Origin of the sequence: Sphingomonas sp. LaA6.9 (assembly GCF_022601895.1) — a bacterium.
In the GTDB taxonomy this organism is placed as follows: Bacteria; Pseudomonadota; Alphaproteobacteria; order Sphingomonadales; family Sphingomonadaceae; genus Sphingobium_A.
Map to the genome: position 1 here is coordinate 109,958 of NZ_JAKVIO010000004.1, position 49,998 is coordinate 159,955.

Genomic DNA, 49,998 nt, shown 5'->3' on the forward strand with positions numbered 1-49,998 from the left:
CTCTATCAGGTCCACAGCCCCGATGCGGTCACCGTGACCGGCCCCTTCGCCGAGGATCAGCGGCCGCACGCCGACGCGCTCGTGACCGACCGGCCGGGGTTGCTGCTCGGCATTCTGACCGCCGATTGCGTGCCCGTATTGTTCGCCGACCGCGAGGCCGGCGTGGTGGGCGCGGCGCACGCCGGCTGGAAGGGCGCGATCAAGGGCGTCACCGACAACACCATCGCCGCGATGGAGGCGCTGGGCGCCGATCGTTCGCGGATCACGGCCGCGATCGGCCCGTGCATCGCGCGCGCCTCCTATGAGGTGAGCGACGATTTCTTCTGGACCTTCGCCGCGGTCGATCCCGAGAATGAGCGCTTCTTCAGCGCCGGACGGCCGGGCCACCAGCAGTTCGATATCGAGGCCTATGTCGCAGCGCGCCTCGCCGCGAGCGGCATAGCGCGCGTCGAGGCGCTGGGGCTCGACACCTATGCCGATGAAGACCGTTTCTTCAGCTATCGCCGCGCCTGCCATCAGGGCGAACCGGGCTATGGCCGCCAGATCTCGCTGATCGGAATTGCAGGATGACACCACGCGAACTGATCGACACCGCGAAGATCCCGGGCGGCGACGAGTTGCGGCTGTTCCGTCGCGGCAAGGATTTCATGATCGTCCTCGACCGCAACGAACTCATGAGCACGCGGATGAGCGGCTCCGAAGAGGCGCTGGCGGTGATGAGCTGCGAACGGCTGGCGGGGCGCAAGGCGCCGCATCTGCTGATCGGCGGCTATGGCATGGGCTTTACCTTGCGCGCGGCGCTCGCCGCGCTCCCCGGCGACGCGCAGGTGACGGTCGCCGAGCTTGTGCCCGAGATCATCCAATGGGCGCGCGGGCCGATGGCGGAGCTGGCGGCGGGATGCCTTGACGACGCGCGCGTCCGACTTTTCGAAGGCGATGTCGCGGCGATAATCGGCGACGCGCGCCAGACCTATGACGCGATCCTGCTCGACGTCGACAACGGCCCCGACGGCCTGACGCGCGAGGGGAATGACGGGCTCTATTCGGTGCGCGGGCTGGCCGCGGCGAGGCAGGCGCTGACGCCCGGGGGCGTGCTGGCGATCTGGTCGGCGGCGCCGGACAATGCGTTCGCGCGCCGGCTGGGGGCTGCGGGGTTCGCGGTCGAGGAAGTCGCGGTGCGCGCGCGCGGCAACGGCAAGGGCGCGCGGCACGTGATCTGGTTTGCGCGCAAGCCCGGCTGACAGGCGGCGGAACGGGCTATCGGTCCGTTGTCATCGCGCAATTCGCAACGCTCGTCGTCATGGCATGGATTGTCGGAGCGCGTCTCGATATGATGTAGTCATATTACACGTTTCGGAAAGATTGTTACATGCCCAGGAAACCCGACGAAGCCGACCTGACCGGCACGACTCCGCGCCGCCGGCCCAAGCCCGATGTGATCGAAATCAACGGCAAGAAATTGAAGCCATCGACGCTGATGATGGGGCACGGCTTTGACCCCGCGCTCTCCGAAGGCGCGCTGAAGCCGCCGATCTTCCTGACCTCGACCTTCGTCTTCGAGAATGCGGCCGCGGGCAAGCGGCACTTCGAAGGCGTGACCGGCAAGCGCCCCGGCGGCGCCGAGGGGCTGGTCTATTCACGCTTCAACGGTCCCAATCAGGAAATCGTCGAGGACCGGCTGGGCGTGTGGGAGGATGCCGAGGAGGCGCTGACCTTCTCGAGCGGAATGTCCGCGATCGCGACGGTGCTGCTGACCTTCGTCAAGCCGGGCGACGTCATCGTCCATTCGGCGCCGCTCTACGCCGCGACGGAGACGCTGATCGGCCGCATCCTCGGCAAGTTCGGCGTGACCTGGCTCGATTTCCCTGCAGCCGCCACGAAAGAAGAGATCGAGGCGGTCGTCGAGAAGGCCAAGCGCCAGGGCAATGTCGCGATGATCTATCTCGAAAGTCCCGCCAACCCGACCAACGTGCTTGTCGATGTTCAGGCGGTGAGCGCGGTGCGCGACGCGATGTTCGATGGCGAAAAACCGCCGATCGTGATCGACAACACCTTCCTCGGCCCGCTCTGGCTGCATCCTCTCGAGCACGGCGCCGACATCGTCGTCTATTCGCTGACCAAATATGCGGGTGGCCACAGCGATCTCGTCGCGGGCGGCGCGCTGGGGTCGAAGGCGCACATGACGATGGTGCGTGCGATGCGCAACACGATCGGCACGATCCTCGATCCGCACAGCGCGTGGATGCTGCTCAGGAGCCTCGAGACGCTCGAGCTGCGCATGGAGCGCGCGGGCCAGAATGCGGAGAAGATCTGCACCTGGCTCAAGGACCACCCCAAGGTCGAGAAGGTCGTCTATCTGGGTTTCCCCGAGACCGAGCGGCAGGCCGACATCTACAACCGCCACTGCACGGGCGCGGGATCGACCTTCTCGCTCTACCTCAAGGGCGGCGAGAAGGAGGCATTCGCGTTCCTCGACGCGCTCAAGATCGCCAAGCTCGCGGTCAGCCTTGGCGGCACCGAGACGCTGGCGAGCCACCCCGCCGCGATGACGCACCTCTCCGTCCCCGACGAGCGCAAGAAAGCGCTCGCGATCGGCGACAACATGGTGCGCATTTCGATCGGCGTGGAAGACGCCGACGACCTGATCGCCGATTTCGAACAGGCGCTGGCAGCGATCTGACGTGAGTTGGCCCTCTCCCCGGGGAATCTGGGGAGAGGGCCAGCCGGGTTCTTTCAGCCCGGCTTCCTGAAGCGGTACATGATCCGGTCGGTCCTGCCGCGGATGGCGGGATCGAAGACGCTCTTCGCGTGATCGTCAGCGGCCACGCGCAGCACATCGCTCTCGCCGTCGAAGGTGAAGCCCGCGCGCTTGAAATCGGCCTTCACGGTTTCGGGATCGATGCGGTGGAGCTTTTCGACGACCGCGCGCGTGTCACCCGCGGGGCCGACATGGTCGACGACGACGACGGTGCCGCCGGGCTTCATGCCCTTGTAGAGTTCGGCGAGGACCTTTTCGGGATCGACGCGCGGGAACTTGTACTCGGTGCTTTCCCAATACATGTCGTGATAGACGAGGTTGAGCAGCGCGACATCGTAGACGCCCGCGGGGGCGGCGTACTGGTCAGCGGGCAGCGCCGAAACGGTGATGTTGCCATTGGCCGCATGCAGCGCGCGCCAGATCGGTGCCGAGCGGGGATCGTCGTAGAAATTCTTGGGCTCGAAGGCGGTGACATTGCCCTTCGGGCCGACGGCGCGCGCGAGGATCTGGGTGAAATATCCCTGGCCTGCGAAGAAATCGAGCGCCTTCTGCCCCGGTTTCACCCCCATGAAATCGAGGACTTCTGCGGGCTTCCGACTTTCGTCGAGTTCGGCCATCTTGGCCGGCCGCCCCTCGGGCGCGACCGCGGCGGCATAGTCCGCGGGCGCCATGGCCGGGAGGGGCGTCGCGAAAAGGAGCGGCAGAAAGGCGAGTGCGGAAAGAACGCGCATGACGGATTCCCCTTGTCTCTGGTCAGGCGGCAAGACTGCCACCCGCCGGAACAGGGTCAACCGCGCTCGTCGACGCGATTCGGGTGTCGGTCGAACTCAGGCCTGAGCAAGCGTTCCCGCATGGCTGAGAAAGCGGGCGCGGACATGTTCGGGGATCGGCTGCGACTGACCCGATTGCAGATCGACATGGACATGGACCAGTTCGATCCGCGCGCGCAGATCGTCTGCCCCCGGCCCGTGCAGTTCGATCTCGGTCGTCATGCTCGTATTGCCGAAGCGGCTGACGCGCGCGCGCGCCTCGATCAGCTCGTCGGCGCGAAGCGGCTTCTTGAAATCGACCACCGCGCGCGCGACGTGGAACTCCAGCGCATCCTCCGCGGTGAAAGGCATCCCCACCGCGCGCCAGAACTCGGTGATCACCAGATCGGCATATTCGAGATAGCGCGAATTGAAGACCACCGCCTGCGGATCGAGCTCGGCATAGCGAACGCGAAACCGGTGCGTGAAGGGGAAGGCGCTGGAGTTCTGGAGCATCAGCCCGCCTTTGCGGGCGTGTTGACCCCCATCGACTGGAGATATTTCTTCACGTTGCGCGCGGCCTGGCGGATGCGCTGCTCGTTCTCGACCATCGCGATGCGGACATAGCCTTCGCCGTCCTCGCCATAGCCGACGCCCGGTGCGACCGCGACGCCCGCATGGGTGAGGAGCTGCTTGGAGAATTCGAGGCTTCCGAGATGCGCGAGCGCGGGCGGGAGCGGCGCCCAGGCGAACATAGAGGCGCGCGGCGGCGGGATTTCCCAGCCCGCGCGGCCGAAGCTCTCGACCAGCACGTCGCGGCGATGCTTGTAGAGCTGGCGGTTCTTCTCGACGATGTCCTGCGGGCCGTTGATCGCGGCGCACGCGGCGGCCTGGATCGGGGTGAAGGCGCCGTAGTCGAGATAGGATTTCACGCGGCTGAGCGCTGCGATCAGCGTCTTGTTGCCGACCGCGAAGCCCATGCGCCAGCCCGCCATCGAATAGGTCTTGGACATCGAGGTGAATTCGATCGCGACGTCCTTTGCACCCGGCACCTGCAGGATCGAGGGCGTCGGGCAATCGTCGAAATAGATCTCCGAATAGGCGAGATCCGAGAGCACCCAGAGCCCGTGCTCCTTCGCAAAGGCGACGACGCGCTCGTAAAAGGCGAGATCGACGACCTCGGCGGTCGGGTTGGACGGATAGCCCATCACGAGCACCTTGGGCTGGGGCACGGTGAATTTCACCGCGCGCTCGAGTGCCTGGAAATAGCGCTCGTCGGGCGTGGTCGGCACCGAGCGGATCGACGCCCCCGCGATGATGAAGCCGAAGGTGTGGATCGGATAGCTTGGATTGGGCGCAAGCACGACGTCGCCCGGCGCGGTGATCGCCTGCGCCAGATTCGCGAGGCCTTCCTTCGAACCCATCGTCACCACGACCTCGGTCTCGGGATCGACGTCGACCCCGAAGCGGCGGCCATAATAGCCGGCCTGCGCGCGGCGGAGACCCGGAATGCCCTTGGACTGCGAATAGCCGTGCGCGTCGGGCTTGCGCGCGACTTCACAAAGCTTTTCAATCACATGATCGGGCGGCGGAAGATCGGGATTGCCCATGCCCAGATCGATGATGTCTTCCCCTGCCGCACGCGCCGCTGCCCGCATCGCGTTCACTTCGGCGATGACATAGGGAGGCAGGCGTTTGATGCGGTAGAAGTCTTCAGTCATTGATCTTTCCTTCTGTGGGTACACCTATGATGCCGATGCGGACATCGCTATGGTGCGAAAGCCGCTATATCCGTTGGGAAGCGGCCATGCCAGCAAAGAGACGGGCATAGTCGCTCGTGGGGAACCGGAGATGTGGGGATGACCGACACGACGCGCGAACCGCAGATGACGCTGCCGACGCTGGCTGAGATGCAGCACTGGACCTGGGTGATCGGCCGTGCGCAGCAGATGATGCTCGAATTCGGCCTCGACGTGATCAAGCAAAGCACGGCGCAGGCCCCGGCGCCCACGCTGCCCGGCCTTCCCGACATGGGCGGGTTCGCAAAGGCGCACGCCGATTTCTGGAGCGACAGCCTGAAATTATGGCAACGTTTCACCGCCCCCGAAAGCGCAGAGCCCGCGCCCGAGGATCCGCGCCATGCCACAGACCGGCGTTTTTCGGCGCCGCAATGGCGCGACAATCCGATGTTCGACCTTGTCCGCCAGAGCTATCTGCTGATCTGCGACCATCTGTTGAAGAGCGTCGACACGATCGACGGAATCGATGCCAGGCAGAAGGAGCAGGTGCGCTTCGCGACGCGCGGACTGCTCGACGCGATGAGCCCTTCCAACTTTGCGCTGACCAACCCGCTGGTGCTCGAAAAGACGGTCGAGACGCAGGGGCAGAACCTGCTCAAAGGGCTCGAACATATGCTCCGCGACATCGGCAAGGGGCAACTGACGCACACCGATCCCGACGCCTATGAACTGGGCCGCAACATCGCGACGACGCCCGGCAAGGTCGTCAAGGAGACCCCGCTCTACCAGCTCATCCAGTATGAACCCGCGACCAGCGAGGTGCTCGCGACCCCGCTCGTCATCTTCCCGCCATGGATCAACCGTTTCTACATCCTCGACCTCAACCCACAGAAGAGCTTCATCCGCTGGGCCGTCGAGCAGGGCGTCACCGTGTTCGTCGTCTCGTGGAAATCGGCCGACGCGAGCATGAAGGACGTCACCTGGGACGACTATATCGTGCGTGGCCAGATCGATGCGATCGACACGGTGCGCGACCTGCTCGAGGTCGAGGCGGTGCACACGATCGGCTATTGCGTGGCCGGCACGACGCTTGCCGCGACGCTCGCGCTGCTCGCGGCGCGCGGCGAGGCCGACAAGGTGAAGAGCGCGACCTTCTTCACCGCGCAGGTCGATTTCTCACGCTCGGGCGAGCTCAACCTTTTCGTCGACGACGAGCAGATCGCGCTGATCGAGAGCCTGACCAGCGACGGATTTCTCGACGGGCGCTATATGGCGGCCACCTTCAACCTGCTGCGCGGACGCGACCTGATCTGGAACTATGTCCAGAACAACTATCTGCTCGGGCAGGACTATGCGCCCTTCGACCTGCTCCACTGGAACGGCGACACGACCAACCTGCCCGCCAGGTGGCACAAGGCCTATCTGACCGAGCTCTACCGCGACAACAAGCTGGTCCAGCCCGGCGCGATCAGCATCGAGGGCACGCCCATCGACCTGAACCGCATCGCGACCCCCGCCTATATCCAGGCGGGGCGCGAGGATCATATCGCGCCGATGGAGAGCGTCTGGAAGATCACCGAATATCTGAAAGGGCCGGTCCGCTTCGTCCTCGCGGGATCGGGCCATATCGCGGGGGTCGTCAACCCGCCCAGTGCGGGCAAATATCAATATTGGACCAATGAGGAGCACGTCGAATCGCTCGACGCCTTTATCGGCAGCGCCAGGGAGACACCGGGCAGCTGGTGGCCCGACTGGATCGACTGGTTGATCGCGCAGGATCCCGGCAAGAGGGCGGCCGAGGGCGGCCGGATCCCGGGGAACGGCAAGCTTCCGGCCATCGAGGATGCCCCCGGCAGCTATGTGAAACGCCGCTAGACCGGGGTTTCGCCCGGATCGTCGCACAAGCATGACGTTTTTGTTGCAGTGCACAATATTGTGCTTGCAATCGATCCTTCGCGACTGTATTTGTGCAGTGCAACATAGATGCAATGGATCTCTTGAGGACGCCGCCGATGAGCGACACCAGGAAGAAGACCCCGCCGGCAAAGGTGACAAAGACCGCGCCGGCCAAGAACATAGAGCCTAGCATCAGCGCATCGCCGGCGGCGGCCCAGCAGTCCGCCCCGGTCGAGCGCATGGAGACGAAAATCAGCGAACAGCCGGCCGCGCTTTCCGAGCCCGTCCCGGCCGAGAGCATGGGGCCGAGTAGCAGCGTACCTCCGGAGCCGATACCGGCCGAGGATATTGAGCCGATTATCACCGAAGTTCAGGCGGAACCGGAATCGGCACCCGCCCTCGAGAAAGGAACGACCGAGACCATGACTGACACCGCGAAAGTCACCGAGAGCGTCAAGAAAGCCGCGACCGAAGCCACCAATCAGGCGCAGGCCGTGTTCGCCGACATCAACGAGCGCACCAAGGCCGCCGTCGAGAAGAGCCAGAAGATCGCCGAGGAATTCGCCGACTTCCAGAAGGGCAATGTCGAGGCGCTCGTCGCGTCGGCCAAGGTTGCCGCCAAGGGCATCGAGACGCTCGGCCAGGACGCCGCGGAACTCGGCCGCAAGAATTTCGAGGGTGCGCAGGCCGCGCTCAAGAGCTTCGCCGCGGTGAAGTCGCCGACCGAGCTGTTCAAGCTCCAGAGCGACTATGCCAAGTCGTCGTTCGACACCTTCGTCGCCGAAGCCTCGAAGAACACCGAGGCCGCGCTCAAGCTCGCGGGCGATATCTTCCAGCCGCTGTCGAACCGCCTCGCGGTCGCTGCCGAGAAGTTCAAGACCGCCGCGTAAGCCGTCGGTTTCAGTAAAGCGTAGCGACGGCCGCCCTCAAAAGGGGCGGCCGTTTTGCGTTCGGCCGCCGAAATTCATGGATAACGGCGCACCATAATCGGATTCACCTCTTGCCCTGCGCCAAGCGCTTGCCATATCCTGCGAACAGCCATGCGACACGATGAAACCATTTTTCGCCGATTGACGGACACGCCCATCGCGATGGCCGGGCGCAAGAGCGGCGAGGACGAAGGCACGGGCCTCGGTGTCGCGACACGGACACGCGCAAAGACCAAGAAGCCGGCGCTGTACAAGGTGCTGATGCTCAACGACGACTATACCCCGATGGAATTCGTCGTGCTCTGCCTGCAGCGCTTCTTCCGCATGGATGTGGAAGACGCGACGCGCGTGATGCTCCACGTCCACCAAAAGGGCGTCGGAGTCTGCGGCATCTTCACCTATGAGGTTGCCGAGACCAAGGTGAGCCAGGTGATCGACTTCGCCCGGCAGAACCAGCACCCGCTCCAGTGCACGCTCGAAAAGGCCTGATTCCCCTTACGCACTCCAGTCGACGATCAGCCAGCCATGCCCCCTGGCAAGGCTGCGCAGCCTTGCGCTCGGATTGACCGCGATCGGCACGTCCGCCCAGTCGAGCACGGGTGCGTCGGAGACGTGGTCCGAATAGAATCGCACCGTGCAGTCGGCGCGATGGAGGCCGTTGGTTTCCATCCACGCCTCGATCTTGCGGAGCTTGGCGGGGCCATAGCAGTTCTCGCCGTCGATCCGTGCCTGGACGCGCCCGTCGGGCAGGCAGAAGCTGTCGGTGGCGATGACATCGTCAAAACCGAGCTTTGCCGCGATCTCGCGCACATAGATCCGGTTCGATGCGGTCGCCATGATCAGCTTGTGGCCATTGTCGCGATCGGCTTCCATCTGCCTGAGCGCGCCGGGATAGATGTTGGTCGCGATCATCCTCTCGGCAAAGGAACGCGCCAGCGGCTCCAGTTCGGACGACGGCAGGTGGCCGCCGATGAGCAGCGTCTGGACCCATTGCTTCAGTTGCGCACGGCCGATCAGCCGAAGCGCATAGGCGAGCATGATGAGCGGAACGGCGGGCGCGAGCAGCAGCCGCCAGGGCGCGCGCGCGAGCGCGACGTGCACCAGAAAGGGCGTGAAGGTTCCGGTCCGCGTGATCGTGCGGTCCATGTCATAGATCGCGAGAATGGCCATTGCGCTCCACGCTTGCCGCGCACGCGATTATGCCGCAAGGAATAAGTGCATGGAGGCACGGGCAGATTTCATCGAGGAGCAGGGCGACTCCGGGCGTATGTTGCGCTTCACGGGCAACCTCGCCATTGCGCGCCTGGGCGATCTTCCCCAGCGGCTCAAACAACTTAGCGGCCCGTTCGACGAGGTCCGTCTCGACCAGATAGAGCATATCGATACGATCGGCGCGTGGATCGTCCATGATTTCGCGCAGACCCATTCGGCGCGGATCACCGGCGCGGATGGCGACGCCAGAAAGCTGCTCGAACGGCTTGCCGAGGTCGACGACACGATCCGCAGCCGCACCCAGCCGGATTACACGCCGGCCTTCTTGCGCGTGCTGGGCGAGGTGGGCGACGCGACGATGGTCGCGGGGCGGACCTTGCTCGGGCTGCTCGGCTTTTTCGGCGCGACCTGCATCGCGATCTGGAATGTCATGCGCCATCCCTCGCGTATCCGCGTCAATGCCGTGGTCCAGCGCTTCGAGGTCGTGGGCGTCTCCGCGCTCGGCATCGTCGGGCTGATGAGCTTTCTGATCGGAATCGTGATCGCGCAGCAGGGCGCTGTCCAGCTGCGCCAGTTCGGCGCCGAGGTCTTCACGATCAACCTGATCGGACGCATCACGCTGAGAGAGCTGGGCGTTCTGATGACCGCGATCATGGTCGCTGGCCGTTCGGGCAGCGCCTTTGCCGCACAACTGGGCACAATGAAGCTCACCGAGGAAATCGACGCGATGCGGATCATCGGCGTCTCGCCGATGGAAGCGCTGGTCCTGCCGCGACTCTTCGCGTCAGTGGTGATGATGCCGTTGCTCGGATTCTATGCTTCGGTCGTCGCGATCATCGGCGGCGGCATCTGGTGCTGGATCGACCTCGGCATTCCGCCCGTAACCTTCGTGCAACGGCTGCGCGAGGTCGTGCCGATGACCGATCTGTGGGTCGGCATCGTCAAGGCGCCCGTCTTCGGGGCGATCATCGCGATGGCGGGCTGCTTTCAGGGCATGCAGGTCAAGGCCGACGCCGAGGAGGTCGGGATGCGAACGACCTCCGCGGTGGTGCAGGCGATCTTCCTCGTGATCGTGCTCGACGCATTCTTCGCGGTCTTCTTCACACAGGTCGGCTGGATATGAGCGAGGAACTCGAAGCCGAGGAGCGGCTGCCCGAGTTCGCGGTGGGCGAAACGCTCATCAGCGTGCGTGGCCTGAAGAACGCCTTTGGCGAACAGGTCGTGCACGAAGGGCTCGACCTCGACGTGAAGAAGGGCGAGATTCTGGGCGTCGTCGGAGGATCGGGCACGGGCAAGTCGGTGCTGATGCGCTCGATCATCGGTCTGCAGACCCCGGTCGAGGGCGAAATCACGGTGTTCGGCGAATCCATGGTCGACCGCGACGAGGCGGACGCGGTCGCGGTCCGCAAGCGCTGGGGCGTGCTGTTTCAGGGCGGCGCGCTGTTCTCGACGCTGAGCGTTTCGGAGAACATCCAGGTTCCCTTGCGCGAATTCTACGGCAAGACGCTGGATCAGGAGCTGCTGGACGAGATCGCCGCGTTCAAGGTGCTGATCAGCGGCCTGCCCGTGGATGCGGGCCCCAAATTTCCCGCCGAGCTTTCGGGCGGCATGAAGAAGCGCGCAGGGCTCGCGCGTGCGCTCGCGCTCGATCCCGAACTGCTGTTCCTCGACGAACCGACGGCCGGGCTCGATCCGATCGGCGCCGCGGCGTTCGATCATCTGATCCACCAGCTCCGCTCGATCCTTGGGCTGACGGTTTTTCTGATAACGCACGATCTGGACACGCTTTATGCTATTTGCGACCGCGTTGCGGTGCTGGCGGACAAGAGGGTGATTGCGGTGGGTACGATCGACGAACTGCTGGCGACCGACCATCCCTGGATCCAGGAATATTTCAACGGCCCGCGCGGCCGCGCCGCGGTGGCTTCGGCCAAGACGCACGACAAGAAGGCCTGATCGTCGATGGAAACGCGTTCCAACCATATCCTTGTCGGCGGCGTCGTCCTCGCGCTCCTCGCGGCGCTCGCGCTGTTCACCGTCTGGCTCGCACAACTCGGTGCGGGCGGCGAAAAGCATTACGATATATTCTTCAAGCAATCGGTCGAGGGCCTGTCAAAGGGATCGTCGGTCAGCTTTTCGGGGGTTCCCTCGGGGCAGGTCGACGAGATCGCGCTCTGGCCCAAGGATCCCGAGTTCGTCCGCGTGCGCATCCGCGTCAAGGACGAGACGCCGATCCTGCAGGGCACGACAGCGACGATTTCGGGCGTTGGCTTTACCGGGGTCTCGCAGATCAGTCTTGATGGCGCGGTCAAGGGCGCGCCGCCGATCACCGACATCGGCCCCGCGGGCAAACCCGTGATCCCGACAAAACCCGGCGCGCTCGGCGAGCTGCTCTCCAATGCCCCGCAGCTGCTCGAGCGCCTGACGACGCTGGCCGAAAGGCTGGGACAGCTTCTCAATGACGAGAATCAGGCCTCGATTTCAAGCACGTTGAAGAATCTGGACCGGCTTTCGGGAACGCTGGCCGAACGCGGGCCCGAATTCGCGGCGACGCTGACCGAGACGCGCCTGACGATCCAGAAGGCTGGCGCCGCCGCCGAGGAGATCGCCAAGCTCGCGGGCACGACCAACCAGCTGCTCGACGGCGAAGGCCGGCCGCTCATCGCCGACCTGCGCAAGACCGTCCAGTCGGCTCAGAAGAGCATGGATGCGCTCGACGGCGCGATCAACGACGCGCGACCGGGGCTGCAGGCCTTTTCCAAGCAGACGATTCCCGAAGTCGGCCAGCTGGTCCGCGACCTGCGCGACATGTCGGAAGCGCTGACCGCGGTGGCCGGACGGCTCGACCGCGGCGGCGCAGGCGCGCTCGTCGGATCGCCCAAGCTTCCCGATTACGAACCAAAGGGCCGCCAATGAAGATCAAATTGCTCCCGGCGCTTGCCGCAGCCTTTGCGCTGGCGGGCTGCATCAGCTTCGGTGCCGAGCCGCCCGCTTCGCTGCTGACGCTCAGCGCCGATGCCACGATCGGCGCGGGAACGAGCCGGACTGTCGGCCCGGGGCAGGCAATCACGGTGCTGCCGCCGCGCGTGCCCGCGGCGCTCGCGACCAACCGCGTGCCCGTGCAAGCCGACGGCACCAACATCGCCTATGTGAAGGACGCGCAATGGGTGGATCAGCCCAACCGGCTGTTCCGTGCGCTGCTTTCCGAGACGATTGCCGCGAAGACGGGACGCGTCGTCATGGACTTCCGGCAATTCTCCTTCGATCCCGGCGTGCGGATCGGCGGCGAGCTGCTGAATTTTGGCGTCGATGGCGAGGCGATGGAAGCGATCGTCACCTATGACGCGACGCGCACCGTGCCCGGCAGCGACGGTATCGAGAAACAACGTTTCGAGGCGCGCATACCCGTTACCGAGGTAAAGGCCGGCCCCGTCGGCGTCGCGCTCAACGCCGCCGCAAACAAGGTCGCGGCCGACGTGGCAGCCTGGATCGGAGGCTGACGCTTTCCCGCGCCCGGCGTAAGGCGGGCGCGTAACACGCTTTGCGAGGCGCCCGCATGGGCGGCCTGTACTGGCGTATGCGTGCGCGGGCGCCAAGCCCGTGTGAGCGACATTTCGCACCCAACACAAGACAGTAAGAAAGACCGATGCGCTATTTCCTCGACACCGAATTCAACGGCTTTGGCGGCGCGCTGATCAGCATCGCGCTGGTGCCCGAATTCGGCGACCATGAATTCTACGCCGCACTGCCGCTGCCCGACACCATCGAGCCATGGGTCGAACGTCATGTGGTGCCCTATCTCCATATGGTGCCGCAGGGGCTCGATCTGCGTCTCGACGCGGTGACCGCCGCGCACGAAATTGCCGCCTATCTTGCCGCCGATCCCGATCCCGAGATCGTCGCCGACTGGCCCGAGGACATCGCGCTGTTCTGCAAGCTGCTGATGATCGGGCCGGGCGATATCGTCGACATCAGCGGCCTGCGCTTCGAACTTTTGCGCAATCCCGGGTTCAGCACCGCGCGCAACAGCAAGGTGCCGCACAATGCGCTCCATGACGCGCGCGCGCTGCGCGCCTTCGTGATCGGGGAGGGGCTTGCATGAGCGTCGCCTTTCGCCGCGATGTCGACGAGGAGCATCTCGAGCCCCGGCCCGAACTGCCCATCCCGCCTGGCCCCAATCTCGTCACGCCGCGCGGGCTGGCGCTGATCGAGGCGCGTGTCGGCGCGCTCGAATCCACGCTCGCCGGCACCACTGTCGAGGAGGAAATCAAGGCGATCGAGCGCGACCTGCGCTACTGGCGCGCGCGCCGCGCGACCGCGCAGGTCATGCCCGCCTTTGCGGGGGACACGATCCGCTTCGGCGCGCGCGTGAAATACGCCGACGATTCGGGCACGGAGCACAATGTCGACATCGTCGGGGCCGACGAAGCCGACCCCGCGCATGGTCGCATCGCTTTCACGGCACCGCTGGCGCGCGCGCTGATCGGCGCGGGCGAGGGCGATCTGGTCGACTTTGGCGGCAAGGCCGAGGCGCTCGAAATCCTTGCGGTGATCCCGATCCCGGATTGAGCGCCCCGGAAACGATCGGGTCTAGAGCATCGTGCGCTTAATTTGACGCGCTACAGAGTACCCCGGCGAAGGCCGGGGCCAGGAGTCACGGGCACTGAGACCGACTACCCTGGACCCCGGCCTTCGCCGGGGTACTCCGTCTTTGATTCCGAATTCATGCACGCCGCTCTAGGCGAGGCTCTTCGACGCCTGCTCGAACACGTCCCGCGAGAGCTCCGGCGTATCGACGATGCGCTGGAGCTGCGCGCGCATCCGTGCCGCGCGTTCCTCGCCGAAACGACGCCAGCGCCCGAGCGGCGGCACCAGCTTGGCCGCGGTCTGCGGATTGAGCTTGTCGAGTGCGATGATCGTGTCCGCCAGATACGCATAGCCGCGCCCGTCGGCGGCGTGGAAGGCACGCTGGTTGACGGTGAAGGCGCCGGCGAGCGCGCGGACGCGATTGGGGTTGGCGAGCGTGAAATCGGCGTGCTTCGACAGCGCGATCACCTGATCGACCGTGTCGTCGCGCGTGGATAGCGCCTGGGTGGTGAACCATTTGTCGAGTACCAGCGCATTGTCGCGATAGCGCATGTAGAACCCCTCGATCGCTTTGGCGCGCAACGTCGAATCGCCGTTCGCGAGCGTGGTGAACGCCCCTTGCCGATCGGTCATGTTGTCCGCCCCCTCGAACTGCGCGAATGCCAGATCGCCGGCATCGCCCGCACCGCTGGCGGCGATATAGCCGAGTGCGACCGAGCGGAGACGGCGCGCGCCCTTGGCTTCGGGCGAATATTCGAAGCGGTTGGCCTGCGTCGCGGCATAGGCTGCGCGCCACTCCTTTTCGAGCGCGACGCCCAGTTCGCTGCGCAGCGCTTCGCGGGCGCGGTGGATCGCCTCGGGATCGACGACCAGCATGTGATCGCCAATGAAGCTTTCGGATGGCAGCAGCACTGCCTCGGCAACGAAAGCCTTGTCGAGCGAAGGATCGGTGAGCGTGTTGCGGACCGCCGCTATCACGGGAGCGTGGTCGGCCGCGCTGCCCGCGACCGCCGCGACGAGCGTGTCGAGCATGAGCTGCTGCATCGCCTCGTAGCGCGCAAAGGGATCATCATCATGCGCCGACAGAAAGGCGAGATCGGCGGGCGTGCGATTGGTCTCGACAATGACGGGCGCGGAGAAGCCGCGGTTGATCGACAGCACGGGGCGTTCGGCGATGCCCTCGAACGTGACGACCTGTTCCGCGGTGTCGAGCAGGATCAGTCGTTCCCCTCCCAAGGGGCCGGTGCTCTTCTCGCCGAACAGCCGGATCCGCAAGGGCACGACCATGGGCAGCTTGTCGATCTGGCCCGGCGTTGGCGGCACGCTCTGCTCGAGGAGCAGGCGCGCGGTTGTGCCGTTGTGGCTGAGCGTTGCCCTGACGCGCGGCGTGCCGGCCTGTTCGTACCAGCGACGGAACTGCGCGAGGTCGATCTCCCCGCCATCCTCCATCGCGGTCACGAAGTCCTCGCAGGTCGCGGCCTCGCCGTCATGGCGCTCGAAATAGAGATCGGCACCCTTGCGGAAGCGCTCGGCGCCCAGCATCACCGCCATCATCCGGATGAGTTCGGCGCCCTTGTTGTAGACCGTCGCGGTATAGAAATTCGAGATTTCCATATAGGAATCGGGGCGTACGGGATGCGCGAGCGGCCCCGCATCCTCGGGAAACTGCGCGGCGCGCAGCACGCGCACATCCTCGATCCGCTTGACCGCGGCCGAGCCCTGATCGGCGGTGAAGCTCTGGTCGCGGAAGACGGTGAAGCCTTCCTTCAGGCTCAGCTGGAACCAGTCGCGGCAGGTGACGCGGTTGCCCGACCAGTTGTGGAAATATTCGTGCGCGACGACGCCCGCGATCGCGTCATAATCGGCGTCGGTCGCGGTGTCCGGGTCGGCCAGGATGTATCGCGAGTTGAAGATGTTGAGGCCCTTGTTCTCCATCGCGCCGAAGTTGAAATCGGCGACGGCGACGATGTTGAACACGTCGAGGTCGTACTCGCGGCCATAGGCCTTTTCGTCCCAGGCCATGGAGAGCTTGAGCGCGGTCATCGCGTGATCGGTCTTGGGCAGATCGGCCTTGCGCACCCAGATGCCCAGATCGACCTTGCGGCCCGACATCGTCGTGAAGCTGTCGCGATTGGCGACGAGATCGCCCGCGACCAGTGCGAAGAGATAGCACGGCTTGGGGAAGGGATCTTTCCATTCCGCCCAGTGACGGCCATCGGCAAGATCGCCGGCGGCAACGGGATCGCCATTGGCGAGCAACACGGGATAGCGCGCCTTGTCGGCCTCCATGCGCACCGAATAGCGCGTGAGCACATCGGGACGATCGGGAAAGAAGGTGATGCGGCGAAACCCTTCCGCCTCGCACTGCGTGCAGAGCAGCCCGCCCGAGGCATAGAGCCCCATGAGCTGGGTGTTCATTTCGGGCGCGATCCGTACCTCGGTCTCCACGAGATGCGCGTCGCCGGGAAGCTCGATGACGAGATCGCCATTTTCGAGCCGCCATTCACTCGCCTCGAGCACCCGGCCGTCGACCATGACCGACTCAGGGGTGAGACCGTCTCCGTCGAGCGTGAGCGGCCGATTATGTTGGCCATTTCGTCGCACATCGAGGCGCGCGCGCACGCGCGTCTTCAGGCTGTCGAGCACGAAATCGAGCGCGATTTCGGGGACGAGCCAGTCGGGGGGACGATAGTCCAGACGGCGGACGACCGTGGGGGCGGCGGGGGCGGTTTGGACGTCAAGCATGGCAAAAGGCCTTACGCCCGGCGAAAGGTCGGCGCAATGATAGTGGTTGTCCGGTGCGATATGCGGCCTAGATAGCGCGATGTCTTCGCTCTTCATTTTCGGCATGGGCTATACCGCGACGCGGATCGCGCGGGCGTTCCGCGCGCGCGGCTGGGCTGTCAGCGGCACGCGGCGGACAGCTGACGCGGAAACGATCGCCTTTGACGATGAAGAGGGCGTGCACGCGGCGCTGCGCCGGGCGACGCACATCCTGTCGAGCGTCCCGCCCGAAGGCGACGCGGACCCCGTGCTCGAGAATTATGGCGAGAGCATCGCCGGGAGCCCGGCGCAGTGGATCGGCTATCTGTCCTCGACCGGGGTCTATGGCGATACGGGCGGCGCCTGGGTCGATGAAAGCGCGCCCGTCGGACATGGCCGCCGCAGCGCGCGCGCCGCCGCCGATGCGGCCTGGCTCACGCTCAGCCGTGATGTGCGCGTCTTCCGTCTGCCGGGAATCTACGGGCCTGGGCGCTCCGCGCTCGAGCGCGTGGCCGAGGGCAAGGCGCACCGCATCGATCTGGCAGGCCAGGTCTTCAGCCGTATCCATGTCGACGACATTGTATCGGGGGTCATAGCCGCGCTCGAAGGCCCTGCGGGGGCCTATAACCTAGCCGATGATCTGCCCGCGCCGCAGAATGCGGTGATCGAGCATGCCTGCGCCCTGCTCGGGCTTCCCTGCCCGCCATTATTGCCGGTCGGGCAGGCCGGACTTTCCCCGGCGGCGCGCGCCTTTTACGCCGAGAACCGGCGCGTCGCGAACGGCAAGGCCAGGCGGCTGCTCGGCTGGTCGCCGCGCTATCCCGACTATCGCGCGGGGTTGCGCGCCCTCAAGGCAATGACGAGCCCCACAAGCGCGAGCACGCAGCCCGCTGCGGCGAGCAGCGACCAGCGATAGCCCTCGAACAGCGTCGACAGCAGCATCGCGATCACGGGGATGAGCACGCTCGAATAGGCCGCCTTGGCAGGTCCGATCACGCGGATGACGCCGAAATAGAGCGGAAACGCGACCGCCGAGGCCATCACGCCGAGATAGAGCAGTCCCACGAAATATCCCAGGCGCGGCTCGACCACGGGCGGCCCCGCAGTTGCCCAGGCATAGCCCGCATTGACGAGGCCGCCGATCAGCATCGCCCAGGCAAGCATCGTGCTCATGGGGTAAAGTGCAGAGCGCCTTGTCGCCTGCATCACGTTGGCAACCGAGGCACAGAGCACGGCGAGCAGGGTGATGCCAATGCCGACCAGCGTGCCCGCCCCAGCCGCATCATCGCGCCGCGCCTCGTGAACGAAGAGGAGCGCAACGCCGGCGATCGCGACCGCCGAACCGGCAAGGAAGCGCCCCGAAAGCTTTTGCCGCAGGAATATCCTGCCGAATATCGCATTGGGCACGACAAGCAGCGCGAACACCACCGCCACTAGCCCCGAGGTGATGTAGAGTTCGGCGCGGTAGACGAAGTTGAAGTTGAACACGAATTGCGAGAACGCCAGCCCAAGCGCGAAGACGATGCCGGGTGCGTCGAGCCTCAGACTTTCACGTCGAACGAGCGCGTGGCCGAGCATGGTGAGACCGGCGATCAGGAAGCGATAGCTGACCGACCAGCTCGGCGGCACGATGCCCAGCTGGTCGCGGATGACCAGCCAGGTCGATCCCCAGATCAGCGTGACGATGCAAAAGGGGATGAGGACGCGCGCCGGCGTCGCCTGTCCGGATGGTTCGTCGCTCATAACGCCGCGATGGCATCGGCCAGCGGCCGGATCGCCTCGACATCCTGATTCCAGCTCGTCACCAGCCGCACCTCGCCCGGCGCCCAGTCATAGAAGTCGAAGCCGAGCGCGCGCAGCGACGCCGCCTGCCCGGCATCGACGCGCAGGAAGACCTCATTGGCTTCGACGGGATGGACAAGGCGGTTCCCGGCAGCCTCGGCAAGGAGCCTGGCGCCCGCATTGGCGGCGCGTGCATTGGCGAGCCAGACATCGTCATCGAGCATCGCGAGAATCTGCGCCGCCAGATAACGCCCTTTGGACAGCAGGTGCCCCGCGCGCTTGCGGCGATAGAGCGAGGCTTCGGCGAGATCGGGCTTGAAGAAGATGAGCGCTTCCGCTCCCATCCCGCCATTCTTGGTAAAGCCGAAACTGAGAATATCGACACCGGCGCGCCAGGTGACATCGGCGGGGCTGCAGCCGAGATGCGCGACCGCATTGGCGAAGCGCGCGCCGTCCATATGGAAGCCCAGATCGCGGTCGCGACAGATCGCGCCCAGCGCCGCCACCTGTTCGGGCGTGTAGACCTCGCCATATTCGGTGGCGTTGGTGATCGACACCGCATGCGGCTGGACCCAGTGGACGCCGCGGTTCACCGCATCGAGCGCTGCGGTCACCTGCCCGGGCGACAGCTTCGCGCCTTCGCCCTCGACCAGCATGAGCTTTGCGCCATGCGTGTAGAATTCTGGGGCACCGCATTCGTCGTTCTGGATATGCGCCTGACGGTGGCAGACGACCCCGCCGTGCGGCGGGCAGAGCGCAGCAAGCGCCAGCGAATTGGCTGCCGTCCCGGTCGCCACCCATAATGCGCGAACCTCGGTCTCGAAGAGATCCGAGAAGCGCGCATCGAGCGACCGGCTCCACGCGTCGCCGTCATAGGCGGTGTCGAGCTGGTTGGCGGCGACGAGCGCGTCGAGGACGCTCTGACAGGCGGGGGCGGCGTTGTCCGAAAAGAAGCGCATTTCAGTGCAATGCGCATGCCGCATGCATCCGTCAACGGCCAAGCCGCTCCCGCCTGTCAGTGCTCAGCGCCTGTGGATCAGCGTCCTGGCGCGCCCTTCGACGGGGCGCGGCTTGTCGCGCCCCCAGAAGCCATCGCCCCATAGCGCACGCGCAGCGCTTTGCAGCGACAATGGATAATCGTCCAGCGCGTGCCGGACCGTCGAGCGTGTTTCCATGATGATGCTCCTGCCGCGATCGCGCGGCCCAGAGTTGCAGAAATGTATACCGGTGCCGCGCTCAGGCGGCGCGGCTACACATCATGCAAAGCCGCAGTGCGGATCGTGTCGGGTGATTGTTGTTCGTCATCGCCATCGTGTCCTTCCTTTCGGGTCCACGGGGCTGGCCTTCACGCCGAGCAGCCATCGTGCGCTTTAGCTTTGGTGACGCGGGGCAAGCTGACCATCAAAATCCGCGGATCCGGAAAAAAGCGGTTCGGCCGGATCACCGAGGCTCTTTTATCTACACATTTGATAGATATTATCCAGCAACAGAAATTTGCGCATGGCCAAGCCGCGCTTAACCGCCCGCCCGCCACGCCGTTAAGGTGAATAAACTACGAATTTCGAGGCTTATCGCTTGAATACCGTGTTTGGGGTATTATTCCTGCTCGAACACGATTGTGAAATGGAGGTCTCCCATGGATCATTCGCCCGACGCGGATCGGCAAGACGATCCGGCGGCAGCGAAGGGTCAGGTTCGAGAGGCGCGTACGGGTCGTCTTTTCGTCGGTCAGCTGGCGCTGGAGGACGGACGCGTCATCAAGGTCCGCATCCGCAATCTCTCCGAAGGTGGCTTCGGAGGGCGCAGTGACATGCCACTGCAGCCCGGGCAGCGCGGCCATATGCTGCTCGCAGGCGTGGGGCTGGTGACGGGCCAGGTGGTGTGGACCAACGAGCATCTCTTTGGACTGCAGTTCGATGCCAAGATCGACCCGGCGCTGGTACGCCTGTCACCCGCGACCACGGCGCCCGCGGCGGAATATGTCGTGCCGCCGCAATTTCGCCCGACCACCGATCACAAGCGGCCGGGCTTTCGCGTCCGCTAGATCTTGCCGCCCAGCATCTTGATAATGCCCGAGAAATCGAGCCCGCCCTGCCCCGCATCGGCGAATTGCTGGTAGAGTTCGGCGGCCTTTGCGCCCATCGGCACATCGGCGGCGACGCCGCTGGCGGCTTCCATCGCAAGGCGCAAATCCTTGAGCATCAGCGCGGTCGCAAAGCCGCCCTGATAGTCGCGATCGGCCGGCGTCACCGGACCGACGCCCGGGACGGGGCAGTAGCTCGTCATCGACCAGCACTGTCCCGATGCCTTTGACGCGATATCGAAAAAGGTCTGCGGGTCGAGCCCCAGCTTCTGCGCGAGCAGGAAGGTCTCGCAGGTCGCGACCATCGACGCGCCCAGCAGCATGTTGTTGCAGATCTTGGCAGCCTGCCCCGCCCCGCTGGCGCCCGCGTGGATCACCGCCTTGCCCATCGCGGACAGGATCGGCTCGGCACGCTCAAAGGCCGCGTGCGATCCGCCGACCATGAAGGTCAGCGTGCCCTCATTGGCCGCGGCAATGCCGCCCGAGACGGGTGCATCGACGGTGACAAAACCCTTGGCTGCAGCGGCTTCAGCAACGCGCTTTGCGGTCGCGACATCGATCGTCGAACAGTCGAGCAGGAGCGTGCCCGGCTGGGCATTGCCGAAGAGCGAGTCGGCATAAACCTGCTCGACATGCTTGCCCGCGGGCAGCATCGTCACGACCGCTTCGGCACCGTCAGCAGCCGCCGCCGCGCTTGCCACGGTCAGGCAGCCCGCCTGCTTCGCACGCTCGACCGCGTCCTCGGACAGATCGAAGGCGTGGACGTCATGCCCCGTTTTCGCAAGATTTGCGGCCATGCCGCCGCCCATATTGCCGAGCCCGATGAAACCGATGCGTGCCATGTCCAGATCCTATCCCGAATAACGCCTTACTTGCCCGTCCATTTGCCGGGGCGCTTCTCGACGAACGCCGCCATGCCTTCGGTCTGGTCTTCGCTGCCGAAGATCCCGTGGAACAGCCGGCGCTCGAACTGGATGCCCATCTGGAGCGTGGTTTCGTAGGCGGCGTTGACCATTTCCTTGTTGGCCTTGACTGCAAGCGGCGCCATTCCGGCGATCGTCGTCGCGGTCTTGACCGCGTCCTCGACGAGTTCGGCGACGGGCACGATCCGCGCGACCAGTCCCGAGCGCTCCGCCTCCCCGGCGTCCATCATGCGGCCCGTCAGGCACATCTCCATCGCCTTGGCCTTGCCCACCGCGCGCGGCAGGCGCTGCGATCCGCCCATGCCCGGCGTGACCGCGAGCTTGATCTCCGGCTGGCCGAATTTCGCATTGTCCGCGGCAAGGATGAAGTCGCACATCATCGCAAGCTCGCATCCACCACCCAGCGCATAGCCCGCAACCGCCGCGATCACGGGCTTGCGCGTCGCGGTCACGCGATCATAGCCCGCGAAGAAATTGCTGCCGTACATGTCGGCAAAGCCCTGACCCGACATTTCCTTGATGTCGGCGCCCGCGGCAAAGGCCTTCTCGCTCCCGGTGAGCACCGCGCAGCCCTGTGCATCGTCGCTGTCGAAAGCTTCGAGCGCGGCGATCAGTTCTGCAAGCACCTGCGAGTTCAGCGCATTCATGGCCTGCGGACGATTGAGCGTGATGAGCGTGACGGGTCCGCGCGTTTCGACAATCAGCGTTTCATATTGAGCCATTCCAAGTCCCTTTTCATTCGTCATTCCAGCGAAAGCTGGAATCGATGAACACGGCCTTGTCGGGAAAATTCCGTGTTCATGGATCCCGGATCAAGTCCGGGATGACGGGTGTTCATTCAGGCCGGTGTCCACGCCTCATCCTCGGAGAGCGGGGCAAAGATCGTGTCGAGCATATGATCGGTGACTCCCTCGGGGGTCTCCGGATTCCACTTCGGCGCATTGTCCTTGTCGACAATCACCGCGCGGACGCCCTCGAGGAAATCGTGGCGCTGCACGACATGCGCACCCACCGCATATTCCTGCCGCATCTCGTCGGCGAAGTTCTGCATCAGCGCGCCTTCGCGCAGCAGGCGCAGCGACACCTTCATCGTCTGGGGCGATTTGGTCCGCAACGTCGCCAGTTCCTTCAGTGCCCAGTCGCCGCCATCGGCTTCGAGCGCGGCATAGATGTCCTCGAGCCGGTCGGCCGCGAACAGTCGGTCGATCGCGATGCGGCTTTCCTCGATCTTGGCAGGGGGCGGCGTCACTGAAAGCTGACCCAATATGCCCTCGACGCGCGAAGGGTCGGCCGCGATGCGCGCCTTGGCATCTTCGAGCGCCTCGGCGGACAGATAGTGTGTCGCGAGCCCGAGTGACAGGCACTCGGCGCCGTCGATGCGCGCGCCGGTGAGCGCCAGGAACTGACCGACGCGCCCGGGCAGGCGCGAAAGGTGCCAGCCACCGCCGACATCAGGAAACAGGCCTATCCCGGTTTCGGGCATGGCGAAGCGCGTATTCTCGGTTGCGACGCGATATTTGCACGGCAGTGCGATGCCGACGCCGCCGCCCATGGTGATGCCATCCATGAAGGCCACGGTCGGCTTGGCATAGGCGAAGAGCCGGTGGTTCATCCGATATTCGGTGTGGAAGAAGCGCCGCGCCTCGACGCCGTCCGTGGCGCCGCTTTCGGCGAGCATGCGGATGTCGCCGCCCGCGCAGAAGCCGCGCCCCTCGGCATGGTCGAACAGCAATATCTCGACCTCCTCATCCTCGCGCCACATCTCGAGCGCGTCGATGATGCCGCTGCACATTGCGGTGGTGAGCGCGTGGATCGCCTTGGGGCGGTTGAGGCTGACGCGCCCTGCGCGCCCTTCGCTACTGATGATGAGTTCGTCGGTCATGCTTCCCCGTTACCTAAAATCGCACGCCATGCCAGCAAGCGATGCGCGCAAAATGCGTCACTGCCGGGTCAGCTCGCGCCCGACGATCATGCGCATGACCTGATTGGTTCCTTCAAGGATCGAATGGACGCGCAGGTCGCGCCAGAAGCGTTCGATCGGATAGTCCTGCAGGAAACCATAGCCGCCGTGGAGCTGGAGCGCGTCGTTGACGACCTTCGAGCCGGTGTCGGTCGCCAGACGCTTGGCCATGGCCGCGAATTTGGTCTTGTCGGGATCGTTGGCGGTCACCTTGCACGCCGCCGCATAGAGCAGCGTGCGCGCGGCCTGAAGGTCGGTTTCCATATCGGCCAGCATGAACTGCGTATTCTGGAAATCGGCGATCGCCTTGCCGAACTGCTTGCGTTCCTTCGTATATTTCACCGCTTCGTCGAGGCAGCGCTGCGCGCCGCCGAGCGAACACGCGCCGATATTGAGCCGGCCGCCGTCGAGACCCATCATCGCGATGCGGAAGCCCTCGCCCTCGCCTCCCACGAGATTTTCGACGGGCACGCGGACGCCGTCGAAATTGACCTGCGCGGTGGGTTGCGAATGCCAGCCGAGCTTCTTTTCGTCAGCGCCAAAGCTGACGCCATCCATGTCCTTTTCGATGACGAGGCACGAAATGCCCCTCGGGCCGTCCTCGCCGGTACGGACCATCGTGACATAGATCTCGTTCTGGCCACCGCCCGAGATGAACGCCTTGGATCCGGTGACGACATAATGATCGCCGTCCCGCACCGCTCTGGTCTTGAGCGCCGCGGCGTCCGATCCCGAGCCGGGTTCGGTGAGGCAATAGGACGCTATGTGAACCATGGTCACGAGCTGCGGGAGGTATTTGTCTTTTACCCCTTGCCCGCCGAATCGGTCGATCATCCAGATCGCCATATTGTGGATCGAGATGAAGGCGCTGGTCGACGGACAGCCATAGGCCATCGCCTCCATGATCAGCGCCGCTTCGAGCCGGCCGAGCCCGATCCCGCCCATTTCCTCCGAAACATAGATCGCGCCGAAGCCAAGCTCGGCCGCCTGACGGATCGTGTCGCGCGGGAAGATGTGCTTTTCGTCCCATTCGGCCGCGTGAGGCGTGATGGCGTCGGCGGTGAACCTCTGCGCCATCTCCTGAATCGCGCGCTGGTCGTCGGTGAGGTCGAACTGGTTGGTCATGGCCGCTCCGTATCAGATCCTCCCCGGTACGGGGAGGTGCAGCCCAGAAGGCTGACGGAGGGGCGGACACCAGCGTCGGTGCGCGGCCCCTCCACCACGCTGCGCGTGGTCCCCCTCCCCGTTCCGGGGAGGAGTTTGACTCACCCCATCGTCGGAATGACGAAGGCGTTGCTGCCTTCGGCCGAACCATCGGGCCAGCGCTGGGTGATCGTCTTGGTCTTGGTCCAGAAGCGGACACCCTCCATGCCGTGCTGGTTGATGTCGCCAAAGGCCGAGCGCTTCCAGCCGCCGAAGCTGTGATAGGCGACAGGCACGGGGATCGGCACGTTGATGCCGACCATGCCGACATTGACGCGGTGCGCGAATTCGCGCGCGGCGTGGCCGTTGCGCGTGAAGATCGCGACGCCATTGCCATATTGGTGCTGGCTCGGCAGCGCGAGCGCCTCCTCGAAATTCGCGGCGCGCACGATCTGGAGGACCGGGCCGAAGATCTCCTCCTTGTAACTTTCCATCGTCGGCTTGACATAGTCGAACAGCGACGGGCCGATGAAGAAGCCTTCCTCATGGCCCTGCAGCTTGAAGCCGCGACCATCGACGACGAGTTCGGCGCCCTCGTCGACGCCCTTCTGGATCCAGCCCTCGACGCGCGCTTTGTGCGCGGCGTTGACGACGGGGCCGTAATGCGCCTCGGCATCGGTCGAGACGCCGACGCGCAGCTTGCGGATCGCGGGGATCAGCGCCTCGCGCAGTTCGTTGGCGGTCTTTTCGCCCACGGGCACGACAACCGGAAGCGCCATGCAGCGCTCGCCGGCCGAGCCGAAGGCCGCGCCCGAAAGGTCGTTCACCACCTGATCGAGATCGGCGTCGGGCATGACGATGCCGTGGTTCTTCGCGCCGCCCATCGCCTGGACGCGCTTACCCGCCTGCACGCCGCGGTTATAGACATAGTGCGCAATGTCCGACGAACCCACGAAGCTGACCGCCGAGATCGCGGGGTGATCGAGAATGGCGTCGACCATTTCCTTGTCGCCGTGCACGACCTGGAGGATGCCCTCGGGCAGCCCCGCCTCGAGGAACAGCTCGGCAAGCCGCACGGGCACCGACGGATCGCGCTCGGATGGCTTGAGGAGGAAGGCATTGCCGACCGCGATCGCGACCCCCGACATCCATAGCGGGATCATCGCGGGGAAGTTAAAGGGCGTGATACCCGCGCCGATGCCAAGCGGCTGGCGCATCGAATAGACATCGATACCGGGGCCGGCGCCCTGCGTGTATTCACCTTTCAGCGCATGCGGGATACCGCAGCAGAATTCGATGACCTCGAGCCCGCGCTGGATGTCGCCCTTCGAATCGGCGATCACCTTGCCATGCTCGGACGAGAGCAGGTGCGCGAGTTCGTCCATGTTCTTTTCGACAAGCGCCTTGAAGTTGAACATGACGCGCGCGCGGCGCTGCGGGTTGGTCGCGGCCCAGCCCGGCTGCGCCTTCTGCGCGGCGGCGACCGCGGCGTCGAGCACCGCTTGATCGCCCAGCGCGACGCGCGCCTGGATCTGGCCGCTATTGGGATCGAAGACGTCGCCGAAACGCGTCCCTTCGGACGCAAGCGAGCTGGCGAGCTTATGGGTGATCTGGCGCATGGGGGGCATCCTCTCGAGATTATGGGCAAGCGCGTTTCGTGCCCTCATCGGCCATTGTGAATTTGCACGCAAGGCGACATATTTGCAGTCTGTTCGTGCAATTTTGCAGCATAGGAATCGCCGTGTTCGACTGGGATGATCTGCGCGTTTTTCTGACGGTGGCGCGCGCGCGGCGCATCGCCCCGGCCGCGCGATCGCTGGGCGTCGACCCGACCACGATCGGCCGGCGCATGGCGCGGCTTTCGGAGCAGCTCGGCGCGCAATTGTTCGAAAGCGTGGGCGGCGAACGGCTCCTGACCGAGCGCGGCCAGGCGCTGTTTGCGCGCGCCGAGGCGATCGAGAGCACCGCGCTCGCCGCAATGGGCGAAGTGACGGGCGATTCGCGCAGCCTGTCGGGCCAGGTGCGCCTCAGCGTTGCCGAAGGCTTCGCTACCTGGGTGCTCGCCCCCGCGCTCCCCGAGTTCCACCGCACCCATCCCGACATCCAGCTCGACATCATCACCGCCTCGGGTTTTCTCAACCCATCCAAGCGCGAGGCCGACATCGCGGTGATGCTCGCGCGGCCGCGCAGCGGTCGGCTCGTCGCAACGAAACTGAGCGATTATCGGCTGAGGCTGTATGCGGCGCGCACCTATCTGGAAGCGCACGGCAAGCCCGTACGCGTCGAGCAATTGGGCCGCCACGCGCTGATCAGCTATGTTCCCGAATTCATCTATTCACCTGAGCTCGACTATCTGGGGGAAATTGGCGCGGGCCTCGAACCGAAGCTCAGGAGCACGAGCATCAATATCCAGCACCGGCTGATCGCGGGCGGCACCGGGATCGGCGTGCTCCCCGCATTCATCGGCGACCGCGACCCCCTGCTCGTGCCGATCATGGCCGACGAACGCGAGATCAGGCGCAGCTTCTGGCAGGTCACCCATGCCGACACGCGGGGGCTGGCGCGGATCGAGGCGGTGGCGGCATTGCTCAGAGCCTGCACCGCCGCGCTGCCCTGATCAGAACGCGGCGCGACGCGTAAAGGTCATGTAGATCAGCTTGTTGAACGCGCCTGTCTTCGCGTCCATGAGGTCGATCTGGAAGGTTCGGATATCGCCCTTGAATTGCTGGACGATCCGCATCCGCGTCGTCACCCCGTCGGGCTGCATCGTATCGGCTTCCCAGCGGAATGTGCGACTCTCGGGGTCGTAATAGCCGATATCATGGCGCACGAGATGCGTGTCGCTGTCGATCCACACGCCGGTGTAGCGATTGGTGAAGGCGTCCCAGCCCCACATGCCCGTGCCTTCATACGAACCGTCATCATAGCGGAACGCGTTGAGCATCGCGTTGCCCTTCGACGCGAGGCGGTTGGTCTGTACCCCCGTCTTGCGGATCGGCTGTTTCGCGACGTCGCCGACATAGAGCTCGACATCCGCATCCCAGACGCCCTCTTCGGCCTTCAACGGCTCCAGAACCTCGTCGGGGATATTGACCGGAAAGATCGACTGATATTTGCGCTGTCCCGCACTGAGCCTGGGTGGTGCCGGCGCCGTTGCGGCCAGAACCGTCGGGGCGGGTTCCGCCGCCCGGCCGGCGGACGCGCTTTCCAAAGCGATCAGCACCGCGACAGCAAATCTATGGCCCATGTCTCTCCTCTCCAACCGGTTACGCGCGGCATAGCGCGGCTTTGACGGCAGCGGCGACGAGAGCGACAAAATCCCGACTTGGTGCGACCGACGCGCCTGGCTTCGCCCCCATTCCCAAGCGCTGGCCGGACTGGCATAGCGACCGGCCCCGACGCGACGGGCGGATGGCAAAAGGACGAATTGTGAAGGGCGAGGAAGGGCATCGCGGGATGTGGCGGCACGAAGCGGGTGCGATGCTGCGCCTCGCGCTGCCGCTGGTGCTCGGCAACCTCGCCTGGTCGGCCATCCATGCCACCGACCTGATCCTGGTGGGCAGGCTCGGCGCCGATTCGCTCGCCGCAGCCGCGCTCGGCGTCAATCTCTACAATGCCTTCCTGATCTTCGGCATGGGGCTGGTCATGGCGGCATCGCCGATGATCGCGAGCGAGCGCGGGCGCAGGCTGCATTCGGTGCGCGACGTCCGCCGCACGGTGCGCCAGACGATGTGGGCGGCCGCCACGATCTGCGTTCCGATCTGGGCAGTGCTCTGGCAAGGCGAGGCGATCCTGCTCGCCATGGGTCAGGATCCCGCCCTGTCCGCCGACGCTGGCCGGTTCCTGCGCGCACTGCAATGGGCGCTCTTCCCCTTCCTGCTCCACCTGACACTCAGAAACTATATCTCGGCGCTCGAACGGCCGATCTGGGGCGTGGTCGTCGTGGTTTCGACCGTGGCGTTCAACCTGCTGGCGTGCTGGATCCTGATCTTCGGCAAGTTCGGAATGCCCGCGCTCGGACTGGTCGGCGCAGGGATCGGCAGCACGCTTTCGGGTTTCTTCATGTTCTTCGGCATGCTTTTCGTCGTCTACGGCGAGCGGCGTTTCCGTCGTTATCACCTGTTCGGACGCTTCTGGGTGCCCGACTGGACGCGCTACCGCGATGTCTGGAAGCTCGGCCTGCCGATCGCGATCACGCTCGCGCTCGAGGTCACGGTATTCAACGCCGCGGTGTTCCTGATGGGGCTGATCGACAAGCCGTCCTTGGCCGCGCACGCGATCGCCATCCAGATCGCGTCGCTTTCCTTCATGGTGCCGATGGGGCTGGCGCAGGCAGGCACGGTACGCGTCGGCATTGGCCACGGCCGGGGCGATCCCGCGATGATCGCGCGCGCAGGCTGGACCGCACTGGCCATGGGGGTGGGATTCATGTGCCTCACCGCGATCGCGCTGATCACGGTGCCGCGGTTGCTGATCGGCATATTCCTCGACCTGGGCGATCCCGCCAACGCACAGGTCGCAGCGCTCGCGGTGTCATTCCTGGCCGTCGCGGCGCTGTTCCAGATCGTCGACGGCGCACAAGTCGTGGGCGCGGGCGTGCTTCGCGGGCTTCATGACACCAGGGTGCCGATGCTGTTCGCCGCGGTCGGTTACTGGGTCATCGGAATCGGCGTGGGCGCGGTCCTGGCCTTTCCATTGGGCTTCCGGGGGGTCGGTATCTGGCTGGGGCTGGCGAGCGGGCTCGCCGCGGTGGCGGTACTCATGGTCGTGCGCTGGGCGCGTCGCGAACGGCTCGGGCTGGTGCCACACCGCATCCCCATGGGCGCCGCAATGCCATGATTGCGGCAATTTTTACGCCGACATGCACATTGCGGTCTGGACAGTTGCGTCGACGGAAAATATCGGGCGCGAAATGCGTATCAGAAAGTATCTTTGCGGCATTTTGGGGCATCTTCGATCGCGCGAACGTGCCTTTTCAGACAATCGCGGACGCTGGATCAGCGAATGCGTGCATTGCACGACGCAGCTCCAGCGCTGTCACGACCGCAAATGGCGCCCTTTCTCCGAATCGGAATAGGCGCGCTCGACGCGATTTTTCGCCGTCAGAACATTGGAAGCCCTACCCCATGAAGGGGTTGATTTCCATTTAGGGGGAAATGGTGCTGCCGGTGAGGATTGAACTCACGACCTCAGCCTTACCAAGGATGCGCTCTACCACTGAGCTACGGCAGCACTTTCCGCGGAACCGCGAACAGGAGCGCGCCTATGGCGAATGCATGGACGTTCGTCAAGGCGTGCTTGCGGGCCTGACGACGATCTGCTTGGAAATGATCCATGAGCAAGGCGGATGACGAGCGCGCGCGGCGACTGGCCGAGGCGTTGAGGCAGAATCTGAGACGGAGAAAGGCGCAGGCACGTGGCGCTGCCGGGGAGGCATCGCGAACACCCGACGCTGACGGCGGACAAAGCGAAGACCCGACCGGATAGTCCCGGTGTCGCCAAGCGCAGGACGCTGCACTAGGCCTTGAATAGAGCCTGATTCACGCTTTCGGCGGAAGCGCGAGGCGCTTCCACCTCAAACGATCAGGCTCTATATGCGCGGGCAACACCCACATTCCGATTGAAAGAGCCCCGCCGTGGCACTGACCCATGATTCCGAAAACCTGCCGAGCGTCGCAGCGCTGTTCGCCGAAATGGGCATCGCGCTCCCTCCGGTCACTGGCGAGACACTCGTCACCACCTCTCCGGTCGACGGCGCGCAACTCGCACGACTGAGCCAGCACAGCACGGCTGACGGCCAGGCCGCGATCGCGCGCGCCGAAACCGCCTTCCGCGCCTGGCGCGCGGTGCCCGCACCACGGCGCGGGCAACTGGTGCGGATCTATGGCGACCTGTTGCGCGCGCACAAGGAGCCGCTGGCGCGAATCATCAGCCTGGAATGCGGCAAGATCCTGACCGAAGCGCGCGGCGAGGTGCAGGAGGTGATCGACATCTGCGAATTCGCCACGGGCCTGTCGCGCCAGCTCCACGGTCTGGTCATCGCCACCGAGCGGCCGGGGCACAAGCTGCTCGAAAGCTGGCATCCGATGGGCGTGTTCGGGCAGATCACCGCGTTCAACTTTCCCGCGGCGGTCTGGGCCTGGGGAACGATGGTGGCGCTGGTCTGCGGCAATGCCGCGATCTGGAAGCCGTCCGAAAAGACGCCGCTCACCGCGCTTGCCTGCACCTTGCTGTTCGAGAAGGCCGCCGCCGAATTCGGCGATGCGCCCGACCACCTGGTCCAGACGCTGATCGGCGGCGCCGAGCTTGGCGTTCTGCTCGCCGAGGACGTACGTGTGCCCGTGCTGAGCGCAACGGGGAGCACGCGCATGGGCCGCGATGTCGCAGTGCGCGTGGCAGGACGCTTCGGCCGTGCGATCCTCGAACTCGGCGGCAACAATGCCGCAATCGTGACACCCTCGGCGGATCTCGATCTCGCGACGCGCGGCATCGTGTTTTCGGCGGCGGGCACCGCGGGCCAGCGCTGCACCACGCTCAGGCGGCTGATCGTGCACGAATCGCTCAGGGAGACGCTCGTCGCGCGGCTCAAGGCGGCCTTTGCATCGCTCACCATCGGCAGTCCGCTCGATGAGGCGAGCCATGTCGGGCCGCTGATCGACGGGCAGGCCTACGACGCGATGCAGGCAGCGCTCGCCTCGGCGCGCGCCGAGGGCGGCAAGGTCTCGGGCGGCGAGCGCGTCGAGGTGCCGGGCGCCGGCCATTATGTCCGCCCCGCGCTGGTCGAGATGCCCGCACAGACCGACATCGTCCGCGAGGAGACCTTCGCGCCGATCCTCTATGTGCTGAGCTATCGCGACTTCGATGAGGCGATCGCGCTCCAGAACGGCGTGCCGCAAGGGCTGTCCTCGGCGATCTTCACGCGCGACGTGCGCGAGGCCGAACTGTTCCAGTCGGCCACCGGAAGCGACTGCGGAATCGCCAACGTCAATATCGGGACGAGCGGCGCCGAGATCGGCGGCGCGTTCGGCGGTGAAAAGGCGACGGGCGGCGGTCGCGCGGCGGGCTCGGACACCTGGAAGAATTACATGCGCCGAGCGACCAACACCATCAACTATTCGAACGAACTGCCGCTCGCGCAGGGCGTGAAGTTCGACATCGGCTAAAGCACTGTGCCCTAAATGAGATCCGCTCATCCTGAGGAGGGGCTGAGCGAAGGCGAAGCATGTCCTGAGCGGCCGCCGCAGGTGGGCAGCCGAAGGGACCCGTCTCGAAGGACCAGCCTGGTGCGTCCTTCGAGACACCGTTTCGCCAGGCTCAACGGCTCCTCAGGATGAGCGGAAAGATGCGGTCGATTCAGAGCGCGATGCCCCGGGGTTCATTCGGCCATGCGCGGCGGGGTGAGGGTCAGCCCTGAATAGCGCGGCGCGGGGGCGGGCTGGACAACGCCCCCCGCCTCGACAAAGGTGCCGCGCGCGACATTGTGCGGATGCGCCACCGCCTCGTCGAAATCGAGCACGGGGGCAAAGCAGATGTCGGTGCCCTCCATCAGCGCGCACCATTCATCGCGCGTGCGCGTCCTGAACAGCGCGGCGAGCTTCGCCTTGAGCGCGGGCCAGCGCCGTGGATCGAGCTGCGCGTCGAAATCGGCATCCTCGACCAGCCCCGCCTTGTCGCGCAGCAGCGCATAGAATTGCGGTTCGATCGACCCGATCGAGACATATTTGCCGTCAGCGGTCTCGTAGCTGTCGTAGAAATGCGCGCCGGTATCGAGCAGATTTTCGCCGCGTGCGCCGCCCCACATGCCCTGTGCGCGAAAGCCCCAGATCATCGCCATCAGCAACGCCGAGCCGTCGGTCATCGCGCAATCGACGACCTGACCTTCGCCTCCGCGCTGGACATGCAGCAATGCGGCAAGCATCCCGAAGGCGAGCATCATCGCGCCGCCGCCGAAATCGCCGACCATGTTGATCGGGGGCGTCGGCCTTTCTCCGGCATGGCCAAAGGCGTGGAGCGCGCCCGAGAGCGCGATATAGTTGATGTCGTGCCCTGCGGCGGGCGCGAGCGGCCCCGTCTGTCCCCAGCCCGTCATGCGGCCATAGACCAGCCGGGGATTGTCGGCGAGGAGCACATTGGGGCCGAGACCCAGCCGCTCCATCACGCCGGGGCGAAAACCCTCGATCAGTCCGTCCGCCGATCGCACCAGATCCCGGACCGCCGCGATCCCCTCGGGCGACTTGAGATCCAGCGCGATTGTCGTGCGCGAACGCAGCAGCGGATCGCGCGCCGCGCGTGGATCCTTCGCGCCCGCGCGCTCGATGCGGATCACCTCGGCGCCATGGTCGGCAAGCATCATGCCCGCAAAGGGCCCCGGGCCGATGCCCGCCATCTCGACAATGCGAATCCCCTCAAGCGGTCCCGGCATCGTCTCTCTCCCTTGCGCAATGGGCTTGCTTGCTCTCAGTTGGGCAGAGACTAAGGCGACTGACGCTAACGTCAACGGAAAGAGGGGCGCATGAGGAGTATTTTCGTAGCCGGGATCGTCGTCGCGCTCATGGGGTCGGCGGCGGCGCCCGCCATTGCGGGAACCGTTTATGTCCATGCGGGCCGGCTGATCGACGTCGAGCGCGGCCGCGTGCTCGCCGACCAGCGCATCCGCATCGACGACCAACGCATCGTCGCGGTCGAGCCCTGGTCGCCGCCGCCCGAGGGGAGCGAAATCGTCGACTGGACGCAAAAGACCGTGCTCCCCGGTCTGATCGACATGCACACGCATCTCGCCGACTGGGGACAGACCAATAATGTCGCCGAACCGCTGCTCCATTCGGCGCAGGAAGTGGCGCTGGTGGGCGCCGAAAATGCGCGCAAGACGCTGCTCGCAGGCTTTACCACCGTCCACGACGTCGGCTGCTTTCGCGCGTTTACCGATGTCGCGCTGCGCGACGCGATCAATGCCGGCCGCGTGACTGGCCCCCGCATGAATGTCGTCGGTGCCTATATCACCGTGCCCGGCGGCGGCGGCGAGGTGACGGGATTTGCGCCCGACGTCACGGTCCCTGCGGACATGCGCGTCGGCGTCTACACCGACGCCAATGATGCGAAGATCAGGACGCGCTACCTTTTCCAGCACGGCGTCGACAGCATCAAGATGATCGCGACGGGCGCGGTTCTTGCCGAGGGCACCGAACCCGGCCAGCTCGAAATGACGGCGGAGGATATTCGCGCGGTGACTGAGCAGGCTGCGATCCACAAAAGCTATGCGACCGCGCACGCGCACGGCGCCGAGGGGATCAGGACCGCAATCCTGAACGGCGTGCGCTCGATCGAGCACGCCTCGCTGATCGACGACGAGGGAATTCGGCTGGCGAAGGAGCGCGGCACATGGCTCGTGATGGACGTCTATAATGGCGACTATATCGACGAGATCGGCCGCAAGGAGGGCTGGCCCGAAGGGCATCTGCGCAAGAATCTCGAGACCACCGAGGCGCAGCGCCAGGGTTTTGCCAGGGCGGTGAAGGCCGGGGTCAAGATCGCCTATGGCACCGATGCCGGCGTCTATCCGCACGGGCTCAATGCGCGTCAGTTCGCCTATATGGTGCGCTTCGGGATGACGCCGATGCAGGCGATCCAGTCGGCCACGACGGTCGCCGCCGACCTGCTCGGCTGGCAAAAGGATGTCGGCGCGGTCGCACCCGGCCGCTATGCCGACATGATCGCGGTCGACGGCGACCCGATCGCGAACATAGCGGTGCTCGAAAAGCCGCCCGTCGTGATGAAGGGCGGCGTGATCGTCGACTAGGTGGTCGGCGCCTCTGCCCCTCCGGGTGCGAGCGCGGGCGAGGCCTCGGGAGCGGTCGGCGCGGGCAGTGCAGGTGCCGGGGTGCGTATGGTGCGCGGCGAAAGGATCGCGGCGGTCTCGATCGCGTCGAGCGCGCGGCGCGCCTCGATATAGCGGCGCGAGGCGGCCATCCAGTTCTCGGCCTTGGCGCGGCCGGGCATGCGCGCGACCTCGGCCAGCGCGGCGTCGACCTGCCCGCCCGCGAGCCGGCGCTTGGCGCGGCTCAGCCGTTCGGTCGGCGCAGGCGACGGCGTCCCCGCCTTGCGGATCACGAACAGCTCGCTCATCTCGCGGCGAAATCCGTCCCACCAGCTCGCATCGGCGCCACCGCCCGCGAGTTCGGGACCAAGTTCGTTGAGGCTGATCTGCAGCTCCTCGAGCGTGATCGGCTGGCGCGCGGCGGCGATCACGGTTGCGACTTCGCGCGGCTGGCTGTCGCCGAAGCGATCGCGCAGCTGCCCCTCAATATAGCCGAGCGCGACGCCGCGATCGAGCGCGCGGCGTGCGGCAAAGGCCACGAGCAGCCCTTCGGCGCGCGCCGCATTGCCCGACGCCGCCTCGGCGCTGACGCTGATACGCGCCATGCGCTGCTCGAGATCGCGCACACGCGCGGCCAGTTCGTCGGCGGCCTGAGGATCCACGACCGCGCGTACCGGCGGCGTTGCCGTCACCCCACCCTGCGGATCGATCTTGCGGTCGAGCGCGGCTACCGCATCGGTCCTGGCGGACGAGGCCTGACGTCCCGGAAAGCCCGCGCCGCCATTCCAGCTCTTCAGGAACCACCCCATCGCAACCAGCCCGGCAAGAAAGGCGATGACGACGGCGATGATGACCGTTCTGAAGGCACGCGTCGGCTTTGCGTCTCCCTCTATCGGCACATAGTCTCTGCTCATTGCGACCCGTCCCTCGAATTGTCCTTCTCTTGTTTGCACATGCGCGCGGCAATCGCCAGCAAAGCCTGATCGGTCGGGGCGTCGGCAATCGCGACCGCCTCCCAGCCATCACCCGCCGCAGCCGCGGCATTGGCGCTGATCGCGGCGAGCGGAATCCGGCCCCGATCGGCTACGAGTGCGGCCAGCCGCGCGGCGGCGCGCGGCGAATGCACCATCGCCACGGGCCGTCGCGTGATTGCTGCTTCAAACTCTTCGGGACACGCGATTTCGCGGGCGGCATAGACCGCGACGCGCTCGATCGTGAGACCGCAGGGATCGGGTTCGCGCCGATCCTCGCCGCACAAATGGAGCACGCGCCCCACGCCGTCACTAGCGAGAAGTTCGATCAGCCCGATTGCGTCACCGGGCCCGATGCGGACGTCATCGAACCCCGCTTCGGCAAGTGCCGCGGCGCTCGCCTCGCCGACCGCATAGGCGCGCAGCCCGGCATAGCGCCGCACTGCATCGCCGCCATGGCGCAGCGCATTGACGCTGGTCACCATCACCGCATCGAAGCGCGCCGGATCGGGCGCATCCCAGACGAGCGGCACGATCTCGAAAAGCGGCACCGCGATCGCGTCGAGCCCAAGCAGACGCGCACGCGAGACGGTCGCGGCGGTGCCGGGCTCGGGACGCAGCACGAGCAGCGGACGGCTCATCCCGTGAACAGCGCGCGCAATGCCGGGCCTGCGCGATCGAGCAGCGATTCGGCGAGCGCCCGCACCGCCGCGTCGTCGCCGATCGCGAAATGCGCCTCGCCGGACACATGCTCGACGCCGTCATTGCTCAGCAGCTCGGCGCGCAGCCACAGCCCGGCCGGTTCACGCAGCGCCAGCGCGGCGACGGGCGAGCGGCAATCGGCGCCGAGCCTTTCGAGCAGCAGTCGCTCGGCGGCGACGCAAAGATGCGTGTCCTCATGGTCGATCGCGCCCAGAAAGGCGCGAAGTTCGGTGCGGTCGGCGAGGCATTCGATCCCGACCGCCCCCTGCGAAGGCGCCGGAAGCATCTCGGCGACGGGGACGGCATGGCCGATGTCGCGCTGCCCGAGTCGGTCGAGACCGGCGGCGGCGAGCAGTGTCGCGTCCGCCTCGCCATGTTCAAGCTTTTCGAGCCGCGTCGCGACATTGCCGCGGAACAGCACGATCTCGAGATCGGGGCGTGCGCGCAGGATCTGCGCCGAGCGCCGGGGCGAACTGGTGCCGACGCGCCCCCCATTGGGGATGGACGCCACAGTGTCTGCGCCAATCAGCCGGTCGCGGACATCGGCGCGTTCGAGCATCGCGGCGATCACGATAACGGAGGGGCGGATCGTCTCGACATCCTTCATCGAGTGGACCGCGAAGTCGATGCGGCCATCTTCGAGCGCGCGGTCGAGTTCCTTGGTCCAAAGCGCCTTGCCGCCGACTTCCGCAAGCGCGCGGTCCTGAATCTTGTCGCCGCTGGTCTTGATCGGAACGATCTCGATCGCGTGGGAGCCAAGCTTATGGGCTGCAATCAGCGCGTCGCGCACCATATTGGCCTGGGTCATCGCCAGCGGCGATCCGCGCGTGCCGAGCTTCATCGTATCGGGAAGGGAGGTCATGGCGGGTTGTGCTAGCGATGAACGGCACTAGAGAAAAGGCACAATGGCACTCATCCTCGGCATAGAATCGAGCTGCGACGAGACCGCGGCGGCGGTGATCGACACCGACCGGCGCATTCTTTCGCACAAGCTGGCCGGGCAGGAGGCGGCGCATCGCCCCTATGGCGGCGTCGTGCCCGAGATCGCCGCGCGCGCGCATGTCGAGGCTTTGGAACCACTTGTCGCCGCCGCGCTCGACGAGGCCGGGGTCACGCTCGACGAGATCGACGCAATCGCCGCGACTGCGGGCCCGGGGCTGATCGGCGGCGTGATGGTCGGACTGGTCACCGCCAAGGCGCTCGCGCTCGCCGCGGACAAGCCGCTGATCGCGGTCAACCATCTCGAGGGCCATGCGCTCTCGCCGCGGCTTGCCGACGCCAAGCTGCAATTTCCCTATCTGCTGCTGCTCGTGTCGGGCGGGCATTGCCAGTTGCTCTTCGTCGAAGGCGTTGGCCGCTATCGGCGGCTCGCGACCACGATCGACGATGCAGCGGGCGAGGCCTATGACAAGACCGCCAAGCTGCTGGGCCTTGGCTTTCCCGGCGGCCCCGCGGTCGAGAAGGCCGCGCTCGAGGGCGATCCAAAGGCAGTAAAGCTGCCGCGCCCGCTCGTCGGCACGCCCGAGCCGCATTTCTCGTTCGCTGGACTCAAGAGCGCGGTGCTGCGCGCGCGCGATGCGGGCATCCACCGCACCGAGGACATCGCGGCCTCCTTCCAGCAGGCGGTGGTCGATTGCCTGATCGACCGGACGCGCCGCGCGATCGGAAACGCGCCGGGCGCAACCGCGCTGGTGGTCGCGGGCGGGGTGGCCGCCAACAAGACCGTACGCGCCGCACTCGAAACGCTGGCCGACGAGAACGCCCTGCCCTTTTTCGCGCCACCGCTCTGGCTCTGCACCGACAATGCGGCGATGATCGGCTGGGCGGGTGCCGAGCGCTTTCTCGAAGGACACAGCGATCCGCTCGATTTCGCGGCGCGGCCGCGCTGGCCGCTCGATCCGAATGCGGAAAAGGCGCGGGGAGCAGGGGTGAAGGCATGAAGATCGGGGTCATCGGTGGCGGCGCATGGGGCACCGCGCTCGCGCAGGTCGCGGCCGCAGGCGGCGAGGAGGTGCTGCTCTGGGCGCTTGAGCCCGACGTGGTGGGCGCGATCAACGGCAGCCACATCAATCCGCTATACCTGCCCGATGTGCCGCTATCGCCGGCGATCCGCGCGACGGGGGTGCTCGCCGACCTGTCCGACCGCGACGCGCTCCTCGTCGTGAGCCCCGCCCAGCATGTGCGCAGCGTGCTCGGCGGACTCGACGCCAAGGGCCGCGCGCTGATCCTGTGCGCCAAGGGGATCGAGGCAGGCACACAGAAGCTCGTCTCCGAGATCGCCGAGCAAACGCGGCCCGAGGCATCCATCGCGGTGCTGTCGGGACCGACCTTCGCCGCCGAGGTGGCAAAGGGCCTGCCGACCGCGGTCACGCTCGCCTGCGCCGACGCGACACTCGGCGACCGCATCGCCGCACGACTCGCACGCCCGCATTTTCGTACCTATGGCTCGACCGACGTGATCGGCGCCGAGATCGGCGGCGCGGTCAAGAATGTGCTCGCCATCGCCTGCGGCGTGGTCGAGGGGCGTGGGCTTGGCCTCAATGCCCGCGCCGCGCTGATCGCGCGCGGTTTTGCCGAAATGACGCGCTTCGGGGTCGCGCGCGGCGCACGCGCCGAGACCCTCGCGGGGTTGTCGGGCCTTGGCGACCTCGTCCTCACCTGCTCGTCGACCCAGTCGCGCAATTTCTCGCTTGGCAAGGGACTGGGCGAGGGTCGCCACGCCGCCGACCTCCTTGCCGATCGTCGCACTGTGGCCGAAGGCGCCTTCACCGCGCCCGTGCTGCAACAGGCGGCGCGCGCCGCACGCGTCGAGATGCCCGTCGTCGATGCGGTCTGCGCCTTGCTTTCGGGGGCAGCGACGGTCGATGCCGTGGTCGACGACCTCCTCGCGCGCCCCCTCCGCGCCGAGACGCATTAGCGTCCGATCGTTGAGGCTGATTCAGCCTGCGCGATCAGAGGTCTTTAGAGCATCGTGCGTCAAATCGGCCCCATCTCCGCTCATCCTGAGGAGGGGCTGAGCGAAGGCGAAGACCCGTCTCGAAGGACCGGCAAGGTACGTTCTTCGAGACACCGTTTCGCCAGGCTCAACGGTTCCTCAGGATGAGCGGATCTCATTTGGCGCACGATGCACTAACCGGGCTTCTTCGCCAGCCGCTCCTGAAGCTTCGGGCTGGTAAGCGCCTTCAGCGCATCCTTGCCCACCCAGCGCGGTGCGGGGGCTTTCGACGCGGCCAGCCGCCCGGCGACGCTGATTGCCTCGGCGTTGAGCAGCCGCCGGCGTCCGCCGATGGCGCGCAACGCCCAATTGACTCCCTTCTTCACGAAATTACGATCGTCTTCGGCGGCGGGTTCGATCAGCGCCAGCGCAGCGAGAAAGGGTTCATCGGGCAGCCCCTTGCCATGGAGCGCGACGCTCGCCAGCAGCGCGAAGGACGCGCGCTTGACGAACTCCTCGTCGCGCGCGGCCCATGCGTGGATCCGGTCAAACGCGTGCGGTGTCCGGTCCCAGAGCGAAAAGCACAGCGTGTCGCAAATGGCCCAGTTGTCGAAATCCGCAGCCCAGCGGTCCATCTGCGCCGGAGTGACCGCAGTGACCTCGTCGACATAGGCGCACAGCATCCGCGCCTCGTAACAGCCTGTGTCCCACAGCGCCTCGGCAAGCGCATGGCTGCGCCCCAGCCGCTTTGCGAGCGCCTGGATCGTCGCCATCTTCACGCCAAAGGCCTTGTCCGTATGGATGGCGTAGCGCGGGCCCAGGCTGTCACGATAAACCCGATCGCCCTCGGCCTCGAAGGTGGCAAAGGCAAGGCGCATGGCCGCGTCGACGGATAGTGTGGCTGCTGGTGCCGGCATTGCGCGCCTCCCTCGCGGACAATTCAATGCCGGCGTCGTCACGTCAACCTTGACGCTTGTGCGCCCCGCCGGATTCGGCAATCTTGGCAGGACAATAGGGGAGAGGGATTTGACGAAGACCGCCTCCGTTCAAATGCCGCGCGGTGTGCCGATCTTCGATCATCTCCACTCGATTGCGACGTGAGGAGGAGAGGATCATGGGTGAAGGAAAATCAGGCACCGAGGCGCTGACCGAGGCGGGCAAGAAGGCCGCCGAGAATTCGAGCGCGATCAGCCTCAAGATGATCGACCATGCCGAAACCAACACGCGCGAGGCCTTTGCCGCGATGCGCGCCGCAGCGCAGGCATCAAGCCTCTCCGAAGTGCTCCGCATCCAGGGCGATTTCATCCGCGATCAGGGCGTGCGCAGCATGTCGCTTGCGCGCGAGGTGGGCGAGATGATCGTCCAGTTCGGCAAGGAATCGCTCAACCCGCCGGACAAGGGCTGACGCCGCGATGCCCGGGCTGACGCGTCGGGCGGCCCTTGGCGTCGGCGCCGGAGCGCTGGCCTCGTCCGCGCTCGGCGCTGCAACGCAGAGCCATGACGCGATCGTCGTGGGTGCGGGGGTTTTTGGCGCGTGGACTGCCGCAAAGTTGCAGGATCAGGGCAAGCGCGTGTTGCTGCTCGATGCCTGGGGCCCGGCGCATGCGCGCGCCTCCTCGGGCGGCGAATCGCGGATGACGCGCGGGAGCTATGGTGCCGATGCGGTCTATACGCGGATGGCGTGGGACTCGCTCGCCGACTGGAAGGCGCTTTCGGATACGGCGGGTTTGCCGATATTCCACAAGACCGGGGTGCTCTTCTTTTTCGCCAGACGCGAGGCCTTTGTCGACCAGTCGATCGCGGTCCACCGCGAACTGAAGCTGCCCACCCAGCGGCTCGACGCGACGCAGATGCGCACGCGCTTCCCGCAGATCGACTTCACGGGCGTCGAACTCGGCCTGTACGAGCCCGAATTCGGTGCGCTCATGGCGCGGCGCGCGGTGCAGACACTGGTCGACCGCTTCGTCCGCACCGGAGGGCAATATCGCCGGGCGGTAATCGTGCCGCCCGACCCCGCCGCACAGCGGCTCGACCATCTGGCGACGACGAGCGGAGAGACGCTGTCTGCGGCGCGCTTCGTCTTTGCGTGCGGCCCCTGGCTGCCAAGGCTCTTTCCCGACATTCTCGGCAACCGGATCCTTCCGACGCGTCAGGAGGTGTTCTTTTTCGCTACGCCGCCCGGCGACGACCGCTTCGGTCCCGCGCGCCTGCCCGGCTGGGCCGATTTCAATAACGGCGATATCTATTACGGCTTCCCCGACCTCGAAGCGCGCGGATTCAAGATCGCGCATGACGCGCATGGACCACCGATCGACCCCGATACCGTCGATCGCACGCCCTCGCCTGCGGCTCTCGCCGAGGTCCGCACGTTCATGGCGCGCCGCTTCCCGCTGCTGGCCCGTGCCCCGCTGAGCGAGGCGCGCGTCTGCCAATATGAGAACAGCGCGAATGGCGACCTGCTCATCGACCGGCATCCGCGCTGGACGAATGCCATCCTCGTCGGCGCCGGATCGGGACATGGCTTCAAACATGGTCCCGCGGTCGGCCGCTATGCCGCCGCGCTGGCCACTGATACGCTCGCCAGTGCGGAACCCCGCTTTTCGCTCGCCTCCAAGGGCGAAACGCAGGCGCGTGCCGTGCACTGAAGGGGAAGCGAATGTCGCCAGGCAGGAGTATCGCGGCACTGGGGCTCGTGCTCGGAACCGGCACGCTGCTGCTTCAGTTCGCGCTCACTGTCTCGAGCGCGATCGACGCGGGACGCAGCCTGCCCGGCGCGATCGTCTTCTTCTTCAGCTTCTTTACGATCCTGACCAATATCGGCGTCGTGCTCGTGTATCTTGCCGAACTGCGGCCCGGCCTGCGCTTCTTCCGCGAACCTGTGCACCGCGCGACACTGGCGGCGGCGATAATGTTCGCGATGATGTTCTACCATCTGATGCTCGCGCGCATTTGGGATCCGCTGGGCCTGTTCCGCGTCGCGGACGCCACGCTCCACTATCTGCTTCCCGTATTCTACCTGCTCTGGTGGACGGGCTTCGCCGCGCACCGGCATCTCCAGTGGAGCGCGCTGCCGCGCATGCTCGCCTATCCCGTGCTCTATGTGATCTGGGTGATGGCGCGCGGCGCGGTGGTCGACGAATATCCCTATCCGGTGCTCGACGTGCAGCAGCTCGGCTATCCGCACATTCTCGCCAACATCGCGCTACTTTTCGTACTGTTCGCGGCACTATGCGCGGTCTTCATCACGATCGACCGCCTTATCCCTGCGCGATCAGGCCCCCATCGCTAGGCCCGGCTCCGCGCGCAGCCGCTCGGCGTCCTGCACCGGCGGTGCGCCGAACAGCCGGCGATATTCGCGACTGAACTGCGAAGGGCTGTCATAGCCCACCTCATGTCCCGCGCTCGCCGCATCCATGCCGCGCGAGAGCATCAGCGTACGCGCTTCCTGGAGCCTGATCTGCTTTTGATACTGGAGTGGGCTCATCGCCGTCACCGCCTTGAAATGCTGATGCAGCGTGGACGGGCTCATGCGCGCCTCCGCCGCCAGCGTCTCGATCCTGAAGGGCCGGGCATAGTTGCGCCTGATCCAGCCGATGGCCCGGTTGACCTGATGGAGCCGACTGTCCGCCAGCGCGATCTGGCGCACATGCGCGCTCTGCTCACCCATCAGCAGGCGATAGAGAATCTCGCGTTCGATGAGCGGGGCCAACACCGCTATGTCCCCGGGCGTGTCTAGGAGCCGCACCATCCGGATCACCGCATCGAGCAGTTCGGGCGTGACCGCGCTCAGTCCCAGCGCGGGGCCCGTCGATTCCCGCGCCGCCGGGATCACGGGCGCTTCCATCATGATTGCGCTGAGGCTTGCAGGATCGAGCGCGAGCTTGAAGCCCAGATACGGCACCTCGGGACTTGCCTCGAGCACATGACCCGAAATCGGAAGATCGAGCGAGGCGACCAGATAATGCGCCGGATCGTAGATGAGCGTCCGGTCCGCCAGGATCACGCGCTTGCGTCCCTGGACGATGATGCCCAGCGCGGGATCATGAACGCTGTGCACCGGGTCTGTCGGGTGCGACAGGCGCATGAGCTTCATGCGGGGGATCGGCGTTTCGAGCGTCCCGTCCTCGACGACGAATCGTTCAATCAGGCGGGCAAGTTCGGCATTGGTCTGCATGGCGATTCTCCGCCATTTCAGGTGGCATTTGGGGTTGCGTCACGCAAGGGCGCAGCGGATGCCCGAAACCAGTTCCGGAGAATCGTGCAAGAATTTCGGAGTTCCCGACTACCGCATATCTGCGGGCACACGGCATAAGAGGATCAGGCCGGAGCGCCCGTTTCGCGGCGCGCGGCTCCCTGACATATCGACAGACGAGGAACGGCACCATGTGCAACGTGAGGGACAAGGTCGTGCTTATCACCGGCGCCTCGAGCGGCATCGGCGAAGCCACCGCAAAGCATCTGGCGCGACGCGGCGCGCATGTGGTGCTGGGCGCACGGCGCGAATCACGGCTGCAGTCGCTGGTCGACACGATCTGGTCCGACAGCGGATCGGCGCGCTGGCGGGCGCTCGACGTCACCGATCTCGCCAGCATGCAGGCCTTTGTCGACTTCGCGCTCGCCGAGTTCGGCCGCATCGACGCGGTCGTGAACAATGCGGGACTGATGCCGCTTTCACCCTTCGACGCGCTCAGGATCGACGAATGGAATTGCATGATCGACGTCAACATCCGCGGCGTGCTCCACGGCATTGCGGCGGCGCTGCCCGTGATGAAGCGTCAGGGTTTCGGGCAATTCGTGAATATCGCCTCGATCGCTGGGCATCGCGTGATTCCGGCGGGAGGCGTCTACAGCGCGACCAAATACGCAGTGCGCGCCATCTCGGAAGGCTTGCGCCTCGAAAATCGCGATATCCGCGTTTCGATCATCTCGCCCGGTCCGGTCGAATCCGAACTGGGCCAGACGATCACGCACGAGGAAACCGCGAGAAAAGTAGACGATCTGCGGAAGATGGCAATTTCACCTGATTCGATCGCGCGCGCCACCGCCTTCGCGATCGAGCAGCCCGAGGATGTCGATATCAGTGAAATCCTCGTGCGACCGACGATCAGCACAATGTGAGCGCTGCTGCCCGCGGCGGCGGCTCAGGCCACCAGCCGCGCGGCCGCGCGCTCGACTGTCTGGCTCAGCACGATCAGGTCGTGCGTCACACCGTCGCGGCCCATCACATGGTCGGCGAGCAGCGCCTCGCGTACGAAACCAAGGTCCTCGAACAGCGCAATCGCCGCGGTCTGGTCGGGCGTCATCCTCGCGATGAGCTTCCTGAGGTCGCGTTGGAGCGCCATGCGAAAGCTCTCCTCGAGCATCGCCCGGCCCAGGCCAACACCGCGCAGCTTGGGGCTCACCAGCAACCGAAGTTCGCCGACATGCGTCGACCAGCCAAGTGGATCGCGGACGAGCGCGGAGGTGCCGACGACGCCAGATGGCGCCTCGGCGATCAGGCTGTCGATGAAACCGTCCTCGATTTCGGCAAGCCAGGCGTCCACGACCTTGCGGTGCTTGAGGTCGCGATCAAGGAACAGCAGGTCGTGCTCGGGCAGCGACCGCGCGAATTTGAGCATTGCATCGAGGTCGTCCGCCCGGAAACGCCTGAGCGTCACCACCTTGCCGCTGCATTCGATCGTCTTGGGCAAATCATTCACAGCAAATGCTCCTGAAGCCAAGCCTTGCCGATCGGCAGCCCCTCTTCGAAACCTTGTGCCACACCGCAGAATACGCCTGCCTTGACGTAGAACAAATGCCTGCGCCGATCAGCCCGCCAGCGCAACGATCAGGCGCTGAACACACGGCGTCCCCGTGCTGGTGCCCGGGGATCATGGCATTGCTGTTACGCTCCGCGTTCGTTCCAGAAACCGCTCGATGTCCGAGGCGTCGTGATAGAGGCCGAGGCCGATGCGCAGCACATCGCCGCGCACGTCGACGGTGATCCGCGCGTCGGCCAGCTGGCGATACCAGGGCTGCGCGTTGACCGAACGCAGCGCAAGAAAGCGTGCATGCGCGCGATCTTCGAGCGGGTTGAGCAGTTCGGCTTCGGCAAAGGGCGTCCGCGCGAGCCGCTCGGCCAGCCGCTGCTGGAGCGCATGGACATGCGCCGCAATCGCCGCGGTCGTCAGCCCCTCGCGCGCAAGCATCTCGCGCACCGCGACGAACCGGTAGAGCCCCGACGGATCGAAGGTCGCGCCGAGGAAGCGGCGCGCATCGGGGGCATATCCAACCGACCCCGGGGGCAGCGACAGATCATCGAACTCGGCATACCAGCCGCTGATCTCGGGGCGCAGGCCAAAGCCCGGCGGGCAATGCATGAAGCCAACGCCCTCGCCCGCCATCGCATATTTATAGCCGCCCGCGACGTAGAAGAGGCGATCGGCCACCGCCGAAAGATCGGTCTCCACCGCCATGAAGCCGTGATAGCCGTCGATGACGACCCAGCGCCCCTCGGGATCCGCCAGCGGTGCGAGTTCACCGAAGCGATCGAACACATGGCCAGTATTGAAGAATACATGGCTGACGAAGATCAGGTCATGGCTGCCCTTGCGCGCCGCCTCGAGGAAGCGGTCCGCAAAGCTGGCAAAGGGCTCGACGGGCACGGTGTCCAGCACGATCCGGCCCGATTCGACCCATCGCGCCGCCTGCCGGCGAAAGCTGTGGAATTCGCCATCGCTCGACAGCACACGTACCGGCCGCTCCCCGCGCGCCGAAAGCAGACGCAGCATAAGTTCGTGCGTGCTGGAGGCGAAGACGATGGTCGCGGGATCGGGAAGTCTGAGTTCGGCGGCGACCTGCGTCTGCGCGGCGGGCCAGACCTCGCCCATCACCTTGTCCCATTTGCGATCGGCAAGGAAGGCGCCGTCCTCCCAGCAGCGTCGATGCCCCTCGAAGCTCGCATCGGGCCAGAGATGGTGCGAATGCGCCGCGAGATGCAGCCGCCCCTCGGCTTCGTGTGCGCCGAGCGCCTGCGCGAACAGATGCTTGTGGCTCATAGTTGCGTCCGGAGCGTCCAGAGCTCGGGGAAGGCGCGCTTGCCGACGGTCGACTGGAGATACTGGACGCCCGCGGTGCCGCCCGTGCCACGCTTGAAGCCAATGACCCGCTCGACGGTCTGGGCATGCTTGTGGCGCCATGTGGCGAGCGCGTCGTCGAGATCGACGAGCTTTTCCGCCAGCTGGTACAAATTCCAGTATCGCCCTGTGTCGCGATACACCTCGGCCCAGGCCGCCTCGACCGCGGGATCGGGCTGATAGGGCGCTGACCAGTCGCGCTCGGTCGCGCTGTCGGGGACTGCAATTCCTGCGCGGGCGAGCGCACGATTGGCTTCGTCCCAGAGGCTCGGCGCTTCGAGCGCCGCGCGCATCGCGGCCTGCGCATGCGGCCGGTCTTCCTGATAGCGCAGAAAGGCGCCGTCCTTGAGACCGAGCAGATATTCGACGGTGCGGAACTGGTCGGACTGGAAGCCGGAGCTCGTACCCAGAACGTGCCGGAACTGCGAATAGTCGCTTGGCGTCATCGTCGCGAGAATGTCCCAGCTCAGCGTCATTACCGCCTGAATGCGCGAGACGCGCGCCAGTCCCTTGTAAACGGGAACAAGCGCGTCGGCGCGGATCTGGTCGAGCGCGAGCTTGAGCTCGGCGATCATCTGCTTGAGCCAGAGTTCCTTGGTCTGGTGGATGATGACGAACAGCAGCTCGTCATGGCGGTCGGAAACCGGATGCTGGGCGGACAACAGGTCGTCGAGCGCGAGATAGCGCGCATAGGTCATGTTTTTGGCAGGGCTGTCGTGGTCGTCTGTCATGAAATGTCTCGAATGGATGGAATGGAGCTCTCTCGCGCCAGCCTATCGCGTTCGGCGCCGCCCGAAAAGGACCGCGCAATATCATTTCAGAAACGCGCTAGATTCGTTCAGCCTGACTGACGGCGTCGGCCGCGCGCAACGCCGCCAATATCCGCATCAGATGGTGAACGTCGTTCACCTCCAGATCTACCGCGAAGGTGTGGAAGCTGCCGTCGCGGTTTTCGAGGCGCAGGTTGAGGATATTCGCCTTGTGCGTACCAAAGATCCCCGCCATGACCGCGAGCGCGCCGGGCTCGTTCTTGATGACGACGCTCAACCGCGCGGTGCTGCTGTCCGACGTCTCGCCCCAGGCGAGATCGATCCAGTCGGCGTCGACGCCGTCCGAAAGCGTCTCGCAATCAATGGTGTGGACCTCGATCCCCTCATTGGGACGCCGCAGGCCGACGATGCGGTCGCCGCGCACGGGGTGGCAGCATTCAGCGAGGCTGAACGCCACGCCGGGGGTGAGCCCGCGGATCGAGATCGCCTCGCGCTGCGCGGGCGCATGGCCGCCGGGTGCGCTGCTGCCCGCGGAGCCCGGCATCAGCGCTTCCATCACCTCCACGTCGGAGATCATCTGCCGCGCGATCGCCTCCATCAGCGCCGCTTCGTCCGGTTTCTTCAGTCGCTTCAGCGCCTGATTCAGCGCCTCGGGGCCAAGCTGGGTGGGCAGCCTTTTCACGATCTCGTCATAGATCTTGCGGCCGAGCGCGATCGTCTCGTCGCGTTCCTTGTGGCGGACATAGCGGCGGATCGCCGCGCGCGCCTTGCCCGTCACCACGAAATTGAGCCAGCCGGGTTGCGGTTCCTGCCCCTTGGATTTCAGGATCTGGACCTGATCGCCATTTTCGAGCGGAGTCCTGAGCGGCACGACGCGGCCATTGACCTTGGCGCCGACGGTCTGGTCGCCGAGATCGGTATGCACTGCATAGGCGAAGTCGATGGGCGTCGCGCCCTTGGGCAGCTGGTAGAGTTCCCCTTTGGGGGTGAAGGCGAAGATCCGGTCCTGATACATCGCCATGCGCGTGTGCTCGAGGAGTTCCTCGGCGCTGTCGGCGGTCTCCAGAATTTCGAGCAGGTCGCGGATCCACCCCGCCTGGCCATCGGGCTGGTCGTGCTGCTTGTATGCCCAGTGCGCGGCGAGCCCGAATTCGGCCTGTGCGTGCATGGCCTTCGAACGAATCTGGATCTCGATCCGCGTCTCACCCGCATGGATGATCGTGGTGTGGAGCGATTTGTAGCCGTTGCGCTTGGGGGTCGAGATGAAATCCTTGAAGCGCCCCGGCACCATCGGCCAGCGCTGGTGGATCACGCCCAAGGCGCGATAGCAGGCGTCGGAATCCTCGGCGATGACGCGGAATGCCATGATGTCCGACAATTGCTCGAAGCTGATGTGCCGTTCGGCCATCTTCTTCCAGATAGAATAAGGATGCTTCTCGCGCCCAGAGACCTCGACCTCGATACCCGCGCGGCTCAGCAGCAGCTTCAGCCCCGAGCTGATCTTGGCGATCCGGTCGCCCCCGCCCTCCTGGAGCTGTTCGAGCCGCTTGGTGATCGACGCATAGGCTTCGGGCTCGAGATGCTGGAAGGCGAGCGTCTGCATCTCCTTCATGAACTCGTACATCCCGATCCGCTCGGCGAGCGGCGCATAGATGTCCATCGTCTCCCTGGCGATGCGCCGGCGCTTCTCCTCATTCTTGATGAAGTGCAGCGTGCGCATGTTGTGCAGCCGGTCGGCGAGCTTGACGAGCAGCACGCGGATATCGTCGGACATGGCGAGCAGGAATTTGCGGAGGTTCTCCGCCGCGCGCTCGCTCTCGGTCTGCGCCTCGATCTTCGACAATTTGGTGACGCCGTCGACGAGCCGGGCGACATTGGGCCCGAAGATCTTCTCGATCTCCTCCTGCGTCGTCAGCGTATCCTCGATCGTATCGTGGAGGATCGCGGTCGCAATCGTCTCGTCGTCGAGACGCAGGTCGGTCAGGATGCCTGCCACCTCGATGGGATGGCTGAAATAGGGATCGCCCGAGGCACGCTTCTGGCTGCCATGCATCTGCATGGAAAAGACATAGGCGCGGTTGAGCAACGCCTCATCGGCGTCGGGGTCGTAGGAGAGGACCCGGTCTACAAGTTCATATTGCCTCAGCACGCGACGCATTTGGGGGCGCGTGCCGGTGCATTGCAACTGTTTGTTGCGGATTTCCGCGCGGAATTATGCCTTGGCGTTGCACTTGGCGAGCGCCTCGGCACCGAACTCCTCGGTGCCCGCACGGAACGAGGCCAGCTCGCCGACCTCCTTGACGAGCGATTCGCAGACAAAGGCAGCGCGGCTCTTGCCCTTGCTCGCAGAAGCGCAGCCATTGCCGTCACACTTCCAGATCGTATCGCGCACGACGAGGCTGCCGGAGGCGGAGGCCGCGACAGGTTTCGCGGCATAGAAGCTGCCGGCCGGCTGGGCGGAAGCGGCGGTCGCCGAGAGCAGCAGGAAAGAAGCCGCCGCGGAGGCGAACATGGGAGCAAAGCGGATCATGGATTGCGTCCTTGGCAATTTAGGTTGCGAATCACTACCTATCAGGATCAATTGCAAGTTGCAACTTAAAACCCATATAAGTTGCATGACAGAAATTTTACGGTAGATTTGAGTGATGGGCCTGAGAGAACCACTGAAAGAACTCGCGCAGCACGAATGCGGGCTTCCGTGCGCGCTTGAGGCGATGGGCGAGAAATGGTCGTTCCTGATCCTGCGCGCCGCGTTCAACCGGATCTGTCATTTCGAGGAGTTCCAGTCGGAGCTGGGCATCGCGCGCAACATTCTTGCCAACCGGCTTTCGCGACTGGTCGAGCACGGCATATTGATGCGCCAGCCGCTCGCCGAGGATCGCCGCAAGATCGAATATCGCCTGACGCAAAAGGGCGCGGCGCTGCTGCCCGCGATGCTCGCGCTCAGGCAATGGGGCGAGCGCTGGGAATCGGGCACCCCCTCCACCCCCGTGCTCGTCGACAAGCAGGATCTCCAGCCAATCCGCCCGATCACGATCCGCGCGCACGATGATCGCGAGCTCCGGCTCGAGGATCTGTGCTGGATGCATGCCGAGGAAATTCGCGCGATCGGCGAGACCAAGCAGCCGCTGACCGACAAGGCTGCCTGAGGCATCATCACTCCAACG

Annotated in this window: 51 protein-coding genes and 1 tRNA gene (1 of these 52 running past the window's edge); 26 read left to right on the top strand and 26 right to left on the bottom strand. The window is 65.4% G+C overall.

The genetic code is table 11. The features are described from left to right. The 3 genes from pgeF to MKI88_RS03710 all read left to right on the top strand — a co-directional run. Window positions 1-570 carry the 3' portion of a peptidoglycan editing factor PgeF gene (gene pgeF / locus MKI88_RS03700; RefSeq protein WP_241629605.1) on the top strand. 198 nt of this gene lie to the left of the window's left edge, so 570 of the gene's 768 nt are visible here — the last part of the coding sequence; its start codon lies off the left edge, out of view; its stop codon occupies window positions 568-570. After that, on the top strand, window positions 567-1,241 hold the full coding sequence (locus MKI88_RS03705) for a spermidine synthase (RefSeq protein WP_241629606.1): 675 nt from the start codon (window positions 567-569) through the stop codon (window positions 1,239-1,241). The genes pgeF and MKI88_RS03705 overlap by 4 nt, the downstream gene beginning before the upstream one ends. A gap of 128 nt (window positions 1,242-1,369) precedes the next feature. After that, a complete protein-coding gene (locus tag MKI88_RS03710) occupies window positions 1,370-2,680 on the top strand; it encodes a cystathionine gamma-synthase family protein (RefSeq protein WP_241629607.1) in 1,311 nt (436 codons plus the stop codon). A gap of 53 nt (window positions 2,681-2,733) precedes the next feature. On the opposite strand, the gene MKI88_RS03715 is transcribed toward MKI88_RS03710, so the two are convergent. The 3 genes from MKI88_RS03715 to MKI88_RS03725 all read right to left on the bottom strand — a co-directional run bounded on the left by MKI88_RS03715 (window position 2,734) and on the right by MKI88_RS03725 (window position 5,228). Next, window positions 2,734-3,489 (bottom strand): class I SAM-dependent methyltransferase, encoded by a 756-nt coding sequence (locus MKI88_RS03715; protein ID WP_241629608.1) that lies wholly within the window; start codon window positions 3,487-3,489, stop codon window positions 2,734-2,736. A 96-nt stretch (window positions 3,490-3,585) separates the two neighbouring features. Beyond that, a complete protein-coding gene (locus tag MKI88_RS03720) occupies window positions 3,586-4,023 on the bottom strand; it encodes a thioesterase family protein (protein WP_241629609.1) in 438 nt (145 codons plus the stop codon). Further along, window positions 4,023-5,228 (bottom strand): LL-diaminopimelate aminotransferase, encoded by a 1,206-nt coding sequence (locus MKI88_RS03725; RefSeq protein WP_241629610.1) that lies wholly within the window; start codon window positions 5,226-5,228, stop codon window positions 4,023-4,025. Before MKI88_RS03725 ends, MKI88_RS03720 begins: the two co-directional genes overlap by 1 nt. A gap of 138 nt (window positions 5,229-5,366) precedes the next feature. Between MKI88_RS03725 and MKI88_RS03730 the strand changes: the two genes are divergently transcribed. The 3 genes from MKI88_RS03730 to clpS all read left to right on the top strand — a co-directional run bounded on the left by MKI88_RS03730 (window position 5,367) and on the right by clpS (window position 8,560). Further along, a complete protein-coding gene (locus MKI88_RS03730) occupies window positions 5,367-7,121 on the top strand; it encodes an alpha/beta hydrolase (RefSeq protein WP_241629611.1) in 1,755 nt (584 codons plus the stop codon). A 137-nt stretch (window positions 7,122-7,258) separates the two neighbouring features. Next, window positions 7,259-8,032, top strand: coding sequence for a phasin family protein (locus tag MKI88_RS03735; protein WP_241629612.1), 774 nt, complete (start codon window positions 7,259-7,261; stop codon window positions 8,030-8,032). Between the two features lie 201 nt (window positions 8,033-8,233). After that, on the top strand, window positions 8,234-8,560 hold the full coding sequence (clpS, locus tag MKI88_RS03740) for an ATP-dependent Clp protease adapter ClpS (RefSeq protein ID WP_241629656.1): 327 nt from the start codon (window positions 8,234-8,236) through the stop codon (window positions 8,558-8,560). A 6-nt stretch (window positions 8,561-8,566) separates the two neighbouring features. Here the strand turns inward: clpS and MKI88_RS03745 are convergent, their stop codons facing one another. After that, window positions 8,567-9,241, bottom strand: coding sequence for an HAD family phosphatase (locus MKI88_RS03745; RefSeq protein WP_241629613.1), 675 nt, complete (start codon window positions 9,239-9,241; stop codon window positions 8,567-8,569). Window positions 9,242-9,290: 49 nt separating this feature from the next. On the opposite strand from MKI88_RS03745, the gene MKI88_RS03750 reads away from it, so the two are divergent. From MKI88_RS03750 to MKI88_RS03775, 6 genes are all read left to right on the top strand, one after another. Then, on the top strand, window positions 9,291-10,406 hold the full coding sequence (locus MKI88_RS03750) for an ABC transporter permease (protein WP_241629614.1): 1,116 nt from the start codon (window positions 9,291-9,293) through the stop codon (window positions 10,404-10,406). Then, the gene (locus MKI88_RS03755; protein WP_241629615.1) at window positions 10,403-11,239 is read left to right on the top strand and encodes an ABC transporter ATP-binding protein; all 837 of its coding nucleotides are present in this window, start codon (window positions 10,403-10,405) and stop codon (window positions 11,237-11,239) included. Before MKI88_RS03750 ends, MKI88_RS03755 begins: the two co-directional genes overlap by 4 nt. 6 nt (window positions 11,240-11,245) lie before the next feature. Further along, window positions 11,246-12,199: an MlaD family protein gene (locus tag MKI88_RS03760; RefSeq protein ID WP_241629616.1), complete on the top strand. Its 954-nt coding sequence runs from the start codon at window positions 11,246-11,248 to the stop codon at window positions 12,197-12,199. Beyond that, entirely contained in the window at window positions 12,196-12,783 is a 588-nt protein-coding gene (locus MKI88_RS03765; RefSeq protein WP_241629617.1) for an ABC-type transport auxiliary lipoprotein family protein, read from the top strand. Before MKI88_RS03760 ends, MKI88_RS03765 begins: the two co-directional genes overlap by 4 nt. Before the next feature lie 146 nt (window positions 12,784-12,929). After that, window positions 12,930-13,385: a 3'-5' exoribonuclease gene (locus MKI88_RS03770; protein WP_241629618.1), complete on the top strand. Its 456-nt coding sequence runs from the start codon at window positions 12,930-12,932 to the stop codon at window positions 13,383-13,385. Beyond that, complete coding sequence (locus MKI88_RS03775; RefSeq protein WP_241629619.1) at window positions 13,382-13,852, top strand: GreA/GreB family elongation factor; 471 nt, start codon at window positions 13,382-13,384, stop codon at window positions 13,850-13,852. Before MKI88_RS03770 ends, MKI88_RS03775 begins: the two co-directional genes overlap by 4 nt. A gap of 168 nt (window positions 13,853-14,020) precedes the next feature. On the opposite strand, the gene pepN is transcribed toward MKI88_RS03775, so the two are convergent. Beyond that, a complete protein-coding gene (pepN, locus tag MKI88_RS03780; RefSeq protein WP_241629620.1) occupies window positions 14,021-16,615 on the bottom strand; it encodes an aminopeptidase N in 2,595 nt (864 codons plus the stop codon). Between the two features lie 79 nt (window positions 16,616-16,694). Between pepN and MKI88_RS03785 the strand changes: the two genes are divergently transcribed. After that, window positions 16,695-17,549 carry an SDR family NAD(P)-dependent oxidoreductase gene (locus MKI88_RS03785; RefSeq protein WP_241629621.1) on the top strand — a complete coding sequence of 285 codons (855 nt, stop codon included), beginning with the start codon at window positions 16,695-16,697 and terminating at the stop codon, window positions 17,547-17,549. On the opposite strand, the gene MKI88_RS03790 is transcribed toward MKI88_RS03785, so the two are convergent. The 3 genes from MKI88_RS03790 to MKI88_RS03800 form a co-directional block, all read right to left on the bottom strand. Further along, a complete protein-coding gene (locus MKI88_RS03790) occupies window positions 17,459-18,376 on the bottom strand; it encodes a DMT family transporter (protein ID WP_241629622.1) in 918 nt (305 codons plus the stop codon). The two genes, MKI88_RS03785 and MKI88_RS03790, sit on opposite strands and share 91 nt — an antisense overlap. Continuing rightward, window positions 18,373-19,374: a low specificity L-threonine aldolase gene (locus MKI88_RS03795; RefSeq protein WP_241629657.1), complete on the bottom strand. Its 1,002-nt coding sequence runs from the start codon at window positions 19,372-19,374 to the stop codon at window positions 18,373-18,375. The genes MKI88_RS03790 and MKI88_RS03795 overlap by 4 nt, the downstream gene beginning before the upstream one ends. Window positions 19,375-19,437: 63 nt before the next feature. After that, window positions 19,438-19,590, bottom strand: coding sequence for a hypothetical protein (locus tag MKI88_RS03800; RefSeq protein ID WP_241629623.1), 153 nt, complete (start codon window positions 19,588-19,590; stop codon window positions 19,438-19,440). 461 nt (window positions 19,591-20,051) lie between these two features. Between MKI88_RS03800 and MKI88_RS03805 the strand changes: the two genes are divergently transcribed. After that, complete coding sequence (locus MKI88_RS03805; RefSeq protein ID WP_241629624.1) at window positions 20,052-20,459, top strand: PilZ domain-containing protein; 408 nt, start codon at window positions 20,052-20,054, stop codon at window positions 20,457-20,459. Here MKI88_RS03805 and mmsB read toward each other — a convergent pair. The 5 genes from mmsB to MKI88_RS03830 form a co-directional block, all read right to left on the bottom strand. Continuing rightward, the gene (gene mmsB, locus MKI88_RS03810; RefSeq protein ID WP_241629625.1) at window positions 20,456-21,340 is read right to left on the bottom strand and encodes a 3-hydroxyisobutyrate dehydrogenase; all 885 of its coding nucleotides are present in this window, start codon (window positions 21,338-21,340) and stop codon (window positions 20,456-20,458) included. The genes MKI88_RS03805 and mmsB overlap by 4 nt on opposite strands. Before the next feature lie 26 nt (window positions 21,341-21,366). Further along, complete coding sequence (locus MKI88_RS03815) at window positions 21,367-22,143, bottom strand: enoyl-CoA hydratase (RefSeq protein ID WP_241629626.1); 777 nt, start codon at window positions 22,141-22,143, stop codon at window positions 21,367-21,369. 116 nt (window positions 22,144-22,259) lie between these two features. After that, a complete protein-coding gene (locus MKI88_RS03820; RefSeq protein WP_241629627.1) occupies window positions 22,260-23,303 on the bottom strand; it encodes an enoyl-CoA hydratase/isomerase family protein in 1,044 nt (347 codons plus the stop codon). A 57-nt stretch (window positions 23,304-23,360) separates the two neighbouring features. Continuing rightward, window positions 23,361-24,506, bottom strand: coding sequence for an acyl-CoA dehydrogenase family protein (locus MKI88_RS03825; RefSeq protein ID WP_241629628.1), 1,146 nt, complete (start codon window positions 24,504-24,506; stop codon window positions 23,361-23,363). Between the two features lie 140 nt (window positions 24,507-24,646). Then, the gene (locus MKI88_RS03830) at window positions 24,647-26,143 is read right to left on the bottom strand and encodes a CoA-acylating methylmalonate-semialdehyde dehydrogenase (protein ID WP_241629629.1); all 1,497 of its coding nucleotides are present in this window, start codon (window positions 26,141-26,143) and stop codon (window positions 24,647-24,649) included. Window positions 26,144-26,265: 122 nt separating this feature from the next. Here MKI88_RS03830 and MKI88_RS03835 point away from each other — a divergent pair, with 122 nt between their 5' ends. Further along, the gene (locus tag MKI88_RS03835; protein WP_241629630.1) at window positions 26,266-27,141 is read left to right on the top strand and encodes a LysR family transcriptional regulator; all 876 of its coding nucleotides are present in this window, start codon (window positions 26,266-26,268) and stop codon (window positions 27,139-27,141) included. Here MKI88_RS03835 and MKI88_RS03840 read toward each other — a convergent pair whose 3' ends face one another. After that, entirely contained in the window at window positions 27,142-27,771 is a 630-nt protein-coding gene (locus MKI88_RS03840) for a DUF1579 family protein (RefSeq protein WP_241629631.1), read from the bottom strand. It lies immediately after the preceding gene. A gap of 209 nt (window positions 27,772-27,980) precedes the next feature. Here MKI88_RS03840 and MKI88_RS03845 point away from each other — a divergent pair, with 209 nt between their 5' ends. Beyond that, window positions 27,981-29,363: an MATE family efflux transporter gene (locus MKI88_RS03845; RefSeq protein WP_241629658.1), complete on the top strand. Its 1,383-nt coding sequence runs from the start codon at window positions 27,981-27,983 to the stop codon at window positions 29,361-29,363. A 318-nt stretch (window positions 29,364-29,681) separates the two neighbouring features. Here MKI88_RS03845 and MKI88_RS03850 read toward each other — a convergent pair. Continuing rightward, window positions 29,682-29,756, bottom strand: a tRNA-Thr gene (locus tag MKI88_RS03850). 102 nt (window positions 29,757-29,858) lie between these two features. On the opposite strand from MKI88_RS03850, the gene MKI88_RS03855 reads away from it, so the two are divergent. After that, window positions 29,859-30,011, top strand: a complete 153-nt coding sequence (locus MKI88_RS03855) for a hypothetical protein (RefSeq protein ID WP_241629632.1) — start codon at window positions 29,859-29,861, stop codon at window positions 30,009-30,011. Window positions 30,012-30,160: 149 nt separating this feature from the next. Continuing rightward, window positions 30,161-31,687: an aldehyde dehydrogenase family protein gene (locus MKI88_RS03860; protein WP_348636232.1), complete on the top strand. Its 1,527-nt coding sequence runs from the start codon at window positions 30,161-30,163 to the stop codon at window positions 31,685-31,687. A gap of 212 nt (window positions 31,688-31,899) precedes the next feature. Here the strand turns inward: MKI88_RS03860 and MKI88_RS03865 are convergent, their stop codons facing one another. Then, entirely contained in the window at window positions 31,900-32,946 is a 1,047-nt protein-coding gene (locus tag MKI88_RS03865) for a CaiB/BaiF CoA-transferase family protein (RefSeq protein WP_241629633.1), read from the bottom strand. A gap of 90 nt (window positions 32,947-33,036) precedes the next feature. Here MKI88_RS03865 and MKI88_RS03870 point away from each other — a divergent pair, with 90 nt between their 5' ends. Next, window positions 33,037-34,320, top strand: a complete 1,284-nt coding sequence (locus MKI88_RS03870) for an amidohydrolase family protein (protein WP_241629634.1) — start codon at window positions 33,037-33,039, stop codon at window positions 34,318-34,320. Here the strand turns inward: MKI88_RS03870 and MKI88_RS03875 are convergent. Genes MKI88_RS03875 through hemC form a run of 3 tightly spaced genes read right to left on the bottom strand, consistent with a single transcriptional unit; the run spans window position 34,317 to window position 36,873 of the window. Next, window positions 34,317-35,252 carry a hypothetical protein gene (locus MKI88_RS03875; protein ID WP_241629635.1) on the bottom strand — a complete coding sequence of 312 codons (936 nt, stop codon included), beginning with the start codon at window positions 35,250-35,252 and terminating at the stop codon, window positions 34,317-34,319. The genes MKI88_RS03870 and MKI88_RS03875 overlap by 4 nt on opposite strands. After that, the gene (locus MKI88_RS03880) at window positions 35,249-35,950 is read right to left on the bottom strand and encodes a uroporphyrinogen-III synthase (RefSeq protein ID WP_241629636.1); all 702 of its coding nucleotides are present in this window, start codon (window positions 35,948-35,950) and stop codon (window positions 35,249-35,251) included. Before MKI88_RS03880 ends, MKI88_RS03875 begins: the two co-directional genes overlap by 4 nt. Then, window positions 35,947-36,873: a hydroxymethylbilane synthase gene (gene hemC / locus MKI88_RS03885; protein ID WP_241629637.1), complete on the bottom strand. Its 927-nt coding sequence runs from the start codon at window positions 36,871-36,873 to the stop codon at window positions 35,947-35,949. Before hemC ends, MKI88_RS03880 begins: the two co-directional genes overlap by 4 nt. Before the next feature lie 43 nt (window positions 36,874-36,916). Between hemC and tsaD the strand changes: the two genes are divergently transcribed. Beyond that, window positions 36,917-37,951, top strand: coding sequence for a tRNA (adenosine(37)-N6)-threonylcarbamoyltransferase complex transferase subunit TsaD (gene tsaD / locus MKI88_RS03890; protein ID WP_241629638.1), 1,035 nt, complete (start codon window positions 36,917-36,919; stop codon window positions 37,949-37,951). Further along, window positions 37,948-38,928: an NAD(P)H-dependent glycerol-3-phosphate dehydrogenase gene (locus MKI88_RS03895; protein WP_241629639.1), complete on the top strand. Its 981-nt coding sequence runs from the start codon at window positions 37,948-37,950 to the stop codon at window positions 38,926-38,928. Before tsaD ends, MKI88_RS03895 begins: the two co-directional genes overlap by 4 nt. 212 nt (window positions 38,929-39,140) lie before the next feature. Here the strand turns inward: MKI88_RS03895 and MKI88_RS03900 are convergent, their stop codons facing one another. Beyond that, window positions 39,141-39,863, bottom strand: a complete 723-nt coding sequence (locus MKI88_RS03900; protein ID WP_241629640.1) for a DNA alkylation repair protein — start codon at window positions 39,861-39,863, stop codon at window positions 39,141-39,143. Window positions 39,864-40,060: 197 nt separating this feature from the next. Here MKI88_RS03900 and MKI88_RS03905 point away from each other — a divergent pair, with 197 nt between their 5' ends. Genes MKI88_RS03905 through MKI88_RS03915 form a run of 3 tightly spaced genes read left to right on the top strand, consistent with a single transcriptional unit; the run spans window position 40,061 to window position 42,235 of the window. Continuing rightward, window positions 40,061-40,351, top strand: coding sequence for a phasin family protein (locus MKI88_RS03905; RefSeq protein WP_241629641.1), 291 nt, complete (start codon window positions 40,061-40,063; stop codon window positions 40,349-40,351). A 7-nt stretch (window positions 40,352-40,358) separates the two neighbouring features. Continuing rightward, window positions 40,359-41,591 (top strand): FAD-dependent oxidoreductase, encoded by a 1,233-nt coding sequence (locus MKI88_RS03910; RefSeq protein ID WP_241629642.1) that lies wholly within the window; start codon window positions 40,359-40,361, stop codon window positions 41,589-41,591. A gap of 11 nt (window positions 41,592-41,602) precedes the next feature. Next, window positions 41,603-42,235 carry a Pr6Pr family membrane protein gene (locus MKI88_RS03915; RefSeq protein WP_241629643.1) on the top strand — a complete coding sequence of 211 codons (633 nt, stop codon included), beginning with the start codon at window positions 41,603-41,605 and terminating at the stop codon, window positions 42,233-42,235. Here MKI88_RS03915 and MKI88_RS03920 read toward each other — a convergent pair. Continuing rightward, window positions 42,218-43,120 carry an AraC family transcriptional regulator gene (locus MKI88_RS03920; RefSeq protein ID WP_241629644.1) on the bottom strand — a complete coding sequence of 301 codons (903 nt, stop codon included), beginning with the start codon at window positions 43,118-43,120 and terminating at the stop codon, window positions 42,218-42,220. The two genes, MKI88_RS03915 and MKI88_RS03920, sit on opposite strands and share 18 nt — an antisense overlap. Before the next feature lie 209 nt (window positions 43,121-43,329). Here MKI88_RS03920 and MKI88_RS03925 point away from each other — a divergent pair, with 209 nt between their 5' ends. Next, a complete protein-coding gene (locus MKI88_RS03925) occupies window positions 43,330-44,064 on the top strand; it encodes an SDR family oxidoreductase (protein ID WP_241629645.1) in 735 nt (244 codons plus the stop codon). 23 nt (window positions 44,065-44,087) lie between these two features. On the opposite strand, the gene MKI88_RS03930 is transcribed toward MKI88_RS03925, so the two are convergent. The 5 genes from MKI88_RS03930 to MKI88_RS03950 form a co-directional block, all read right to left on the bottom strand. Beyond that, window positions 44,088-44,645: a GNAT family N-acetyltransferase gene (locus tag MKI88_RS03930; RefSeq protein WP_241629646.1), complete on the bottom strand. Its 558-nt coding sequence runs from the start codon at window positions 44,643-44,645 to the stop codon at window positions 44,088-44,090. A gap of 171 nt (window positions 44,646-44,816) precedes the next feature. Continuing rightward, a complete protein-coding gene (locus tag MKI88_RS03935; protein WP_241629647.1) occupies window positions 44,817-45,983 on the bottom strand; it encodes an aminotransferase class V-fold PLP-dependent enzyme in 1,167 nt (388 codons plus the stop codon). Further along, window positions 45,980-46,792 carry a tryptophan 2,3-dioxygenase gene (locus MKI88_RS03940; protein ID WP_241629648.1) on the bottom strand — a complete coding sequence of 271 codons (813 nt, stop codon included), beginning with the start codon at window positions 46,790-46,792 and terminating at the stop codon, window positions 45,980-45,982. The genes MKI88_RS03935 and MKI88_RS03940 overlap by 4 nt, the downstream gene beginning before the upstream one ends. Window positions 46,793-46,889: 97 nt before the next feature. Then, the gene (locus MKI88_RS03945) at window positions 46,890-48,980 is read right to left on the bottom strand and encodes a bifunctional (p)ppGpp synthetase/guanosine-3',5'-bis(diphosphate) 3'-pyrophosphohydrolase (RefSeq protein WP_241629660.1); all 2,091 of its coding nucleotides are present in this window, start codon (window positions 48,978-48,980) and stop codon (window positions 46,890-46,892) included. 63 nt (window positions 48,981-49,043) lie between these two features. Then, window positions 49,044-49,361, bottom strand: a complete 318-nt coding sequence (locus tag MKI88_RS03950) for a CC_3452 family protein (RefSeq protein WP_241629649.1) — start codon at window positions 49,359-49,361, stop codon at window positions 49,044-49,046. 115 nt (window positions 49,362-49,476) lie between these two features. Here MKI88_RS03950 and MKI88_RS03955 point away from each other — a divergent pair, with 115 nt between their 5' ends. Continuing rightward, window positions 49,477-49,980, top strand: coding sequence for a helix-turn-helix domain-containing protein (locus tag MKI88_RS03955; RefSeq protein ID WP_241629650.1), 504 nt, complete (start codon window positions 49,477-49,479; stop codon window positions 49,978-49,980). Window positions 49,981-49,998: the final 18 nt, after the last annotated feature.

Coding starts and splice junctions, on each gene's coding strand:
- MKI88_RS03705 (WP_241629606.1), top strand. CDS start 567: ATGACACCACGCGAACTGATCGACACCGCGAAGATCCCGGGCGGCGAC.
- MKI88_RS03710 (WP_241629607.1), top strand. CDS start 1,370: ATGCCCAGGAAACCCGACGAAGCCGACCTGACCGGCACGACTCCGCGC.
- MKI88_RS03715 (WP_241629608.1), bottom strand. CDS start 3,489: ATGCGCGTTCTTTCCGCACTCGCCTTTCTGCCGCTCCTTTTCGCGACG.
- MKI88_RS03720 (WP_241629609.1), bottom strand. CDS start 4,023: ATGCTCCAGAACTCCAGCGCCTTCCCCTTCACGCACCGGTTTCGCGTT.
- MKI88_RS03725 (WP_241629610.1), bottom strand. CDS start 5,228: ATGACTGAAGACTTCTACCGCATCAAACGCCTGCCTCCCTATGTCATC.
- MKI88_RS03730 (WP_241629611.1), top strand. CDS start 5,367: ATGACCGACACGACGCGCGAACCGCAGATGACGCTGCCGACGCTGGCT.
- MKI88_RS03735 (WP_241629612.1), top strand. CDS start 7,259: ATGAGCGACACCAGGAAGAAGACCCCGCCGGCAAAGGTGACAAAGACC.
- clpS (WP_241629656.1), top strand. CDS start 8,234: ATGGCCGGGCGCAAGAGCGGCGAGGACGAAGGCACGGGCCTCGGTGTC.
- MKI88_RS03745 (WP_241629613.1), bottom strand. CDS start 9,241: ATGGCCATTCTCGCGATCTATGACATGGACCGCACGATCACGCGGACC.
- MKI88_RS03750 (WP_241629614.1), top strand. CDS start 9,291: ATGGAGGCACGGGCAGATTTCATCGAGGAGCAGGGCGACTCCGGGCGT.
- MKI88_RS03755 (WP_241629615.1), top strand. CDS start 10,403: ATGAGCGAGGAACTCGAAGCCGAGGAGCGGCTGCCCGAGTTCGCGGTG.
- MKI88_RS03760 (WP_241629616.1), top strand. CDS start 11,246: ATGGAAACGCGTTCCAACCATATCCTTGTCGGCGGCGTCGTCCTCGCG.
- MKI88_RS03765 (WP_241629617.1), top strand. CDS start 12,196: ATGAAGATCAAATTGCTCCCGGCGCTTGCCGCAGCCTTTGCGCTGGCG.
- MKI88_RS03770 (WP_241629618.1), top strand. CDS start 12,930: ATGCGCTATTTCCTCGACACCGAATTCAACGGCTTTGGCGGCGCGCTG.
- MKI88_RS03775 (WP_241629619.1), top strand. CDS start 13,382: ATGAGCGTCGCCTTTCGCCGCGATGTCGACGAGGAGCATCTCGAGCCC.
- pepN (WP_241629620.1), bottom strand. CDS start 16,615: ATGCTTGACGTCCAAACCGCCCCCGCCGCCCCCACGGTCGTCCGCCGT.
- MKI88_RS03785 (WP_241629621.1), top strand. CDS start 16,695: ATGTCTTCGCTCTTCATTTTCGGCATGGGCTATACCGCGACGCGGATC.
- MKI88_RS03790 (WP_241629622.1), bottom strand. CDS start 18,376: ATGAGCGACGAACCATCCGGACAGGCGACGCCGGCGCGCGTCCTCATC.
- MKI88_RS03795 (WP_241629657.1), bottom strand. CDS start 19,374: ATGCGCTTCTTTTCGGACAACGCCGCCCCCGCCTGTCAGAGCGTCCTC.
- MKI88_RS03800 (WP_241629623.1), bottom strand. CDS start 19,590: ATGGAAACACGCTCGACGGTCCGGCACGCGCTGGACGATTATCCATTG.
- MKI88_RS03805 (WP_241629624.1), top strand. CDS start 20,052: ATGGATCATTCGCCCGACGCGGATCGGCAAGACGATCCGGCGGCAGCG.
- mmsB (WP_241629625.1), bottom strand. CDS start 21,340: ATGGCACGCATCGGTTTCATCGGGCTCGGCAATATGGGCGGCGGCATG.
- MKI88_RS03815 (WP_241629626.1), bottom strand. CDS start 22,143: ATGGCTCAATATGAAACGCTGATTGTCGAAACGCGCGGACCCGTCACG.
- MKI88_RS03820 (WP_241629627.1), bottom strand. CDS start 23,303: ATGACCGACGAACTCATCATCAGTAGCGAAGGGCGCGCAGGGCGCGTC.
- MKI88_RS03825 (WP_241629628.1), bottom strand. CDS start 24,506: ATGACCAACCAGTTCGACCTCACCGACGACCAGCGCGCGATTCAGGAG.
- MKI88_RS03830 (WP_241629629.1), bottom strand. CDS start 26,143: ATGCGCCAGATCACCCATAAGCTCGCCAGCTCGCTTGCGTCCGAAGGG.
- MKI88_RS03840 (WP_241629631.1), bottom strand. CDS start 27,771: ATGGGCCATAGATTTGCTGTCGCGGTGCTGATCGCTTTGGAAAGCGCG.
- MKI88_RS03845 (WP_241629658.1), top strand. CDS start 27,981: ATGTGGCGGCACGAAGCGGGTGCGATGCTGCGCCTCGCGCTGCCGCTG.
- MKI88_RS03855 (WP_241629632.1), top strand. CDS start 29,859: ATGAGCAAGGCGGATGACGAGCGCGCGCGGCGACTGGCCGAGGCGTTG.
- MKI88_RS03865 (WP_241629633.1), bottom strand. CDS start 32,946: ATGCCGGGACCGCTTGAGGGGATTCGCATTGTCGAGATGGCGGGCATC.
- MKI88_RS03870 (WP_241629634.1), top strand. CDS start 33,037: ATGAGGAGTATTTTCGTAGCCGGGATCGTCGTCGCGCTCATGGGGTCG.
- MKI88_RS03875 (WP_241629635.1), bottom strand. CDS start 35,252: ATGAGCAGAGACTATGTGCCGATAGAGGGAGACGCAAAGCCGACGCGT.
- MKI88_RS03880 (WP_241629636.1), bottom strand. CDS start 35,950: ATGAGCCGTCCGCTGCTCGTGCTGCGTCCCGAGCCCGGCACCGCCGCG.
- hemC (WP_241629637.1), bottom strand. CDS start 36,873: ATGACCTCCCTTCCCGATACGATGAAGCTCGGCACGCGCGGATCGCCG.
- tsaD (WP_241629638.1), top strand. CDS start 36,917: ATGGCACTCATCCTCGGCATAGAATCGAGCTGCGACGAGACCGCGGCG.
- MKI88_RS03895 (WP_241629639.1), top strand. CDS start 37,948: ATGAAGATCGGGGTCATCGGTGGCGGCGCATGGGGCACCGCGCTCGCG.
- MKI88_RS03900 (WP_241629640.1), bottom strand. CDS start 39,863: ATGCCGGCACCAGCAGCCACACTATCCGTCGACGCGGCCATGCGCCTT.
- MKI88_RS03905 (WP_241629641.1), top strand. CDS start 40,061: ATGGGTGAAGGAAAATCAGGCACCGAGGCGCTGACCGAGGCGGGCAAG.
- MKI88_RS03910 (WP_241629642.1), top strand. CDS start 40,359: ATGCCCGGGCTGACGCGTCGGGCGGCCCTTGGCGTCGGCGCCGGAGCG.
- MKI88_RS03915 (WP_241629643.1), top strand. CDS start 41,603: ATGTCGCCAGGCAGGAGTATCGCGGCACTGGGGCTCGTGCTCGGAACC.
- MKI88_RS03920 (WP_241629644.1), bottom strand. CDS start 43,120: ATGCAGACCAATGCCGAACTTGCCCGCCTGATTGAACGATTCGTCGTC.
- MKI88_RS03925 (WP_241629645.1), top strand. CDS start 43,330: ATGTGCAACGTGAGGGACAAGGTCGTGCTTATCACCGGCGCCTCGAGC.
- MKI88_RS03935 (WP_241629647.1), bottom strand. CDS start 45,983: ATGAGCCACAAGCATCTGTTCGCGCAGGCGCTCGGCGCACACGAAGCC.
- MKI88_RS03940 (WP_241629648.1), bottom strand. CDS start 46,792: ATGACAGACGACCACGACAGCCCTGCCAAAAACATGACCTATGCGCGC.
- MKI88_RS03950 (WP_241629649.1), bottom strand. CDS start 49,361: ATGATCCGCTTTGCTCCCATGTTCGCCTCCGCGGCGGCTTCTTTCCTG.
- MKI88_RS03955 (WP_241629650.1), top strand. CDS start 49,477: ATGGGCCTGAGAGAACCACTGAAAGAACTCGCGCAGCACGAATGCGGG.